Genomic DNA, 57,671 nt, shown 5'->3' on the forward strand with positions numbered 1-57,671 from the left:
CAGCTCATTAGAATCCTTAATAACGAATAGTAATTGCTTTCTGACGTTGCCACATTGCTTATTTGCTTATAATATGCGTAATATTATAGTGCATAATATTTCCGCAGTTATTGTTCAATAATTAGGTTATACCATCGTCACTCATAACAATAAGCTCGCTTCCTCCCGCACGATTATGAATTGGTCTTATTTACATTACAGCTTAGCTTTTATATTAAGCGAGTGAAAAACATTAAAGATGCAAAAGAAACTGGAGTGAGCAATATGATTCTTCATAAAGGTGAAGTTCTTTTTAGACAGGGCGAGTCTGGTCCTCTGTATCATCTAAAGAGCGGACTATTAAAAATATCTCGCTTGCATGAAGACGGTACACAAATACTCGTTAATATTATTACCCCTGATGAAATAATTCCTCATCATTCACTTATCGCACCAAATCAATATCACGGCACTGCTATCGCTTTAGTGACCTGTGAGATCGAACAAATCAACAGCGAAAGCTGGTATCGATCCATTGCGCAGGATGCCAAGCTATGTCAAGAGGTTGCCCTTAGACTACAAGATAAGCTTCGCATGATGCAGCAACGAATCGATCAGCTAACAGAAGTAACTCCGATGAATCGTTTAATTAAATTGCAAAAGTGGTTTCAGCAATATATTGGGACGACAAATCTGAGTGATATATTAACTCAAGAGGAAATCGGTCAATTTATTGGCTTGCGTCGTGAAACAGTAAATCGGCTATTGCGCAATCAAGCCTTCTCTTCATCGGATAATGGAACATCTAAGATGCCTGCTGGACCAAAGAATTCATAATGAATATCTTCTTGCGATACACCTATTGCTTTTAAAGCCGCATTCAACTGTTTCATAAATGGTACTGGTCCGCAGAAATAATAACTTGCATTCTTATTATTTATTATTTTCTCAAGCCAATCTACAGTAATGAAGCCTTCTTTATCAAAGTTTTGCTCAAGACGATCGGCTTCAGTTGGTTGGCTGTAGCACCAATGTACTTTTACTTGCGGATACTGTTTAGCAAGATCTATTACATCTTGCTTCATAGCATGAACTCTGCTGTTACGAGCTGCATGAATGAAGGTTACCTCCCGCTTCGGCTCTAACTCGATAACCGTTTTAAGCATGCTTATCATTGGCGTTAATCCTACACCGCCGCTAATAAGCACCACTGGTCGCTCGTCCTCTAATTCAAGAGTAAAGTCCCCTGCAGGTGCAGTCAGTTCCAGCACATCACCTTCTTGTACTGAATCGTGCAAATAGTTAGAAACTTTGCCATCTGGTTGCTTCTCATTACCTGTTTCACGCTTTACACTAATTCGATAATGGCTTTGACCTGGTTTATCGGATAAGCTGTATTGACGCATATGCGTATATGGATCTCCAGGAATATTGATTTTCACAGTAATATATTGACCTGGTGAAAATGATGAAATCTCATCTCCATCTTGCGGAACAAGATAAAAAGAAGTAATTACGTCACTTTCCTTAACCTTCTTCTTAACAATAAATGGTCTAAAACCTCGCCATCCACCTGGCATACTTTCTGCTTCTTTGTACATTTGTGCTTCTACATCAATAAACACTTGGGCAATAACCCCGTATGCCTCAGCCCATGCTTGAATTATTTCATCAGTTGCTGCATCACCAAGCACATCCTTTATCGCAGCTAATAAGTTTTGTCCGACAATCGGGTACTGCTCTGCTGTAATCCCTAAGCTGCGATGCTTATGTGCAATCTGCTTTACAACTGGAAGAATATTTTCTAGTTTATCGATATTGGCAGCAGCTGCATAAACAGCATTAGCAAGCGCTGTTGGTTGTCTGCCTTTTTTCTGATTAGTATGATTAAATACATTCAATAGCTCAGGATGATTAGCAAAAAGCATCTTATAAAAACGCTTTGTAATTTCTACTCCATGTACCTCCAACACTGGAACTGTAGATTTTATAATAGAGATAGTTTGCTCGCTTAGCATGCTTGAACGCTCCCTTTCAACATAATTTCAATTCCTGTTCCCAGTATAGTCATGTGCATGAATGCGTTTAGTGATCCCGATCACATTGAAATCAACTATAATGTGACGACAGCCTTTAAACATAAAAAAAGGCTAATCCGCCGTTTTAGCACATACGAATTAGCCTTTATCATTACATTTTCAGTTATTATCTTTGTTCCATTGCCAATTGCTCTTAGCACTCTTAACTACATTAGCCTAGCATTTGCATCACAGTTTCCTCGTTATCAATAATCGTTATGCCTAACTCCTGAGCCTTTGTCAGCTTACTGCCTGCTTTCTCACCGGCAATAACAATATCCGTTTTCTTAGATACGCTGCCTGTTACCTTCGCACCACGAGCCTCTAACAGTTTGGTCAACTCATCTCTGCTAAGCGTAGGTAACGTGCCAGTAATAACAACGGTTTTACCGTAGAACGGATTATCTGCAGAAACTGCCTGTTGCTCCTGCTCCTCTAGCGGTGGTGGTGCAACACCTGCAGCTAGCATAGCAGAGATACTCGCCTTCATGTTCACATCATTAAAGAAATTAACGATACTTTCCGCTACAATCGCTCCGACATCCTGCAAGCCGATCAGCTCATCAACAGTCGCTGACATAACTGCTTCCAAGCTGCGGAAGTGTTCCGCTAAAGTTTTTGCTGTCGATTTTCCTGTATTCGGAATACCAAGCGCATACAGGAATGAAGCTAGTTCTCTTTTTTTTGATGCTTCGATTGCCTCAAGCAGTTTTTTTGCTTTCTTCTCACCAAAACGCTCTAGCTTAATCAGATCCTCATAGCGCAAACGATACAAATCAGCAGGATCTCTTACCCCGCATTCATGAAAGAGCTGCTCTGCCGTCATTATACTAAAGGACTCGATATCCATTGCATCCCGAGAAGCAAAGTGAGTAATACGTCCAATCATTTGCGGTTCACAGCCAAGCTTGTTGTTGCAAAATAAATGCGCACCGCGCTGTTCGAGCTTGGAGCCACAAGCAGGGCATTCATTCGGGAAAATAATCTCTTCTCCTTGCTGATCGTCTACTTTGCCAAGAATCTCAGGAATGACATCGTTTGAACGTCGAATCGAGACAAGTGTCCCTAATGCATATTTTAAATTTTTACGTTCAATGTCGCCCATATTGTTCAAGGTACAGTTCTGTACAGTAACACCACCTAATTCGACAGGCTCCACTTTTGCTACAGGAGTAATTTTGCCAGTGCGACCTACTTCCCATGATACAGATAGCAAAGTCGTCTCTGCTTCCTCAGCCTCAAATTTAAAGGCAACCGCCCAGCGTGGAAATTTATCCGTGTAACCAAGCGCCTCACGAGTACGCATGTCCTGAACTTTAATAACTGCACCATCAATTAAATAATCTAGCTCATTTCGTTTTTCAGCTAGCCGCTCTAACTCTTGTTCTAATTGTTGAAGGCTATCTACGTAGATGACATAAGGATTGACCTTAAAGCGATTCTTTTGTAAAAACTGCTGCAGTTCACGGTGATCTTTAAATTCAATTCCTTCTGCGTAACCTACATTATAAATAAAGGCATCAAGCTTACGGCTCGCTGTCACTGCAGGATTCAAGTTGCGTAACGCGCCTGCAGCTGCATTTCGAGCATTTTTAAGCGGCTCCTCCGCTGTTTCATTGTAACGCGCCAAATTGGAAAGTGTCATAATTCCTTCCCCCTGTACCTCAATGACGCCTTCCTTATATTCGATCTCGAGAGGAATTGATTTAATCGTCTTAACCTGCGGTAAAATCGCCTCACCAATGACACCATTACCACGAGTCGCAGCTTGAACAAGCTTTCCATTCTCATACGTAAGATTTAGGGTTAAGCCATCAAATTTATATTCCATAACATAGGAAGGCTTTGGCAGAGGGTTCTCAGGATGCTTCGCATTATAATCTTGAATCGCGCGGTTTAACCGTGCCTCCCAAGCGTACAATTGCTCTAAGTTTTGTGCTTTATCTAAGCTCCAAAGCCGCGCAAGATGCTTATGCTGAGCAAAACCCGATAATATTTCTCCCCCAACCCGCTGTGTTGGAGAATTAGGCAATACAATCCCTAATGCTGCTTCTAGCGCAACCAGTTCATCGTAAAGTTTGTCATATTCAGCGTCAGAAATTGAAGGATCATCCAAGGTGTAGTACCGATAGTTGTGCTCATTTAATTGTTCAACAAGCTGCTTCATCCGTTGCTCTTGATCCATAGACATCATCATCCCTCCGTAGTCTATATAGTGTGATAGACTCCTTAAATGCTAATTATACCTTTTTAATTGGCGCAAATTTCGCTAGCAGCTTTTTAATACCGATCGGCGCAGGAAAGGCGATTTGCAGTTCCTCATCATTATCTCTACCTTTTACGGAGATAACTGTGCCTTCACCCCATTTACTATGAACCACTTTATCTCCTGCTGCATAGGTTACGTTGCCACTACCTTGTTCTTCTCCACTAGACTTAGCAGCCTGTCTTGCGATGTCCAGCCCTGATGTTACCTTGACACTAGAGCGTCCTGATGCAGTAGATGACGATGCACTATAGCTAGCGCCGCCTACCATTCTGCTTGAATATCCAGTATTGCTGCTTGGCGAGCTGCTGCGATAACCAAAGCCTGAACTACCACTGCTATTTCGCGCTCCATAGCCGAACCCTCCGCCTTGCGTACGTGCTGCAAAACCTGAGCCTCCTGATAAGCCTTTTCCTTCAGGAAGATTGCTAACAATAAGCTCCTGTGGGATTTCTCTTAAAAATCGAGAAGGCATATTCATTGCAGTTCGTCCAAATAACGTTCTCATTCGTGCAGATGTTAAATAAAGCTGCTGCTCAGCGCGTGTTATTCCTACGTAAGCAAGCCTTCTTTCTTCCTCTAGCTCCTCATCATCCGTCAGTGCACGTGAATGCGGGAAGATGCTTTCCTCCATACCAATGATAAAGACGATCGGGAACTCCAGCCCCTTTGCACTATGCATTGTCATCAAGATCACAGCATCCTGCTCATCACCCTCGTCGTCCTTGTCGTTCATCGTATCAATGTCTGCAATTAATGCAAGATCTGTTAAGAAAGCAATCAATGTACGATCTTCATTACGCTCCTCAAAGTCTTGGGTAACGGACAGAAACTCTTCAATGTTTTCGATACGAGATTGAGACTCCAGCGTTTGCTCGCGTTGCAGTTCAAGCTTATACTGAGACAACTCTAGCACCTTTTCAGTTAACTCTGTAACCGTAAGCTCATCCGCTTGACGATGCAGCGTATCGATCATTCGATAAAATTCTATTAATTGCTCTTTTGTTTTGCCCTTTACATCGACTTCATCTAGGTTAGCCAGCACACGGAAGATCGATACTCCGCGCTCTGTCGCTGCTGTTGCCAGCTTAGCAAGCGTCGTATCTCCAATACCTCGCTTTGGCACGTTAATAATACGTTGCAAGCTAATATCATCATCAGGATTCGAAATAAGTCGTAAATATGCTAGCAAATCCTTAATCTCTTTCCGATCATAGAACTTAATGCCGCCGACAATTTGATACGGAATTCCTGACATAATAAGAATTTCCTCGATTACACGAGACTGGGCATTCGTTCGATAAAGGATCGCATGATCCCGATATTTTCGTTTGTTTGCCACGTTTTTTTGAATGACTCCGGTAACAAAGTAACCTTCATCACGTTCGCTTTCTCCAATATAAACGGTAATTTTCTCGCCTTCGCCGCGATCTGTCCATAGCTTTTTCGATTTACGACCAGTGTTATTAGCGATAACTGCATTAGCAGCGTTTAGAATCGTAGCTGTAGAACGATAGTTTTGCTCCAGCAAAATCGTTTTAGCTTCACGATAGTCGTCCTCAAAGTTTAGAATATTGCTTATATCAGCGCCGCGCCAACGATAGATAGATTGATCACTATCACCAACGACACAAATATTATGATGAGCATCGGCTAGCATACGTACTAGCATATACTGCGCACGGTTTGTATCTTGATACTCATCGACATGAATATAACGAAATTTATTTTGATAGAACTGTAAAGCTTCGGGAACTTCTTTAAACAGTTCAATTGTTTTCATAATTAGATCATCAAAATCAAGTGAGTTATTACTTTTTAAGCGTTTTTGATACATTTTGTAAATTTTCGCGACTATTCCTTGAAAATAATCGCCGACTTTATCTTCATATCGCTCAGGCGAAATTAGCTCGTTTTTCGCAGCACTTATTGCAGCTTGTACCGCTTTGGGCTCAATCTTTTTAATATCAATATTTTCTTCTTTCATACAGCCGCGAATAACTGACAATTGATCTGCCGAATCAAGAATCGAAAAATTCGAATGATAACCAATCCGATCAATATCCTTGCGCAGAATGCGTACGCACATGGAGTGAAAGGTAGATACCCAAATATCTCGACCTGATGGACCGACCAAGGCACTTACCCGCTCCTGCATCTCTCGTGCTGCTTTATTCGTGAACGTAATCGCTAAAATACTCCACGGAGCAACACGCTTTTTTTCGATAAGATAAGCAATTCGATGAGTTAATACTCGTGTTTTACCGCTTCCTGCACCTGCCATAATAAGCAAAGGACCTTCGGTTGTCTGAACTGCTTCACGTTGCGGTGGATTAAGCCGTTGCAGCGCCTCATCGATTGAAAATGATTGAAACATTTTTTCTCACCTCTTGTTTCTAGTTGTTATCTATTTTTAGCGGATTTAACTGCTGATACTGTAGCAAGCGCCGCTTCAAGATTTTCATAGATAACATTGCCGACGACAACTGTACTTGCATATTTCGCAGCTTCTGCAGCTTTATCACTACAATCGATTCCTCCGCCATAAAACAATTGCGCTCCTTGAAGCTCTGCAGCGACGCGTGCTAGCAGCTTCATATCCCCAAACATGCCGCTATATTCTATATATAATACAGGAATGTGAAGCAGGCGATCAGCAAGCCATACATAAGGAAGAACATCTTGCGTTGTCAAATTCGTTTCTGCCTCAGAAATTTTTGCTGCTGTACTATGTTCATTCAGCACGATATAGCCAGATGCAGCTGTTTCTTCCCATGGAACAAAAGAACCGTACTGTTGCAGTCCTTCAAGCTGCTTTAACATTAACCAATCTGCATTTTTTGTATTTAGTACAAACGGTACAAAGTAGCCATCAAATCCTGGCACTGCTCCATCCATGGTCGATACCTCTAGCGCACAATCAACACTAAAGCGACGTACACGTGCTAATAAATCAACAGTATTATCAAATGTGACTCCGCTTGAGCCGCCAAGCAAAACCGCATCAGTTCCTGACATACAGATTGCCTCTAGCGTGTCATCATCAATTTCTTTATCAGGATCTAGTTTAAATACATGCTGCCAATGTGCATACCAATGATTATTCACAATCTGCCTCCCCTTCTGCAGCACTAAAAATTAGCTTTGAATTCATTTTCATCCTATAGCAAGCTATCTAGTCAAAGAAAAGGTCAAGCCATACTTACCGACTTGACCCTCCCCTCACAGCTGCAGACTCTATTTCATCCTTGCTACTATGCTTTTTAATGTCTTATTTCCTCATATGCCTTAAGCTGTTTTTGACGGCTTACTTAATTAGCTGACCTCTTGTAACGCCAAGCTGATTGGTTGCCTTTAAGCTACGCCAAACTTGCGTTCCGCTAATTTGACCGTCTAACGCTTGACGATATAATGCAAGTACCTCTTGCACCTTTTCAGCACTTTCCTCTAAAAACTCAATACGATATTGAAAAACACCTAACCCAATAAAGTTATTAATATATTCGGCACCAGACTGCTCAATAGCATTATACACTGTATTCCGACAGCCTTCATCCACTCGAACAGGATGGCTCATGCCAATTCGATCACGCAATGACGCACGATGACTTTCACACGGTCTACCGCAGTTTGTATAGTTCGTACCTTCACTTAAAAACGTACAATATACACAGTGCTCTGTGTGGAACATCGGCAAATGCTGATGAATAACAACTTCAATTCGACTTGTATTGGCACGTTCAAGTAAATCAACCATTTGTTGAATGTTTAAGTCATAGGACGGTGTTACCGTATCTAAACCACTTTCCAGAAATAAATTAACTGCCTTATGATTAGCGATATTTAAGGAAAAATCACCAATTAAGCGCGGAAAATGCATATCTGGATTCTGCATTTTAGCACGCATATAGTAATAAAGCGCCCCTGTATTACGTACAAGCACTGCATCAGGCTGCAGTTTTAGAATGTTCGCATGATAGCCATTTTCATTTGGCATATGAATTCGCGGTGTTGCTAAAGCGATTGGCACGCCTGCTGATCGAGCAAGCTCAATCGCGGCAGGGAATTGCTTAATAAATTCAAAATCAGCATAAATATAATCGGCATTCGCTGCAATCGCACCTTCCACCTGCTCAAGCGTACGACATAGTACAGATATTTTGGCATCCTTACCGCTATGCTGCCCTTTTAAATTACTGTTATCGAATGCATCATCCATTGCATCAACGTCATTTTTAATATAACGCGGCGGCTTAGGTCTCTCTCCAGCTAATTGCTCAACGGCTTCACGACGCAAGCGATTAAGCTCACGAATTGGCAAAATAACATCGCCCTGCAAAGCAACCTCAAGCTTATCTAGCTGATAGATTGTGCCACCAAGTCTGCCTAATTGCTCTGACAGCAATTCGGCATCCATTGGACGCTTACGTGCTTCCTCTAACAGAAGCTCAGATTCTACCGTAACACTGATTCCTTTCTCCACATCAGTCCATACGGTGCGAAGCGGCTCACCTGCCACCCCAAAAACTTGCACATGTAATGGAAATACGCGATAAGGCTTGTCTGTTTCAAACGTAGCACGCAATGCACGATCAAGCGCAGGGTCATTGGTTTTCCAAATTCGATCGCCAACATGTACTTTTCGTAAATCTACATCGTTACGTCCAGGAACTAGCTCGACAACAATCCCTTCTTGCGCTTCCCCATCTAGCTTAACACCGTGTCTGCGCAAATCATAAACGCGGCCACCTTCTTCTTTTTTTGTAGGGTCGCCAGCATCGAACACGATTCCATCACCGCGTTTTAATGGAGCCTCCAATCTTACAGTTACCGCATCACGCATAATGCGCTCTACTTTCCCCAAATAAACGCCACGACTCTTTGGAAAAGTTCCATCTACGAGTTGCTTATTGTTTGTCCCCTTCAAAAATCCATGCGTAAAGCCACGTGAGAAGCTTTGTTGCAATTCACGTATTTCTTCCTTTGACGGTTTGGAAGTATCGCCATCAAAATATTTATCAATCGCTCGACGATATTTGCTAACTACATTCGCTACATATTCTGGTGATTTAAGACGGCCTTCAATCTTAAAGGAAGTCACTCCTGCTTCAATTAACTCAGGAACTAACTCGATTGCCGCAAGATCTTTAGGAGATAATAGGTATGCTACATCACCCATCGGTTTTTGCTGACCATCAACAATCAAATCATATGGCAAACGGCAAGCCTGTGCACATTCACCACGGTTTGCAGATCTGCCGCCCCACATTTCCGAAGTTAAACATTGTCCCGAATACGATACACATAACGCTCCATGGACAAATACCTCCATCGGTAGCTTCGCCTGCTCGCCAATCACTTTGATTTGTTTTAAATTGTTTTCGCGACCAAGCACAACGCGTTCCATATTAAACGGCTTCGTAAATTCCACTGCTTCAGGAGAAGTAATTGTCATTTGCGTAGAGCCATGGATTGGGAAATCAGGAGATATCTCACGAATCAACTTCACTAAGCCCATATCCTGCACAATAACAGCATCTACTCCAGCATCGATACACATTTCAATCAATTCCTGTGCATCGCGCAGCTCATCCTCAAACACTAATATATTGAATGTTAAGAAGCCCTTCACTCCATACGTATGGAGAAATGCCATTATCTCTGGCAGCTCGTCGCTTCTAAAATTGTTTGCTCTGGCACGGGCATTAAATTTTTCTACACCAAAAAAAACTGCATCCGCTCCATTAGCAACTGCAGCTCGCATGCATTCCCAATCACCCGCAGGAGCAAGTAGTTCTATATCTGATCTAGTTAAAGTCATACGTCAATTCCTCTCAATCGTTATCCGTTACACATCGGTAGCTAGCCTAATATACTAGGCTACGTTTTTCTTGTTCTTAGTGTAGCAAAGCTGAGCAAGATATGCTAGAACACATTGCTGGTAGATTTTCATTATTACAGTTTTGTCTAATATTTATGTGATTTTGTTATCGCTATTGAAGTTAACGTTCGTAACAGGCATTATAGATGTAACAGGCATTATTATGTAACAGACATAAATATTCAACCTACATTGTAAAAATATCATTATAGGAGGTTTTATTTATGAAATTAGGCGTTTTTGCTGTTCTGTTCTCACAAAAACCATTTGAAGAAGCACTAGATTATATTGCTGCCAAAGGACTTGATGCAGTAGAAATTGGTACAGGCGGTTATCCTGGTGATGCTCACTGCAAACCAGATGAGTTACTAGCTGATGCAGGCAAACTTAAAGCATTTAAACAAGCAGTTGAGTCTCGCGGATTAATTATTAGCGCTCTAAGCTGCCATGCCAATCCGCTTCATCCGCAAAAATCAATTGCACAGCCAGATGATGAAATTATTCGTAAAACAATCGAGCTGGCAAATCGCTTAGAGGTGCCTGTCGTTAACACTTTCTCCGGTTGTCCAGGCGATCATGAAGATGCTAAGTATCCAAACTGGCCTGTCGCTCCATGGCCAAATGACTATCAAGACATTCTTAAATGGCAATGGGAGCAAAAGGTTATTCCTTACTGGTCTGAGATCAACAACATCGCTACAGCAGCAGGTGTAAAAATCGGACTAGAATTACATGGTGGCTTCTCGGTACATAGCCCTGCAACATTGCTTCGCTTGCGTGAAGCAACTGGTAAGGCAATCGGCGCCAACCTAGACCCTAGCCATATGTGGTGGCAAGGTATCGACCCTGTTCAAGCGATTCGTATTCTTGGTCGCGCTGGTGCAATTCATCACTTCCATGCGAAGGATACAACAATTGATCCAGTTAACGTAAATATGCACGGTGTTACAGATATGCAAAGCTATACACAAATGTTAGATCGTGCATGGCAATTCCGCACTGTAGGCTTCGGACATGATCTAAAAACATGGGCAGACATAATTAGTGAGCTTCGTTTAGTTGGCTATGATTATGTTGTAAGTATTGAGCATGAAGACGGCTTAATGTCTGTCGAAGAAGGCTTCACGAAAGCAGTTCAAAACTTGCAGCAAGTGCTAATTCGCGAGCCACTAGGCGAAATGTGGTGGGTATAATCTTTCCCCGCAACAAAATTTGCATAATAGTGTAGGATGTCTCATAAAAAAAGTTCCGCCAATTTTTTGGCGGAACTTTTTTATGTATGCCTAAACAATACCTAACCACGATTCCTTAATCATGACGAAGTCGATAAACAAAAACATTAATAGAGCTATTGCAGTAAAACCAATTGCAAATTTGTTTTTCTTCTTTTGTCTAAGTAGACGAACAAAACCAATTGCAATAATCACTGTAAAAGCTAGCATGAAAAAATCGAACGGGTCGATTCCAGTGCTTGTTGCTTCAGCTAAAAACATGAATAGACCTCCCTTTGTCACACTTATCCTATTATTTATATGGTAGCGATAATCCAGTTATCTTGCAAGCACTATCATTGCTACAATTTCCATCGTCACATAATATTCACATTTTATGAGCGGTCAATACATGCATCAGGTTAATATTAACCGCTCATCCAACGGTTTAGTGTAGAATAGGGTTATTTGTCTTAATTTAGCTTGTCCGTAAAATAGAAGATCAATACGCCTTAACCCCGTGCTTTTCCAGGGTACGCTGGCGATCACGCTCTAATATAGGAGCTAAGTATTTTCCAGTATAGGAGCCATCTACTTTGATTACCTGCTCTGGTGAACCAGATGCGACGACTTTTCCTCCGCCTTTGCCGCCTTCTGGCCCTAAATCAATAATATAGTCAGCCGTTTTTATTACATCTAAACTATGCTCAATGACAAGCACCGAATCACCGGAATCTACTAGTCGATGAAGCACATCAAGCAATCGAGCAATATCATCAGCATGTAACCCCGTTGTCGGCTCATCTAAAATATATAATGTCTTCCCTGTGCTTCTTCGATAAAGCTCTGCAGCAAGTTTCACACGCTGGGCTTCGCCGCCAGACAATGTTGTTGCTGGTTGTCCTAGCTTCATATAGCCCAAACCAACATCAAGCAAAGTTTTTAGTTTGCGATGAATTTTTGGCAAGTTTTCAAAGAACACACAAGCATCCTCAATCGTTAATTCTAATACGTCAGCAATGCTAAGCCCTTTATATTTAACTTCAAGCGTCTCACGATTGTAGCGCTTGCCCTTACAAATTTCACATGGAACGTAGACATCTGGCAAGAAATGCATTTCAATTTTAATAATTCCATCACCGCGACAAGCTTCACAGCGACCGCCTTTAATATTAAAACTGAAACGTCCTTTTTTATAACCACGAACCTTTGCTTCATTAGTCGAGGAATATAAATCACGAATATCATCAAACACGCCTGTATATGTTGCTGGATTAGAACGAGGTGTACGTCCGATTGGCGATTGATCGATATCAATCACTTTATCAATATGCTCTAAACCGCGAATTTCTTTATGCTCACCAGGACGAGTTTTTGCACGATTTAAATCTCTCGCTAACGTTTTATATAATATTTCATTAACAAGCGTTGATTTACCTGAACCTGAAACACCTGTCACAGCAACAAAAACACCTAGCGGAATTTTCACATTAATATTGCGTAAGTTATTTTCTTTTGCACCAACCACTTCCAGCCAACGCTCGTTTGTTGCTCTTCGCTCAAGCGGTACCTCGATAAACTTCCTGCCGCTTAAATATTGCCCTGTTAGCGAAGCATCATTTTGCATTACTTCTTCAGGTGTACCTTGTGCGATTACTTGTCCACCGTGAATCCCAGCTCCAGGACCAATATCAATAATATAATCAGCAGCGAGCATCGTATCTTCGTCATGCTCAACGACTATTAATGTATTTCCTAGATCGCGCATTTTCTTAAGCGCATCAATCAGACGATCGTTATCTCGTTGGTGCAAGCCGATACTAGGCTCATCGAGAATATAAAGCACGCCCATTAAACTTGAACCAATCTGAGTTGCTAAGCGAATCCGTTGTGCCTCACCGCCTGATAATGTACCTGCTGCACGGCTTAATGTTAAGTATTCCAATCCAACGTTCACTAAGAAACCTAGACGATTTAGAATTTCTTTTAGAATTAAGTTGGCAATCATCGCTTCTTTTTCAGTAAGCTTAAGACTTTGGAAATATTGCAATGCTTCGCCAATCGATAATTCTGTCACATAAGCAATATTTTTTTCATTAATCGTTACTGCCAATGTTTCTTTACGCAGACGATGCCCTTTACAGCTAGAACATGGTTTAGCACTCATGAACCCCTCAATATGTTCACGCATCGACTCAGAAGGTGTTTCACGATAGCGACGAGCTAAATTATTAACGATCCCTTCAAATGGAACAAAAGCTTCCTTACGTGCCCCAAAATCATTTTCATAGACAAAACGCACTTTTTGACCATCTGTACCATATAGCAACTTATCCATTTGCTCCTTGCTTAATTCCGATACAGGTACATCGGTTGGTATGCCATAATGATCGGCAACAGCCTTTAAAAACTGCGGGTAGTAATTGGATGTGCTGCCTGCCCACGCTAAAAAAGCACCTTCATCAATCGACTTACTTGTATCTGGTACAAGTAACTCTGGGTCAACAATCATTTTTGCTCCTAAGCCATCACATTCTGGGCAAGCACCATACGGACTATTAAATGAGAACATACGCGGTGCTAGTTCATCGATGCTAAAACCGCATTCTGGACAGGCTAATTTAGAGCTAAACAGTAGCTCCTCCTGTCCAATTACATCGATAATAACTTTACCTTCTCCTAGCTCTAATGCTGTCTCCAAAGAATCAGCAAGTCTTGTTTCAATATCAGGTTTTACAACGATACGGTCAACAACGACCTCGATCGTATGCTTTTTGTTTTTATCTAGCTCAATTTGCTCGCTTAACTCTCTAATCTCACCATCAATTCGCACGCGCACATAGCCTTGCTTTTGCATATCATTCAGCAGCTTAACATGCTCGCCTTTTCGTCCAGAAACGATCGGCGCCAAAATTTGCAGCCGTGTTCGCTCCTCATAGCTCATCAACCGATCGACCATTTGTTCAACAGTTTGTGAACTAATTTCAATGCCATGCGTCGGACAATGTGGTCTGCCGATTCTTGAGTACAGCAAACGCAAATAATCATATATTTCCGTTACTGTACCTACGGTTGAACGCGGATTGCGGCTTGTCGTCTTTTGATCAATTGAAATTGCCGGAGATAAGCCTTCGATTGAATCAACATCAGGCTTATCCATCTGACCAAGAAACTGACGAGCATACGCACTTAACGATTCAACATAGCGCCGTTGTCCTTCAGCATAAATTGTGTCAAAAGCAAGGGATGATTTGCCAGAACCGCTAAGACCTGTTAATACCACAAATTTATCGCGAGGAATCGTCACATCGATATTTTTTAAATTATGTGCTCGCGCACCTTTTATAACAATTTTATCATTTGCCACTGGAGTTCCTCCCTATTCTTCCGCCTTTAGCTCGAGCAATGCATCACGCAGCTCTGCTGCACGTTCAAACTGAAGCTGCTTAGCCGCTTCCTTCATCTCTGCTTCCAGACGCTCGATGAGTTTAGCTCGCTCTTTCTTGCTTAACTTTTTACTTGTATCTACCGTATATTCAGCTTTATCCTCAGCAACCTTGGTTGCTTCAATAACATCATGAACTTGCTTGCGAATCGTTTGTGGCACGATTCCATGCTCTTTATTGAACGCAATTTGAATTTCTCGACGTCGAGCGGTTTCTTTAATCGCTTTATCCATCGATTCTGTAATATGATCGGCATACATAATGACCGTTCCTTCACTGTTACGAGCCGCACGGCCAATCGTTTGAATAAGCGAACGCTCAGAACGCAAGAAGCCTTCCTTATCAGCATCAAGAATTGCTACAAGGCTAACTTCAGGCAAGTCCAATCCTTCTCTTAGCAGATTGATGCCCACTAATATATCAAACACACCAAGTCGTAAATCTCGAATTATTGCCAAGCGCTCAAGCGTTTTTATTTCTGAGTGCAAGTATCGTACCTTTAGGCCAACATCCTTTAAATAATCCGTTAAATCTTCCGCCATCTTTTTCGTTAATGTCGTAACGAGCACACGCTCATCCTTAGCTATGCGCAATTGGATTTCATGCAATAAGTCATCAATTTGCCCCTTCGATGGTTTAACTTTAATAATCGGATCAAGCAGACCTGTTGGACGAATAATTTGTTCAACCATCTTCGGACAATGCTCAAGCTCATATGGTCCCGGAGTCGCTGATACGTAAATAAGCTGCTTTGTTTTCTGCTCGAACTCTTCAAAACGAAGCGGTCTGTTATCAAGTGCACTTGGCAGACGAAAGCCGTGATTCACCAACACTTCTTTACGTGCTCGGTCTCCGTTATACATCGCACGAATTTGCGGCAAAGTAACATGCGACTCGTCAATAACGACTAACATATCCTCAGGGAAATAGTCGAACAGCGTATAAGGTGTTGCTCCGCGTTCACGAAAGGTTAATGGTCCTGAATAGTTTTCAATTCCTGAACAAAAACCCATTTCCGCCATCATTTCTAAATCATAACGGGTGCGTTGCTCTAGTCGCTGTGCTTCCAGTAGCTTGCCTTGACTGCGGAAATACTCCAGCTGCTCCTCAAGCTCCTTTTCAATGTTAACTAATGCACGCTTCATCGTTTCTGCCTGTGTAACAAAGTGGGATGCTGGAAAAATGGCGATATGATCGCGATAACCTAAAATTTCACCAGTCAGCACATCGATCTCGCAAATTCGTTCAATTTCATCACCAAACAGTTCAACTCGCACGGCATGCTCATTGCTGGCAACAGGAAAGATCTCAATCACATCGCCGCGCACGCGAAACGTTCCACGTGTAAAGCTAATATCGTTACGCTGATATTGAATATCAACTAATGCATGTAAGATTTCATTGCGTGACTTTTCCATACCAGTACGCAATGACACTACGAGGCTTCGATATTCTTCAGGCGAACCTAAACCATAAATACAAGAAACACTGGCAACAACAATAACATCTCTCCGTTCAAACAATGCACTTGTCGCTGAATGACGAAGTTTATCTATTTCATCATTAATACTGGAATCTTTCTCGATAAAAGTATCTGTAGATGGAATGTATGCCTCAGGCTGATAATAGTCGTAGTAGCTAACAAAGTATTCTACAGCATTATGCGGGAAAAAAGCTTTGAACTCACTGCAAAGCTGTGCAGCAAGTGTTTTATTATGGGCGATTACTAATGTAGGTCGCTGCACCTGAGCAATTACATTGGCAATCGTATACGTTTTCCCTGTACCTGTTGCCCCCAACAGCGTCTGGTGCCGCTCACCCTTTTGCAAGCCTTGCACAAGAGCTTCAATTGCACGCGGTTGATCTCCTCGCGGAGCATAATCCGAAACAATTTGAAAATTAGCCATCCCTTACCTCCATCTATCCGTCTATCATTCAATCTATTATTTTATTATGGTCAAATTTTTATGCTTTCATCATCGCCAATAACAGAATGTATGTTCTCATATTATAGCTTTAAACAAAAGAAAACCGCAAGAGCTAAGCTTTATGCTGTATACTCTTGCGGCTTGCTAGCCAAGCTTCATACCAATTAACCATATCCTTTGGCAAAGGCAGATCAAGTTCCTCGAGCATTCGTTGCTCTTGTTTATCATAAAATTGCTTTAATTTATCGTATTGGCCTAATTGATCATAGGACTCCATCATATAAATGCCGTAATCAATTTCATAAGGACTAAACTCAATTAACTTATCGCCCAGCTTTTGCAATCTAGTCCAAGCTTTGATCGCATATAAGTGTTCCAGCAAACGCTTTACGTTAGTAATCCATAGCTGACGCAGACGTTCTCGCTCGCTCTCCGCCCATAAATAATCATAATTGCCCATATAATCGCCTTCGTATTGATTGAGCAAGCGTTCCAGCTCATCGTAATAATCAGCTTGCTGTGGCTGCAGCTGAGAAATTTCTTTTTCCCACTGCTCTACATCAATTATGGTGTTCTCGAGGCGCAGGCAATAGCCTTCCTGTATACTGTCGTTATCGATTTTAATTTTTAGATTAGCTTCCTTAACGCATTTCCGAATTTGATAAATTATCGTATAAAGTTGCGTCATCGCCCGCTTCTTATCTAATTCAGGTGTAAACATATTGATAATTGCATATTTCGGCACAAATTCGCCACGATGATGTAGTAAAAACGCAAATAATTCCTGTGCCTTAGCTGTTCTCCATTTTGGATACTCTATCTGACCATCGCCCACTTGAAAACGAATATGATTAAAGCAATAAATCTTTTGTTCAGCTTGTTGTTGAACACTCTCTACATTTGAACGCTTATGATAACTATCTAGCACTCTACCTATCGATTTATATAAACGGGCAGCAACAACAGGTTTAAGAATATAGTCCATTGCATTTAATTCAAACGCCTTAACAGCAAAATCATCATATGCTGTTACAAAAATAATTTCTACATTTGGTAGTAATTGCTGAAACCGTTCTGCAGCCTCTAACCCAGTAATTTCTGGCATTTGAATATCAAGAAAGATTAAATCAGGAGGATTTTTTTTCGCAAATTCTAACGCTTCTCTTACCACCTGAAAGCTATTTATTTCTTGAATAATATGTTGTGCTCCATGTTCAATAAAGGCGTTATTGAGCATACGCTCCAATTGCAATAAAGCTAGATTTTCATCATCTACTAGCATGATCTTCATCGGAGTCACCATCCACTTCTAAGCATTGCACTAACATACAATTTATAACGCTATTTCTATACTATTTGTTTCTCTAGAATTTTTACGATTCAGCTTACTTTTCCCAAATAAGCTTAGTAATGATGGTTCGCGATAACTAGCTAAATGCTTGGAATTGTTATCTGGTGCCATAATGATTCCTAGCTGATGATGCTCGTCAGCATATCTTGTGCGCTGTGCAAACTTAATTTCCCCTTTATCATTAAGCAGCTTCAAGCGACAAAAGGCTGGATTAATGGACATCGCTTCATACAATTCGGCCAATGAATTAACTGCTCGTCCATTTGCTTCAAGCACCGTATCTCCTATTTGAATATCCATATGAACAGCCGGTGAGTCCTCAATCAGCGCAAGTACGCGCAAACCCTGATTAAGCGGCGCATAACATGGCGGAAGCTTGCTTTCATTGTATAAATTTAACCAATGAAGCAATTCAAATGAGATTAGCATTCCAATTGCTGCCACCCACAACAACGGTTCAACCCACCAAGAGGTTACAGAAATCACTAACAAAATAAAAGCATACAAACTCCATTGCTTAGCTGTTCTTTTAACCAGTTGCTTAGGGCTAGTCGATTGCGTCATCCCCGTAACACTAAGCATTATTGGACAAGCAAGCAGAAGCCATGCTTCATTCCCTGCTACGAAGAAATATGGCATTACTTGATCATTGACAAACCGTACTGCACCAGTCGTTTCCGTTGCAACTGGCATAAACAATAACAGCGGAACCGCCCAATATCCTTGCAGGCGATAGCCGCCGATAATTTTCCCGCGCTTGCTGGACATATATAGCGGACTAACCATATGATTACCTTGCCAAGCAATTAATACCGATTGTACTAATAAAAGCATTGCTGCCACAACGAGTACGGAAATTGGCCGAATCTCTAATAACGATTCATATACGGTTGACCAAGGCTGTAGAAGTTCTATAGGTCCGATTAACGACGTAATTAAGTGCAACAAGCAAACAATTGAAGCACTATAAGCAATATTAATTAATCTGAGACTAAAGAGCGATAACAATAGGGACACTCCCCATAGCCACCACACCGTCTCAACTGTTAATGTAAAACCTAGTAACGCACATAGCAATGACACAACGACTGCAATGACCAGTCCTCCAATGATAGAATAGAATACCGGTTTCGTCCACGGTCTAAGCTTAGTAGAAAACATTGAACGCTCCATACGAATGATGAATGCGTAGATTAGACAAATTAAAATTAATGAACAATAGAAGAAAGGCTGTGTAAGTAAAGATAGTATTGCTTTCCCTAGCAGGATGAGCCAAAGCTCAACATTCCCCACTGCATTCACCCCTTCATTCCTAAGAACATCATTTCCTAATAATTTCAGTAAAATTTACAATAAAATAAAAAAGGCGGGTTTCTCAGTAACTAAGAAACCAACCTTTATACCTTTCGACAAGCTAAGCTTATTTCCTGCCCACAATCTCTAATGCTTTTTGCAGCTGTATATCATTTTTGGCATCGCGAATGTAGGCAATAATATCTTCTTCTAGTTCATTCGCCGTTGCTTCATTGATTACACCTGTTACAGGCATGCTATGATCTTGCTGGAACTGCTGAACTGCTTTTTTCGTTAGCTCGTTAAAGTAGCCATCTGTACGATCTACACCGTAACCAAGTGTTTGCAGCATTACTTGAGCGCTACTAATTTGATCATTTAACATATCTTCTTTCAGATCTTCTGTTATATTTAAGCGAGCAACGCTGTAAATAGTTGGTGGTTCAACGACAACATCAGGAGTAATCCCTTTTTCGTTAATCCAATTTCCTTTTGGAGTGAGCCATTTTGCAATCGTCATTTTAATTAGCCCACCATTATCTAGCACGGAATTAAAGCTAACTTGCACTGTTCCTTTACCATATGTTTGTTGACCAACAACGGTAGCCCCTGCTTCTTCCTGCAATGCACCAGCCAATATTTCCGAAGCACTGGCACTTCCGCCATTCGTTAGTACAGCAATCGGGTAAGATTTTTGCGTTCCACCCTTAGCATATGTTTTATCGCGTTTACCGCTGCGATCCTCAACTTGAACTACAATTGAGCCTTCCTTCATCATTAATTGTGCAATTTCTACTACATCCTGTAAGACACCTCCAGGATTGTTGCGTACATCAATGACAAGACCTTTAAGACCTTTTTCTTCTAATGCGGCAAGTTCCTCGGCAAACCGTTCTGCTGTATTAAGTGAAAACTGCGTAATTTCAATAATCCCGATGCCTTGCTCATCAATACTGCTATACACAGTTTCAATATCGATGTCATCTCGAATCAATACGACCGTTATAGGATTTGCTTGACCTTCACGCATAACTTCAAGCTTGGCCTTTGTTCCTTTTTCACCACGAATTAAATTAACAGCCTCTTGTAAGCTCAAACCTGCTAAGCTTTCCCCGTTTACTGATAAAATAATATCTTTAGCTAGCAAGCCGCCTCGTTCTGCTGGCGATCCTTTAATCGGAGAAACAACAACTACTTGCCCATTCTCCAATGACACCTCTGCACCAATGCCAGAGAAAGAACCTTCTATTGATTGAGAAAATTGATTAGCAACATCCTTATCCATATATACAGAATACGGATCACCAAGTGCCTCAATCATTCCTGAAATGGCTCCGTCAATAATATCTTCACGGTTTACTTCAGATACATACTGCGTTTCTAACAAATCAAGTACAGTATTGAGTTGCTTTAATTCTTCTTCAGTTAATTCCGTATTACGCCCTGTCTTTTCAGATAAAATTGATGCTGCAACTGGAACATGATCCAGCTTGTCCACAACAAACAACGTCAAGAACACCGATGCTAACACGGAAATTGTAAGAAGCGCTGCTACTGTACGACCTTTTATTCGCACCGACTTTCACCACCTATTCATATATGCTCTATCTCAGACCATCATAGTATATGACAATTGTAGCTCATTTATTTATCCAATAACAACAGGCTGTCTATAATCTATAGACAGCCCAGTTATCTAATAGTGATACATAAATATGTTATAAGTTCATTATTACTTCAAATAGCTTGATGGATTAACTGGAACCTCGTTCTTGCGAACCTCAAAGTGTAAATGCGGTCCAGTTGAATTACCTGTTGAACCAACTAGTGCAATTTTATCCCCGCGTTTTACTTCATCGCCTTCGCTTACTAGAAGACCACCGTTTTTAATATGACCGTATAGCGTCCAAAGTCCGTTGCCATGATCAATAATTACTGTATTACCATATCCGCTTGTATATTTTGATACGATAACTGTACCAGACTCAGCAGCATAGATCGGTGTGCCGGATGGAGCACCAAAGTCTATACCGTTATGCGCTTTTTTCTTTCCAGTAATTGGATGGATACGTACACCAAAGTTAGAAGTTACGCGATAATCGCCATCTAACGGCATAGCCAGTTTACCACCAGAATATGGATTAGAAATACGTTTTTTCTCAGCATACAGTTTAGAAATTTCTGCAGCTAATTTAACGAGATTACGTTCTTCCTCTTCTGTAATTTCGTTTAACTCTTCTTCTTTGTGCTCAAGCTCGACAGATTTTTGAGCAAGCTGTTCGATAAGCTTTTCCTTCTCATCTTCCTTAGCCAATAGCTCTTTTTCTTCTGCAGCAAGTTTAGCATGCATTTCCTCTAAAGCACTTAGCTGAGCTTCTACTTCAGCCTTTTTATCTTCAACTGCCTGCTGTGCCGCTTTTAAAGAATCTAAAATATCACGGTCAGATTTTAGAATAAGCTGTAAAGAATCAAAGCGATCTAAAAAGTCTGAAAAGCTAGTTGCGGACAATAGAACGTCCAAGTATGAAACGACACCATTAGTGTACATTAATCTCGTACGTGTTTGCATCAATTCATCTTGCTTTTCAACTTGTGCCTCCGCCTCTTCTAGCTCTTGCTTTGTAATCTCTAATTGCTTCTCCGCCTCACGAATATCAGATTCTGTTTGCTCTTTCTTTTTCACTAGAACAGAGATTTCCTTCATCAGCTTGTCACGTTCAGCTTCTAGCTGTTTTTTCTCTGCTAATACTTGGGCTTGCTCTTTTTGAACTTCAGCTTTTTCTGCCTCAGCTTGCTTTGCTCTCTCCTCGGATTGCTTCTTTTGGTTATTCTTTTCTTGGATTTGCTTCTCAATTTGTGAAACCGTTGCAGCATAGCTGCTTGGAGAGATTGCTGCGATCGAAAGTAGTAGTGCAACGATTAGTGTATAAGCTGTTATTTTTTTCTTATTCAACTTCAACTTTTTTCACCTACACCTTCAAATATTTACGCACAGAAACAACACTGCCCCAAATTCCAATAAACGAACCAAGTAAGATCATGATTAAGGCAGTAAAAGGCCATACTTCATTTACAGGCTTTAATTGGAACATCATAAACGATAAATCATACTGAAAAGCTTTAATAATTTGAGCGTAACCAAAGAGGACTACTGCAGTTGTAAAGGTTGAAGTGAGAATACCGATTAGTGCCCCTTCAATAAAAAATGGCCAACGAATAAACGCATTAGTTGCACCGACCATTTTCATTATGCCAATTTCGCGTTGTCGAGCAACGATAGTCATACGAATCGTATTTGAGATTAGCAAGATTGCGGTAACTGATAGTATCGCAACGATAACATAACCTGCATTGCGTATTGCGTTTGTAATTTTAAATAATGTTTCTACTGTCCCTTGTCCATATTTCACTTCTGAAATTGGCGATGTTTCATAGCTTGCGGCAAGTGCAGTAATTTGATCTGCTACCTCTTTAACTTGTTTAGGATTAAATACGTCAACGGTAAAGGTCACAGGCAACGGATTGTTTTCATTGTCATAGCCTTCAAGCCAGTCGCCATTATCCTCACCCATACGTTCACGTAAAATTTCCAATGCTTCTTCTTTCGAAATTAAGGTGAGCTTACTAACTTGCTCAATGTTGCCAATTTTACGTTGCAAATCAGCGATCGTTTCTTCATTAACATCTGTCTCAAGAAATACCCGAATTTGCACTTGACTCTCAATCTGTTCAGCCATCCCATTCATATTAAATGCTAATAAGATAAAAGCACCCAATATTAATAGAGACACAAAAATAGAAGTAATTGATGCAAAGGACATCCAACCATTGCGCCAAATACTCTTAAAGCCTTCTCTAGTATGCCGTGCAAATGTGCTAAATCTCATATCCGTACTCCCCTCTTAGCTCATCGCGTACGATATTGCCATTTTCAATAGCAATGACGCGCTTGCGCATCGAGTTCACAATATCTTTATTGTGAGTTGCCATAACAATCGTTGTTCCACGGAAATTAATTTCTTCTAGTAAGTGCATAATCTCCATTGAAGTTTCTGGGTCAAGGTTACCTGTCGGCTCATCGGCTACGATAACTGCAGGATTATTAACGATTGCTCTTGCAATCGATACACGTTGCTGCTCGCCCCCAGATAGTTGCGAAGGATAGTTTTTATACTTATGCTTTAAACCAACAAGATCTAGCACCTCAAGCGTACGCTTCTTAATAATTTTACGAGGCGCTTCTATCGCTTCCATTGCGAACGCAACGTTTTCAAAAACAGTTAGCTTCGGTAGTAGTCTGAAATCCTGAAAAACAACTCCAATATTGCGGCGTATATACGGAATTTTACGTTGTTTGAGCTTGCCGATATTAAAGCCGTTAACAAAGATCTCGCCTTTTGTTGGCACCACTTCACGATAAATTAACTTCATAAATGTAGATTTACCAGCGCCAGAAGGGCCTACCAAATAAACAAACTCATTACGATCTATTTTGACCGACACACCATTTAGTGCGCTTGTGCCATCCGCATATGTTTTCCATATGTCGTGCATTTCTATCACGTTATCACATCCTGTAAAAAGTTCAATTATATAAATTCGACAGTGTATGGCTAATTCCTTCAAAGATCGCCTTTTCTTAGCATTTTCTAACTTTTTTCATTTTAGCAGCTTCTGAAAAGGAGCTGTTTACACGTCTACAAAATCCAATGCTAGAACATGCATCGACACAAAGAACCAACAAAAAAACGCAAGCGTCTAGGCAATGAATGCCTTGCTTGCGTTTTTTCTTTTTTATTTAATCATTATCGACTGCGCTCGATATACTCTGCTACCCAGCTAGCAGTTTCATTTAGCGCAGCTTCTGCACGAGCAATTGCTGCCTCTACTTGCGGCTTAGCAGTTCCACCGTACACATTACGAGCGTTAACAACTTGCTCTGGTTGCAATACATCGTAAATACGCTCATCAAACAACTCTGAAAACTGCTTAAATTCATCAAGTGATAAATCTAATAAGTATTTATTGTTCTCAATGCAATACAATACTGTTTTGCCTATTACCTCATGCGCTTGACGGAAAGGCAATCCTTTATTTACTAAAAAGTCTGCAATATCAGTTGCATTGGAGAAGTCCTGGTTCACCGCTTGACGCATCCGTGACTGATTAACTTTCATTGTTGCAATCATCGGTGCAAATAATTGAAGTGCCCCCTGTAACGTAGTTACTGTGTCAAACATACCCTCTTTATCCTCTTGCATATCTTTGTTGTACGCAAGCGGTAAAGATTTTAACACAGTAAGCAAACCGATAAGATCACCGTATACGCGACCAGTTTTACCACGCACAAGTTCAGGCACGTCCGGATTTTTCTTTTGTGGCATAATACTACTGCCTGTACAGAAAGCATCATCTAACTCAACAAAGTTAAACTCCGTACTTGACCATAAAATTAGCTCCTCGCTTAAACGAGACAGATGCATCATAATAATCGCTGCATCCGCTAAAAACTCAACAATAAAGTCCCGATCGCTTACAGCATCTAAGCTGTTTTCATAGACACGATCAAATTTTAATTGCTCAGCAACAAAATGACGATCTATTGGAAACGTTGTTCCTGCAAGCGCACCCGCTCCTAATGGCAGTACGTTAATGCGTTTATAGCTGTCCTGCAAACGCTCAATATCGCGTCCAAACATCGAAACATATGCCATCATATGATGAGCAAATAGAATCGGCTGTGCGCGTTGCAAATGAGTATATCCAGGTACAATCGTATCAATATTTGCTTTTGCTTGTCCGATCAGCGCTTCTTGCAGCTTGCGAAGTAGTTCAACAAATTCTACAACACGCTTACGCAACCACAAATGCATATCTGTTGCTACCTGATCGTTACGGCTCCGTCCAGTGTGCAGCTTACCGCCGACAGGCCCCACATCTTCAATTAGCGCTTTCTCGATATTCATATGAATATCTTCATCACCAATTGAAAATTGTTGCTCGCCATTGCGAATTCGTTCAAGCACGCGCAATAATCCCGCTTTAATCGTTTCAACATCCTCTTGCGGCACAATTCCTTGCTTGCCGAGCATCGTTACATGAGCCAAGCTGCCTTGTATATCTTCTTCGGCTAACGCTTTGTCAAATGTAATTGATGCTGTGTACTCTTCAACTAATTGATCGGTTTTTTTCGTAAACCGACCACCCCAAAGCTTACTCACGAGTTCCCTTCCTTTCAAATGCATGACAAGAAGCAGTCTCGTCGCTTCGCAATACATCGCTACGAAATAGTAAGCTCTTATAGACGCTTTTTAAACCTGATGCGTCTTTTTGAAATTTAATGTGAGCATCAGGTTTAAAGGCGTCGCACTTCGTTCTTCAGAGCTTACTATTTCACCGCCAGCAGTGACGCTGACTGCTGCATTTTGCTTAACGAAAGGCAGCTTCATGCCATGTAGCTATTATTTTATTTATTTTTGATTTTGGCTAACGCCTGCAGATACTTTCAAGCGTAATGCATTCAAACGAATAAAGCCTGTTGCATCTCCTTGGTCATAAGCTTGTGAAGGATCTGCTTCCATTGTTGCAATATCAGGGTTGTACAGGCTGACAGGACTTTTTACACCTGCGCTAATCACGTTACCTTTGTAAAGTTTAAGACGTACAACACCAGAAACATTTTTTTGAGATTCTGTAACTAGAGCTTGAATCGCTAAACGCTCTGGAGCAAACCAGAAACCGTTATATACAAGCTGGCTGTATTTAGCAATCAATGAATCGCGAAGGTGCATTACTTCACGGTCCATTGTTAATGATTCCATTTTACGATGTGCTGTGAACAAAATAGTTCCGCCTGGTGTTTCATATACGCCACGGCTTTTCATACCAACAAAGCGGTTTTCTACCATATCAACACGACCGATACCGTGCTTGCCGCCAAGCTCATTTAGTTTTTCCATAACTTGCAGCGGAGTCATCGCTTCACCATTAATCGCTACACAGTTACCTTTGTCAAAGGTTAGCTCAACATACTCCGCTTGGTCAGGAGCACGCTCTGGAGATACGCTTAATACATACATATCCTCATTTTCCTCAGAGCTTGGATCAAACCAAGGATCCTCAAGCATACCGCTCTCGAAGCTAATATGCAATAGGTTACGGTCAGTGGAATAAGGTTTAGCTGCAGATGCAGTTACAGGAATGCCATGTTTTTCAGCAAAAGCAATCATTTCTGCACGACCTGGGAAATCCGCACGGAATTTCTCAGAGCGCCATGGAGCAATAACCTCAATTTCTGGAGCAAGCGCAGCAACACCAAGCTCAAAGCGCACTTGGTCATTCCCTTTACCTGTTGCGCCATGTGCAATGTATTTCGCACCTTCAGCACGTGCGATTTCCACCATACGTTTCGCAATAAGCGGACGTGCGATAGAAGTACCTAGCAAATATTGACCCTCATACAATGCTCCTGCTTGAAACATTGGGAAAATAAAGTCTTTTGCAAACTCTTCACGCAAATCATCAATGTATACTTTAGAAGCACCTGTTTTTAATGCTTTTTCTTCTAGACCGTTAAGCTCTTCTTTTTGCCCGATATCTGCTGTGAAAGCAATGATTTCTGCATCATAAGTTTCCTTTAACCATTTTAAGATGATCGATGTGTCCAGACCACCAGAGTAGGCTAGTACAATTTTATCCTTTGCCATAGTTCAATCTCTCCCTCAACAATTCTTAAGACATAATCGCTGCCATGATCGCTTTTTGCGCATGCAAGCGATTTTCAGCCTGATCAAAGATAATAGAATGCTCACCATCAATAACGCCTTCTGTTACTTCCTCACCACGATGAGCAGGTAAGCAGTGCATAAACATAAAGTTTGGATCTGCAAGCTTAACAAGTTCTTCATTAACTTGATAATTGGCAAATGCAATTTCACGTTCCTTTTGCTCTGCCTCTTGTCCCATACTTGCCCATACGTCAGTATAAACAAAGTTCGCCCCCGCAATTGCTTCCTTCGGATCACGACAAACTACAATTTTAGATCCTGTTTCCTCGGCAATTGCATAGGTTTGCTTCACAATATCAGCATCTGGCTCATAGCCTTCCGGTGTTGCAATCGACATATCGATACCAAGCTTCGCAGCACCCATCATTAGAGAGTGTACCATATTGTTGCCGTCACCGATATATGCTAGCTTAACCCCGTCGAAAGAGCCGTGCTTTTCATAAATCGTTTGATAGTCAGCCAGTGCCTGACAAGGATGAGATAAGTCAGTTAGACCATTAATGACAGGAATCGTTGCACCACGCGCTAATTCAACTACTTTACGATGCTCAAACGTACGAATCATAATTCCATCCAAATAACGAGATAATACTTGAGCAGTATCCATAATTGTTTCACCGCGACCGATTTGCAAATCATTACCGCTTAAGAATAGACCTTGTCCGCCAAGTTGATATATTCCAACCTCAAATGAAACTCTTGTACGAGTGGAGGCTTTTTCGAAAATTAGTCCAATTGTTTTGCCGCTTAGCGGTTTATACTCCTCACCAGCTTTTTGCTTAGCCTTCAGTTCTATTGCTAAGTCAATTAAATAGTGCAGTTCCTCTTGCGTAAAATCAACAAGCATAAGGAAGTCTCTACCCTTCATGCTTTGTGCAATTTCTGCTTTGCTTCTTCCCATATCGCTTCCTCCTTTTTCTATACAGCACAATGCTGATGTCACTCTAGCATAGCAAGAGCGCATCAGCAATTTCAATTCAATATTAACGCAAATCTTTAAGCTAAAAGCTTACTTAAAATTGCGACTGCTTGATCGATTTCAGCATCACTTACAAGCAAGTTTGGCAACAAACGAAGAACATTAGGACCTGCGTTTAAAATTAGCAATCCTTCCTGCTGTGCTTTCACGATAAGCTCCGCAACAGGCCCTTTGCATTCGATGCCGACGATTAAACCTAAGCCACGTACATCTTTAACCATAGAGCTGTTTGCCAGTTGTTGACGCAACTTGTTGATTAAGTATTCGCCTTGCTTAGCCGCATGAGCAACGACATTTTGACTAACGATTGTTTCCAACGTCGCTTTTACTGCAGCAGTAGCGATAGGTGTACCACCAAATGTAGAACCGTGCGTACCAGCGGTAAAAGCTTCACGTAAATACTCTTTTGCAGCCATCGCACCTACTGGAAAACCGCTTCCTAATCCTTTTGCCATTGTAAAAATATCTGGCTCAATGCCAAAATGCTCATAAGCAAACAATTTGCCTGTTCTGCCGATACCAGTTTGCACTTCATCGACAATTAACAGGATACCTTCTGCTTGACATAGCTTAGCTACTTCTTGAATATATACTGAATCAACTGGATAAATACCGCCCTCTGCTTGCACCATTTCCAACATTACAGCAGCAGTTTCATTAGTAATCGCAGCCTTTAAAGCATCAAGATCATTAAATGGAACATGTTTAAAGCCTGCAGGTAATGGACCAAAGCCATCTTTTACTTTATCCTGTCCAGTTGCCGTCAAGGTTGCCAATGTACGACCATGAAATGATTGGTTAAACGTAATAATTTCAAAACGTCCATTATTTTTAACTCTTTGTTGATAGCGACGAGCTAATTTAATTGCTGCTTCATTCGCTTCTGCACCAGAGTTACAGAAAAATACTGCATCAGCACAGCTATTATCTGTAATTAATTTTCCCGCTTCCGCTTGATTAGGAATTTGGAAAAGATTAGATATGTGCCACAAAGAATCAAGCTGTGCCACCAATGCTTCTTTAACCGCTTTTGGGACATGACCTAAATTAGTAACAGCAATTCCGCTCATAAAATCTAAATACTTTTTGCCTTCATTATCCCATAGCCAGCTTCCTTCTCCTTTAACAATCGTTAACGGATATCTTGCATAGGTTGGGAATAACGATTGACTAGTCGCTTCTATTGTACCTTGACTCACCAAAATCACCTCTCTACCCTTTAATGACCGTTCCTACTCCGCCTTCTGTAACAGCTTGAGTTAAAACGCCCTCAATTGAACCACTGACAATAACTACTTCTTGAACATCGCCTTGAATACATTGAATTGCAGCTCTTACTTTCGGAATCATGCCGCCATAAATTTCCCCGCTAGCAATCATCTCTTCGATATCTGCAACAGTCACCTCTGGCAAAGTCACTTTCTCGCCATTGATCGTCTTCATAATACCCGGCACATCCGTTACGACAATCATTCGTGATACGCCAAGCTGGGAAGCAACTGCCCCTGCAGCCGTATCGGCATTTATATTATAACGCTGCCCGCTGTCATCAATCCCAATAGGTGCAATGACTGGAATATAGCCCATATTCATAATGCCTTCAATAATCGCTGCATTGACCTCCGTAACTTCACCAACAAAGCCGATCTCTGCATGATTGGCAACTGGCTTAGCTTTAATTAGCTTACCATCAACACCAGATAAACCAATCGCTTTCGCACCGTTAGTTTCTATTTTACGAACAATCTCTTTATTAATACGACCCGCCAGTACCATTTCAACAACATCTAGCACTTGATCGTTTGTTTTACGTAAACCTTGCACAAATTCCGTCTCAATGCCAAGCTTGTCTAAAGTTTCTGATATTGCAGGTCCCCCGCCATGTACAATAACAGGAGCTATTTTGTTTGCCTGCAAATCGCGAAGCTCTGCAAAAAAGCTAGCTGGCAATGCCGCCAACGTACTACCACCGCATTTCATAACAAAGCGTTGCTGCACCATTTCTGCCCCTCCTACATCATCCATTTCAATGTTTATCTCTGTCGTTTGGCTAGCAGTTTAATTTTGATTTACGTACGATATGCTGCATTAATACGCACATATTCATAGGTTAGATCACAACCCCAAGCAACCGCTTTTCCGTCTGCCATATTCAAATTTACTGAAATCACAACAGTGTCGCCTTTTAGATACTCAAGAGCTTGGTCTTCATCAAACGGCACTGGAGCAGATTGACGCAAGGTCACAATATCGCCTAGTGCAATATCAACTGTGTCAGGGTTGACAGGTTGCCCCGCGCGTCCTACTGCAGCAATAATTCGTCCCCAATTAGCATCGGCGCCAAATACAGCAGATTTCACTAGAGAAGAGCCAATAATTGTTTTAGCAATCGCTTGTGCTGCTTCATCACTTTGCGCACCTTCAACGCGTACTTCAACTAGCTTAGTTGCTCCTTCGCCATCTCGCGCAATTGCTTTAGCCAAATGCACACAAACATGTGTCAGCGCTGCCTTGAATGATTGCCAGTCAGGATGAGCTTCGGTTAATGTTTCATTACCAGCCAAGCCGCTTGCCAACACAATCAGCATATCGTTTGTGCTTGTATCACCATCAACTGTAATCATATTAAAGCTAACATTTGTAACCTCGCGCAATAGGTTTTGTAGCACTGCTGGCTCAATATTCGCATCGGTTGTAACAAAGCCGAGCATTGTTGCCATATTCGGATGAATCATACCTGATCCTTTAGCAGCTCCACCAATCGTAACACGCTTGCCGTCAACCGTTAGCTCAACAGCAATTGTTTTTTTCACGAGATCAGTCGTTAAAATGGCTTGGCTAAAGTCTTCTGCGCCTTGGGCATTTGCTTCCAGCTTGCTTGGCAACTGTTCAATTCCAGCATAAACTTTATCCATTTTTAACAACTCGCCGATAACACCTGTTGAAGCTACTGCAACCTCGTTATGAGCAACTCCTACTGCTTCGGCAAAAGCATTGCGCATATTAAATGCATCATCTTCCCCTTGTTTACCTGTACAGGCATTAGCATTTCCACTATTAACGATTACTGCACGCAATCTGCCGCTAGCAGCAATACTTTCCTTCGTTACTTTAATCGGCGCCGCTTGAAATATATTCGTTGTATATACAGCAGCTGCTGCTGCTGGAACTTCACATACAATTGCACCTAGATCATAACGCTCAGTTTTTTTTAAGCCACAGTGCAATCCGCCCGCAACAAAACCTTGTGCGGATGTGACGGAGCCATCCGCCACAATATTAAATAACTGACCCTCTGACATTCCACTCTTCTCCTTATTTAAGGGTACACAGGAACGAATTGCAAGCCTGTTGTCTCGTCCCAGCCCATCATAATATTCATATTTTGAATCGCTTGACCAGCCGCACCTTTAACGAGGTTATCAATAACAGAAACAATGATTACACGCTTCGTGCGCGGATCAATAGAAAAACCGATATCACAATAGTTAGAGCCCCAAACTTCCTTCGTTGCAGGCAAATTGCCTTGCGGACGAACACGTACAAATTTGCGACCTTCATAATAGCTTTTATAAAGTTCAATCAATTGTTCTTCCGTTACATCATCATTCAACTTCGCATAGATTGTTGATAAAATCCCTCTTGTCATTGGTACAAGATGCGTTGCAAACGTAACAGTAACCTGTTGATTAGCAATATTAGATAAAACCATCTCGATTTCTGGAATATGTTGATGCTTATTCAACTTATAAGCTTTGAAGTTTTCGTTCAGTTCAGAATAGTGATTACCTAATGAAACACCGCGTCCTGCTCCAGATACTCCTGATTTTGCATCAATAATTAAAGAACTCGGATCAATTAAGCCTGCTTGCAGCGCAGGCACGATACCAAGTAACGTTGCGGTAGGATAACAGCCTGGGTTAGAGACAAATTCTGCATTTTGTACTTGCTCGCCATATACCTCTGCAAGACCAAATACAGCTTTATCAAGATACTCTTGCTCAGCCGCTGGTTTCTTATACCATTCTTCATAAGCTGTGCGATCCTTTAATCTAAAGTCACCAGATAGATCAATAACTTTTAAGCCCTGATTTAAATATTGCGGGGCAAGTTTAGCAGCTACTCCTGCAGGTGTCGCCAAAAAGACAAGGTCTGCCTTTTGCTTAATTAGTTCAGGATTGACATCATCCAATAATTCTTCACGAATACCTTGCAAGTGTGGATAGCCTTCCTTTACAGGAGCTCCTGCATTTGATGAAGAAATTACTGAAGTAACTTCTGCATAAGGATGTGCCTCTAGCAAGCGCATTAGCTCCACGCCGCCATAGCCCGTCGAACCCACAATTGCAATTCTCAGCTTCGTACTCATACTACCGCTTCCTCTCATACCCATTTATATCAATTCTTTTATTTTACAATAGTGAACACAGAAAATGAATATTCATAATAATGTATTATTATACATATTGTTTTATAAAAATACAATGATGACTTATACTCCTATTTTCATCATTATGATTTCATTAGGACTGAAAGGATTTAAAGCCTTTCCCTAGCACTTCAGCAGTATTGCTTATAATGACAAAGGCATCTGGATCGTGACGTGTTACTGTTTTTTTCAGCTTCACCACTTCTTGCTGTGCGACTACTACCATCAATACATTACGACTGTTGCCCGTATATCCGCCTTCGCCTTTTAGTTTCGTTAATCCACGGTCGAGCTCATGAAGAATGATTGGCTCTAATTCGTCAGAGCGCTCGCTAATTATGTAAGCAACTTTAGATAGCTGAAGTCCATTTTGCGTAAAGTCTATCGTTTTGCTCGTAACAAACAAGGAAATTAGGGCGTACAAAGCAATTTCAGGCGCAATAACAATTGCTGTACCGATAATAACGATACCATCAAAGCAGACTACTGCAAGATTATACGGTATACCTGTAAGTTTATGCAGCATTTGTGCAGCTAAATCTAATCCGCCTGTTGAACCTCCACCACGATATACAATTGACAATCCAAGACCGACTCCTATGCCACCATAAATTGAAGCAAGAATCGGTGTATGTGTTGGCGACGGGAGGTGTGAAGTTATAAGTACCATTAACGGGAAAACAATCGAACCTAATACAACCTTGGCACCGAATTTTTTACCAAGCACAATCGTCGCAGCTATAAGCAACGGAATGTTAAGCACCCATTGGGTAATCGCTGGAGTAATGTTCGCAAGACGTTGCACAAGTACCGATATTCCAGCTACACCACCTGCTGCAATACCGTTAGGAAGTAAAAATAAATTAAAGCTCAATGCAAGCACAGAAGAACCAATGATTACTTGAATAATGTTCCAGCTTACCTGTAAGGCAGGAGATAATTCTCGTTTTGGTTGTCGTGAAAGCTTACGGACCATCGATACTTTTCTTCCTTTCTTATGGAAAAAAGAGAGTCGCATTGATTATGCAAACTCTCTTTTTTAATCTTATACTTGTTGCTTAATCTGACTACGCAAATAACCATCGATAAACATATCGATATCTCCGTCCATCACCGCATTAACATTGCCAGTTTCCACGGAAGTGCGATGATCTTTAACCATACTATACGGGTGGAACACGTAGGAGCGGATTTGACTCCCCCATGCAATTTCGCTTTGTTCTCCGCGAATTTCTGCAAGCTCCTTCATTTGTTCCTCTATTTTGCGTTCATATAATTTGGAACGTAGCATTTTCATCGCACGTTCACGGTTAGCAATTTGTGAACGCTCTTGCTGACAGGCAACAATAATCCCTGTTGGGATATGTGTAATCCGAACAGCAGATTCTGTTTTGTTAATGTGCTGTCCACCTGCGCCGCTCGAACGGTACGTATCGACCTTAAGATCTTCAGGACGAATTTCAATTTCAATCGTATCGTCAATTTCTGGAACAACATCACAAGACACAAATGAAGTATGACGACGACCTGCAGAGTCAAACGGTGAAATTCGCACAAGACGATGAACACCTTTCTCTGCTTTTAAATAGCCATATGCGTTATAACCTTTAATTAATAAGCTGACGCTTTTAATACCCGCTTCATCACCAGGCTGATAATCCAATACTTCCACTTTAAAGCCACGCTTTTCTGCCCATCGGGTATACATACGATATAACATCAGCCCCCAATCCTGCGACTCTGTACCTCCAGCACCTGGATGAAGCTCCAGAATTGCATTTAAGCGGTCATATGGTTGATTAAGCAGTAGTTGCAGCTCAAAATCCGATAACTTATTAGAGAGCGCCTCAATGCCTGCTGCAAGCTCTCCTGCCATCTCCTCATCTTGTTCTTCCTCCACAAGCTCGAGCATCATCTCTAAATCTTGTTGCTCACTTTCTAGCTTATAATATTGCTCAACAACTGATTTGACAGCATTTAATTCAGAAATTATCGATTGTGCACGTTCATTGTCATCCCAAAAATCTGGCATCGACATTTTTTCTTCAAAGTTGGCGATCATCTCTTGCTTAAGTTCTAAGTCAAAGAGACCCCCTAAGTGTTTGAAGTCGATTAACCATTTCTCGCAACTCTTGCTTTAACGAAACATCTATCATCATTCATCGATCTCCTAATTTTAAATAAATGCTCTAGCAGTTCGGCTTTCAGGACCGAGAAGCTTGCATGAAGCCAGGGAACGAGGAGCGCAATGTACGCGGCATTTGGTACATGAGCACCGCAGGCTCCCGATGAATGCAAGATTCGACGTCGATTTGGCACCATGAATTCGCTTCGTCATCAAAGTCGTACTGCTTGAGCTACTTCTTTTAATCAACGCTCTAGCAGTCCGGCTTTCAGGACCGAGAAGCTTGCATGAAGCTAGGGAACGAGGAGCGCAATGTACGCGGCATTTGGTACATGAGCACCGCAGGCTCCCGATGAATGCAAGATTCGACGTCGATTTGGCCACCATGAATTCGCTTCGTCATCAAAGTCGTACTGCTTGAGCTACTTCTTTTATTTGCCGTGGCATTGTTTATACTTCTTCCCACTACCACACGGACAAGGGTCATTACGGCCAACGCGCTCTTCACGACGAACTGGGCGTTTAGCACCATCTTCACCGCCGCCACTAGTCGAGGAAGTTTGTCCTTTTACAACCTCTTGACGCTCAAGGTTGCTTTCAATTCTTGCTTTCATAATATATTTAGAAACTTCCTCTTGAATTGCTTCTACCATGCTTTGGAACATTTCATAGCCTTCAAATTGATACTCACGAAGCGGATCTGTTCCACCGTAAGCACGTAAATGAATACCTTGGCGTAAATGATCCATTGCATCGATATGATCCATCCATTTGGAATCAACTGCACGCAATACGATAACTTTTTCAAATTCACGCATTGCCGTTTCGCCAAGCTGACGCTCACGCTCATCGTATGCTTGTACTACTTTATTGAAAATTGTATCAACAATCTCTTCTTTTTCTTTACCCCATATATCGTCACGTGTTAACGAACCTTCTTCAAGCAAATTTGCATGTACGTAATCGATAATCGCCTGTAAATCCCATTCTTCAGGAATATCGTCTACGCAATGTGCTTCCACAGTACGCTCGATAACTGGTTTAATCATTTCCATAACTTCATCGCGAATGTTATCGGATTCCAATATATCACGACGTTGCTTATAAATAACTTCACGCTGTTGGTTCATTACATCGTCATATTGCAAGACAATTTTACGAGTATCAAAGTTACTTCCCTCTACTCGTTTCTGCGCTGACTCGATCGCCTTAGTAATCATACGACTTTCAATTGGCTGATCCTCATCAAGTCCTAAGCGATCCATCATCGCCATTATGTTTTCAGCACCGAAACGGCGCATCAGTTCGTCTTCCATCGACAAGTAGAATTGGGATGAACCCGGATCCCCTTGACGACCGGCACGACCGCGCAGCTGATTATCAATACGGCGGCTTTCGTGACGTTCAGTACCTATAATATGCAGACCACCTAATTCTGCTACCCCTTCACCTAGCAAGATGTCAGTACCGCGACCTGCCATATTTGTTGCAATTGTAACGGCACCAGGCTGACCTGCACGTGAAATAATTTCAGCTTCCTCAGCATGGAATTTAGCATTCAGCACTTTATGCTTAATACCGCGGCGTTTTAACATTTCAGATAAAACTTCTGAGTTTTCAATAGAAATTGTACCTACAAGCACAGGCTGATTATTTTGATGACGGCGCACAATTTCTTCAACAACAGCCTTGAACTTACCATTTACAGTTTTATACACAACATCCGGCATATCTACGCGGATCATTGGGCGGTTCGTTGGAATTTGGATTACATCCAATCCGTATATTTTACGGAACTCCTCTTCCTCTGTTTTCGCAGTACCGGTCATACCAGCAAGCTTACGATACATACGGAAATAGTTTTGGAATGTAATCGTTGCTAGCGTCATGCTTTCATTTTGAACTTTAAGTCCTTCCTTCGCCTCAATCGCTTGATGCAAGCCATCGCTATAACGGCGACCAGCCATTAAACGGCCTGTAAATTCATCAACAATAACAACTTCCTCATTTTCAACAACATAATCCACGTCGCGTTTCATAATATAGTTCGCTTTTAACGCCTGTTGAATATGATGGTTAATTGTTACATTGGCATGATCAAATAAGTTCTCAATTCCAAATGCACGCTCCGCTTTAGAAACCCCTTCTTCTGTCAACATCACGTTTTTCAGCTTAATGTCGATAGTAAAGTCATCGCCTTCTTTCAAGCGTTCAACCAAACGTTGAGCTGCATGATAAAGCTCTGTCGACTTAGCTGCTTGTCCAGAAATAATTAGCGGTGTTCGCGCTTCGTCAATTAAAATAGAGTCAACCTCGTCAATAATCGCATAATGAAGCGGACGCTGTACCATTTGCTCTTTATACAACACCATATTGTCACGCAAATAGTCAAAACCAAATTCATTATTCGTTCCGTACGTAATATCGCAAGCATAAGCTGCTTGTTTTTCAGCATGTGTAAGGCCATGTAGGTTACAGCCAACTGTTAGTCCTAGAAACTCATAAAGTTGACCCATTATTTTACTATCACGTTCAGCTAGATAACCGTTGACGGTAATAACATGTACACCTTTACCAGTTAAGGCATTTAAATAAGTTGGCAATGTGGCAACAAGCGTTTTACCTTCCCCTGTTTTCATCTCAGCGATTTTACCTTCATGAAGCACCATACCGCCGAGCAACTGTACATCAAAGTGACGCATATTTAATACACGCTTAGATGCTTCACGTGCTGTAGCAAAAGCTTCAGGCAAGATTGAGTCAAGCGATTCCCCATTCGCAATGCGAGCTTTATACTCATCTGTTTTTGCACGCAATTGTTCGTCCGTAAGCGCCTGATACTGAGGCTCCATTGCATTTATTTGTTCAACAACCTTCGTTAGTCGTTTTATTTCCTTTTCGTTATAATCACCAAAGATCTTTTTTACCAATCCGAGCATGGCTTTCCCCTTCCGATTGTTCGACTTATGCTTAAAATTTTAACAGTTTGTTGCGTTAATCGCAATGTATTCACTTTACGTTCTCCAAGTATTGGAAGAATTTCGTTTAATTTTCTTTAAGTTTATAAATGAAATAAGAATAGATTGAAATATAAAAAGGTGCTTATAGCACCTGCATTTGCAGAAACTAAAGCACCCTTGTGCGATTATTTGAATTTTTATTGTTCCTCAATTAGACCGTATTTACCGTCACTTCGTTTATAAACGACATTGATTGATTTCGTTTCCGCATTAGAGAATACGAAGAATGTATGACCGAGCATATTCATTTGCAAAATCGCTTCTTCCACGTCCATTGGCTTAAACGTAAAGCGTTTTGTTCGAACTAGCTCAAATTCCTCCTCATCATCTAGTACTGTAACAGCATTATTAGCCTCTTGGAAAATTGCCTTACTTCCACCGCTTTGGCGAATTCTGCGGTTAATTTTCGTTTTATGTTTACGTATTTGACGCTCCAGTTTATCGATAACTGCATCAATGGAAGCGTACATATCATCACTGCGTTCTTCTGCTCGCAAGAACATTCCGGAAATTGGTATTGTAACCTCAACTGCATGTTGTCCTTTCGTAACAGAAAGTGTGACGTTTACTTCGGAGGTGATCGAAGGATCGAAATATTTCTCCAATCTACTGAGTTTCTTCTCAGCATAGTCCCTTAGTGCATCAGTAACTTGAACACGTTGTCCTCGAATATTGTAGATCATGTGGCACTCCTCCTTTATATGTTTACATTATAACATATGCAAAAGGAAGATTCAAAATAGATTTTTGTTAATTTCGAATTTTCTGATAAATTTTCACAAAATTTTAACTAAAAAATCCCTCTCACTATTTGTTGGAGAGGGATCATCATTTTCACTATAATAGAGGCTTAAGTTGCCTTATAATTACAGTTTAACTACATTTGCAGCTTGTGGACCGCGTGCGCCTTCAACGATATCAAATTCTACCGCTTGGCCTTCTTCTAGAGTTTTAAAGCCTTCAGCTTGGATAGCGGAGAAATGAACGAATACATCTCCACCTTGTTCAGTTTCAATGAAACCGTATCCTTTTTCTGCATTAAACCATTTAACTTTTCCTTGCATGTGCAAACATTCCCTTCGTCTTATAAATGCTGTGTGGCTGCATTATGGGCCCACAATTTGACTATACAATGCTTGGTGCAAATTGTCAATGAATTTTTTGTAAGCGAATTCATTCAAGTTGTTATAACTTTTATAATAATATGTTGCAATTTAATAGTTTTTGAATGGTTTTGATCATTTAAAGTTGTAATCTAATTACAAAATATACTCACAAAACTCGAAAATAAGTCGAAATTTAAAAATGCTTTCTAGGTTCTAAGACAGATGTGTTAAGAGATTCGTGTAAGAATATTAATTTTTTACAAATAAGTAAAACTCTCATTTAAAATCATGGATGAAAATAATTCTCTAGACACCTTCTAATAAGCACTAAATCTCATGTTTCAGTTTCTTGTTCTAACTGATGATAATTTGTCTCTTTGTCCATCATCCTAAGCTATTATTTTTTTAAAAATTTCAACTACATCACAAACATCTTGGTCTGACATTTTAGGATATAGAGGAAGAGTTAAAGCGCCTTCATACCAACTCTCAGCAATTGGGCAGAGCCCCTTCTTATATCCAAATTTCTGATAGTACGGAAACCAATACACTGGGATATAGTGAACATGCACTCCTATATTGGACGCACGCATTTCTTCAAATATCTGCTTACGACTTTTCCCAAGAACTTGTTCATCTAATTGTATTGAATATAAATGCCAACCTGATTGGCAGTCAGAAGATTGATAAGGAGTCGTAACACCCTTAGTATCTTGCAGAAGCTCTGTATATAATGCAGCTAATTCACGTCTTCGTTTCATAAAGCGATCCAGCTTACCCATTTGAGTTATACCTAATGCAGCTTGCAGATCAGTCATACGATAGTTGAACCCAAGATCAAGCATTTCATAATACCAATCTCCTTGCTCTTTAGCATAAGGAGTGGTCGTAATCCCATGCGAACGAAAAAGCTTCAACTTCTCATAATAATCTTTGCTATTCGTAACGATAACACCGCCTTCAGCAGTAGTTACTGGTTTAACAGGATGAAAGCTAAACATCGTCATATGAGCTTGTGTTCCGACTTTCTTTCCTTTATATTCCGCCCCTAAAGAGTGAGCGCCATCCTCTATAACGATTAAGCGATGTTGCTCTGCAATTTTCATTATTTCATCAATACGACATGGTTGACCTGTAAAATCTACAGGAATAATTGCTTTTGTTTTAGCTGTAATGTTTTTCTTAATTTGCTCCGGATCAATATTGTATGTTTTGGGATCAATATCAGCAAACACAATATTGGCTCCCAAATAACGTGCACAGTTAGCACTTGCAGCAAACGTAATAGGAGTTGTGATAACCTCGTCATCAGACTGCACTCCAGCAGCATAACATGCTCCATGCAAGGCAGCAGTACCATTGGAAAAAGCAACTGCATAATTTGCACCAACATATTCTGCTACCTTCTGCTCAAATTCTGAAATTTTTGGTCCTGTAGTTAGAAATGGAGATTTTAGTACCTCAATAACAGCATTAATATCGTCTTCGTCAATCCATTGCTGGCCATAAGGAAGTAATTGATCTCGTTTCATCATAACAATAAATCCCAGCTTAAAGCTGTTCCTTTCTTTACGTCTCTTTTAATGGATTTTCCTAGCACCAAATCATAATACTTTGTTTCTAATCCTAAACCTGGTCGAACGTTTCTCAAATTTCTTTCCGTTAATACATCCCCTGCTTTCATATCCTCACCAATATAAAGGGATCTTCTATTTTTTACAGATAGCTTTTCTGCTTCTGTAGGACCATATTGAATATGACCAAGGCTTTGCCAAGCACGTTCTGTTTCTTCTACAAGCATTTTTAATTCATGAGGTTCCATTGAGAAAGCTGCATCTACACCACCATCCGCGCGTGAAGTTGTAAAGTGTTTTTCGATTACAGTAGCTCCAAGCGCAACTGCTGCAACAGCAACTCCAATTCCCATTGTATGGTCGGACAACCCTACTTCTGTTTGAAATAAGTCTGCCATATGTGGAATAGTAACCAGATTCGAGTTTTCTGGCGATGCTGGGTATGTGCTTGTACATTTAAGTAAAATAAGCTGCTCATTACCTTCTGCCCGTACTGTTCGAACTGCTTCATCAAGTTCAGCAGCAGTAGCCATACCAGTCGAAATAATAATTGGCTTGCCCGTACGAGCAACTTTTCGTATAAGAGGAATATCAACATTTTCAAACGACGCTATTTTATAAGCTGGTACATTTAAACTTTCCAAAAAGTCTACTGCTGTTTCATCAAATGGTGAACTAAATGCTAGTAAACCAAGATCCTTACATTTGTCAAAGATCGCTTTATGCCATTCCCACGGTGTATAAGCTTGCTTGTATAGACTATATAGGGATTGTCCCTTCCATAAGTCTTCTTCATTAGATATAAAGAACTCACCTGAATGCACATCCAGTGTTATCGTGTCTGCAGTATAGGTTTGCAATTTAACCGCATCTACCCCAGCCTCTGCTGCAAGCTCAACTAAATGCAATGCACGATCTAACGATTGATTATGATTTCCTGACATTTCAGCAATAACAAAAGGTTTCACATGTTTTCCAATTTCTTTATTTCCAATTTTAATCATTAATAAGTCCCACCATTTCTTGAAGCCAAGGGTTTACAATGCCTTGACTTGCCGTAATGTTAAGCCCTTGCTTGCTCATTGACGACAGCTTCAAGCCAAGCTCGGGTAATTGCTTTAACAGATGTAAGTACGTATCTGAGGTTACTTGCTCATGCCGTCCTAGGTAAATTACAGTTCCTAGTTGAGCGGCGATCTCTGTAATCGCTTGTTGATTGTCTGCAACAACAGTGCTGGAAGATGGTAAACCGACATAACATCTCTCCCACATCGCAGAGCCGCCAGCTCCGATAGCAAAATCAGCTTGCCGCATCAAATCAGCTAGGTGATTGATTTGACAATAAAAACTTACTTTTAATTGACGACATCTCTGTTCAATTTCATGACGAGCAGTGTTACTTCTTCCTACCACAACATCAATATGTTGCAAACCAACACCAAACTCAAAAAATGATTGCATCCGTTCTAATGCACTAAGCACCTTTAATGTTTCCCCCGTCGGATCGCTTCCCCCCATAAAGATAAGAAGACGATTAACTTTACCGTCACGAATGATCGATTTTATTCTTGCTTCAATAAACTCTTCCCTCATAATAAGGTAGGCTGGTCCAAGAAGTTTTTTACAACCTTCTGGTACTAAACCATCATAACGCTTTTCATAGTTATCCAATATGTTTGGATCTAACAGTAAGTCACAATCATGAGCGCGATTTGCCAAATCATCAATCACTACTATTTTACGAGCAAATGAACGCATTTTTTTTTCCCAAACAATATCAAGCAAATAATGGTCCACAATAAGAATATCGACATACTGCTCTTGTTCTGTTACGGTAAAACCTTCATCCTCCACATAACGAATTAGATTTCCCTGCAAGTTTTCCATCCAAAAGCAAACTTGGTGACCAAGACTTCGCAAAGCTTTGGCAATCGTTAAACAACGCATGACATGTCCACTGCCTATAGCAACTGAAGCATCCGCGCGAATTAAAAACCTTAACATCATATTTTCTTCCTTATTATTAAATTACAGGTTTTTGTTGAACATGAGCATTAAGACAAGCTATTTTCGGATTATCTAATAAATATTTAATAACTCTCTCGCTTGGTATATAAGGATCATTAAAATGTTCTGCTACCGTAGATATTAACTTAAAATCTTCAGCCGTATCTAGCGTAATTCTTAATTCTGGATGTACTCGATTGTTAGGTGGCTGATAGGTAACTCTAGTAAACTGATCCTTAAATTCATATGCATAATATGTCACATGTTCTCTATGTCGTGGTTCATGTCCATTTTGATTAATATATTGCAAGGCAGAATAGGTTATCACTTCCATTGCTAGCCCCCTAGGCAATGTTTTCCCTAAATCTACAATGTCTACTTTATGTTGTTGAGCTAGTTGAAGCATCTGCTCTCCCATTTTCACATCTACAAACGGACAATCAGCCGTAACCCTTATCACATAGTCTGGAGCATACGGCTTAGCAGCTTCAAGATACCTGCTGAGAACATCTTCTTCCGAGCCACGATAGCAAGGAATTTTATTTTTAATGCACCAAGTTTCTACTGCATCGTCCTGAGACACTTTTGAAGTTGCAACAATAACTTCATCTATACCAACCATAGAACGACATCTCTCAGTTACATAATGTAAAACAGTGTGATTACCAAGCGGCAATAAGATCTTACCCGGTAACCGCGAAGAACCCATTCTAGCTTGAATAATTACTATAGTCTTCATAAAATAACACCCAATCTTGTAAATGCTAATTTGCGTTTTCTAAAATGATTGTACATTACGAAATAATAAACGAACAATCTTTTTACTTCAGGTAAGTCATAAAGGCACTAATCTAATATCTAGTTTGGATAAATTTCTTCCTTATTAGAATTAATCAAATCAATGAAATATTAAAAAATAGAGTATGTCATAATACCATACCCCTTTCAACAGCAATAATACATTTTATTTTCATATTAATAATAATATACGTTAAAATGACTTCAATTCTAAATTCTGATACATAAAGCATACTAGATAGTAAATAGTACCTCTCCACGACCTTAGCAGTATTGTTTATATGTCTCTCCTAGAAGAAGTAAAATTATACATACATCTTCTACAAGTCTATTATATCCGGAATCATAAAATTAAATAAAAATGGAACATTTAGATACTCTTAATATAGAACTTTAGTATATATACACTTGTCCTCTTTTACTTGTTTTATATACCCGTTAACCTCAAAACATTTACAAGATGCTAAATTTTGTTGTTTAACCTCAGCTACTATCTCAATAGGTAGAATATTCTTTGTTTTTTTTAACAATTCGTCTGTTATAAATATTATTTGTCTTCCATATCCTCTTTTACGTGCATTTGGTGCCACTTGAAAACTTAATAAATATTTATCTTTATCCGTTGCATCTAGTCTGACAATACCTATTGGCATGTCTCCATCATAAAAAATATAAAAAATACAATTTGGATCTGTTATTTTTTTATTAAACCATGTGACATGATCTTCATACTCTATTCGAGCTACGTTAAAAGACTGTTTTCTGGTTTCAGCGTCATTAACCCACTCGAAAATAAGATCAACATCTTTATTTTCTATTAATCTAGCTCTTATCCCCATATTTTAACCTCTATCTATTATTGATTAGAAAAAAGTTTATAGCTTTAAATCAATCAAATTATATGATTATTAATTAGGAATGTAACCATAAATAAACATTATAGAAGATGGGAATTGTAATCAACGACTCTAAAACTTTTTTTTAATTTCTATTTCAGACTGGTTATCTAACAAAAATGCAATGCAGAAGACAATCTATATAGCTTACTTAAACTCTATAAGTCGTTTAAGTTCATCTACAGATAACCATACCGTATTTTTATCACTTGTATAAGAAAAGCCTTCTGGTAACTCCTTACCGCCATTTGAATATTGTTTAGACCACCATGAAAATTCTGGTTGTATAACATAATAATCTTTAAATTCAACTGTATGTCTTGCATCATCTTCCATAATCATAGCTTCATGAAGCTTTTCTCCTGGACGAATTCCTATAATTTTAATTTCACATTCTGGAGCGATTGCTTTGGCTAGATCAGTAATTCGCATACTTGGAATTTTAGGGATAAAGATCTCTCCACCATACATTCGATTCAAGCTGTCAATAACAAATTGAACCCCTTGATCTAATGTAATCCAAAAGCGCGTCATCCGCTCATCTGTAACTGGAAGTACACCTGTATGCTTAATACTATAAAAAAAAGGAACGACACTTCCACGACTGCCAACCACATTTCCGTAACGCACTACAGAGAAGCTAGTACGCTTATTTCCAACATATGAATTAGCTGCGACAAACAATTTATCCGAGGCCAGCTTAGTGGCACCATACAAGTTAACAGGACTGCATGCTTTATCTGTTGATAAAGCAACAACTTTTTCAACTCCACAATCAATAGCAGCTTCAATAACATTCTGTGCTCCGTGTACATTCGTTTTAATCGCTTCAAAAGGGTTATATTCACACGCATCTACATGCTTCATTGCTGCTGCGTGAATGACAATATCTACATCATTAAAAGCACGATACAAACGCTCTTTATCTCTTACGTCACCTATAAAAAATCGAAGCTTATTAGTATCTTCAAACTTCTTTTTCATTTCATATTGTTTTAATTCATCTCGACTAAATACAATGATTTTCTTAGCTTCTAGCTGTAAAGCTCTTTCTACAAATTTATATCCGAAGGATCCCGTTCCCCCTGTAACTAAAACTGTTTTATCCTTTAATGGATTGATCATCACATTCACCTATTTCCAAACTTTTTATTTCGTCAATAATTTCATTGCAGGATTGAATGATAATTTCGATGTAAGGTACTACGATTTCGTTTAGCAATCTTGCTTTTCCGATCATCGTAGGCTCACTTTCAATTTTAATTACTTCTCTATCGTAATTTTTTGTAGCAATACGATTCCATGCAGTAATGATTGTTTTAAACAATTTGTGCTCAGTCACCTTAGAAAATTCTCGTTCTAACTGAGCTAATAAATTCATAGCTTTGTTTTGATTTTTTCTTGAAAACTCGTCAAATTTATGCACAAGCTTTAAAGAGGATTTTGCAGTGTAAATAATATCATTACACGCAACAGCAAATTTTTCTAATCTTTCTGACAAATCTACAAAATTATTTTTAGTAGGCTCATTTATATCAAATTCTTTTTTTATATCAGAAAAATCATAAACATGTGATATATATTTAACTGCTTCAGTAAAAGGAATAAAGTCTGCTCCGTTTATTTTCGCACCTAATGAAGAAGTATTGATAAATGTAACTCCGTCAATTTGTGAAATTAAGTTTTCTATATTTTCCAATGCGGATTTCATTGATAAATTCGTTTTATTTTTTGAGCCACTTACATTTTCTACCATTAAACTACTTGTGGCAATTTTATTAGCGGCCTTTTTGCCATCGATGTGCTTGGCTCCCTTTGCATAATAGTTCTCATTTGGAAACGATAAATCTTGCCCTGCTAATAATATTGTTGTCGCACCTACATATTTAGCTAATTGAATAGCCGTGCCTGTTACAGAGTTTGTTGGATGGAATTTATAATCAATATTACAATCTGAAAACAAGTAATTTGTTATCGGGTCATTTGTAAAAAATGCAAATGCAAGATTATTTACACGCTCATTTACTATCTGATAATGAATTTGTGGAATAAATACTAATGGAATATCAGTAGCTTCTACATTTTTAAACACTTTTGCATTTGCTTCTCCAGGATCCATTGACACAATGATATGAGGCTCAAGACCAAAATAAAACAAAGACTGAATACTTGAACCTGCAGCAATTATAAGCAGTTTATCTCGGAATTGTTTAATATGTTCAATATCAATTTCTAAAGATGGACCCGCACCTACAATTAATGCAGTGCAATCTTTATATTTATTTTTTAGCTTCTCAACTGAGATTGAATTTTGAATATGTTTCAGATTTCTAATGCTGTTACGGTATGGAATAGAGCCAAAAGTATTTTCAAAACTAATTTCGATTAGCATAGATTCCCGCTGAATATAGTTAAAATCAAAGTATTTTCTCATCGTTTCAATATTAATTTGAGCATAGTAAGGAATAACAACATCAATTTTAGGATTACTTGAGTACGTATTAACTAAAATATGAAACTTTTTGAGATCATTATCATTTTTCCCTAAACTCAACATTTTAACTTGAGGATGCTGTAAAAGCTGATCAATGTTAATAATCTTTAAAGCCTCAACAAAAATATCAATTTCAGGTTCTATAATATAAAAATTCAGCTTAGAATTAATTTCTATTAACTTAGCTAAATGATGACTAAGTCCTAAACCATACATAACAACATCATAGCACCCATGCTCTAGTACACTATGATTTGATAGCCAATCATTAACATCTTTTCCTGTTTGGTCATATAAATACTTTATTTCATCATCAAATGCAAATGTTAAATTGACCGCTCCATTATCTCTTACAACCAACTTACATTTCTTCTCGTTTTGATTTTTTAAATATTGCTGTATTTGCTCAAACATCTCTTTATTATTTTGATAGAGATAGTACAAATTATCTTGAAGTAAGTCAGTCATATTAACCCCCCATCTTCATTGTGATTCACGTTGACACTATATACTATATATCGACAAAATTATAGTATTTATTAATAAAAAAAGCTGCCTTTCGGCAGCTTTTTTATTGGTAATTCTTAGCCAAGAAGCTTAAGAACGTTTTGTGGTACAGAGTTAGCTTGTGCAAGCATAGAAGTACCAGCTTGAACTAGAATTTGGTTTTTAGTGAAGTTAGTCATTTCTAGAGCCATATCAGCGTCAACAATACGAGAGTTAGCAGCAGATAGGTTTTCTGCGTTAACACCAAGGTTGTTGATAGTGTGCTCTAGGCGGTTTTGAACAGCACCGAATTTCGCACGTTGTTGAGAAACTTTCTTGATAGCATCTTCAAGTTTTGTAATTGCGGCACTTGCATTAGTAGCTGTAGATACGCTTAGACCAGATACGCCTAGGCTGCTAGCTTTCATGCTTTGAGTAGAAACAGCGATAGTTGCGTTAGCTTTAACACCAACTTGGAAAGAAATAGATTTGCTAGAAGTCAACAAGCTGATACCGTTGAATGTAGTACGGTCAGCAATTGCATTGATTTCTGAAAGCAATTGGTTAACTTCCAATTGGATAGCACTGCGGTCAGCAGAAGCATAAGTACCGTTTTTCGCTTGGTTAGCTAGAACGTTCATACGTTGTAGCATTGCATGAACTTCAGTAAGCGCACCCTCAGCAGTTTGGATCAAAGAGATACCATCTTGAGCGTTACGTTGTGCTTGGTTAAGACCGTTGATTTGGAATTTCATTTTTTCAGAGATTGCAAGACCTGCAGCATCGTCAGCAGCACGGTTAATGCGGTAACCTGAAGAAAGTTTTTCCATAGTTTTGTTCATTGCAGTGTTGTTTGCAGATAGGTTACGATGAGCGTTAATCGCACCTACGTTAGTGTTAATAAACATAGATATCATCCTCCATGATAGTTTTTATCCCACATCCTTGTGGTCACAATATATATATCGGAACAATCTTTAATATTGTTTATAGTTAATCAGAAAAAATTTAATATTTTTATTAGCTTTTGTCGACATTTATTGTCTTTTATCGAAGTAATAGGAAATAATGTCGCTGTCACGAAGATTGCCATAAGTCTGTATCGTTTTACGTTGAAGAGATACTTGGCGTAGTGATTTAGTATCTTCTTGGTACCAACTTTGGATAATAGCATACAATTGATCATTCAGTTGCTGTAAACGTTCAATGCTGCCAATTATCTCTCTGTTGACATCGTCAAATGAAGTTAATGGTTGTACGCTTAATCGTTGATCAATTCGCTGCTTATATTCATGTTTCTTGCTTTCGAGCTCTTCAAGCTCTCTCAATTGCTCATCATATCTATTCTGCGAAGCAATTTCGATTTGTTGCTCGAAGATACTTATTAAATTTGAGTAATCATCCAACAATGCTTGCTTAGCATCAACCATTAACTCGCACGTCCTTACCGATTTGATCCCATGCTGATTTTATCTCTGTAATAATTTTTATTACTTCGCGCAAAGGTTCCGTTTTCATTTCAATGCTGCTGCGATTTGATAATTCAATAACATAGTTATACAGAGAATATAAGCTTTGAGCAATTTCCTTGCCTTCTTTAAAATTAAGACAAGAGATCAGCTCATAAATAATGTCCTGAAGTCGTTTAATCGACTCTCCTTTACCTTGCACATTATTCTGTTCAATATATTCTATGGATTGATTAGCAAAACGAATTGCTCCATCATAGAGCATGGAAATCAAACGATGCGGCGAAGCTGTAGTATATTTATTTTTCTGGTATGCTTGATATCCTGCTAAATTAGCATTCACGGTGTTCTCACCTCTCAATTTACACTACTTGTAAATTTACTATGATTTCGATTTAGTTAAGCTTTCAAATTGAGAAGTCAACCAATCTTTGGTGCTGTTCAATGTCGCTAACATTTTCTCCATATTGTTATATTGCTGTTTTAAACGCGCCTCTTTCATTTGCAAGGAACGATCCATTGCTTCAAGTTTTTCATCAACACGTTTTAACTCCGCATCATATCCGGCAATTTTAGTTTGCATAATTCCCTTTGTCGACGAAGTCCATGTGTTTGCAATCGTATCCGACATGCTTTTAGCTACAGTATTAACGATCGTTGTTACTTTAGAAGGATTTTCTGTTATTTTCGAGATAAATTTTTCTCGATCAAACGTAATTGTCCCCGTCATACTACCGCCATAGCTAAGCGCATTTTTATCTATACTTAAACCAATTTCCTCCATAAAGCCTGCAGATGTTGCCTGGTTAAATATGCTGTTTAATCTGCTGCTAATGTCTTTAAGGACAGAATCACCTTGCAATGGATTAATAACGCCCTCTTGTTCAGGTTTTGCCAAATTTGAACGCACAAACGAAATTACAGAGTTATAGGCATCAACAAAAGCTTGTACTTTATCTGCAATTTTGTCATTATCAGCAGATACTGTTATGGTTGCTTTTTCGCCAGTTGCTTCTTCATCGATTGTAAAGCTTAAACCTGGAATAATATCGGATATCTCATTAGAATCCCATGTATATTCCACTCCATTGACTTTGAAAACTGCTGATTGACCAACATTGTTCGTAATATTTTCTAGAGGATCCCTTGTAGTGTAAGAGATACCTTGAATGTCTACATTACCAGAATCATCTTTACTAGCGAACTTGATATTTCCACCTGAAATATATGCAGTTGCATTCGTATCTTCTGAATTGTCATTAATATATTTAACAGCTTTCTCAGCTTTCTTAATAATTTCTTCATCACTTAAATCAGTAATATCTAGACCGGAAAAATCGAGATTACCAATTTTTAAATTGCTCGGTTGGTTTTTAATAGCATCTAAAAAATCATTTTTGTCTACAGAATAAACATTATTACTTGAAATGTTTATTTTTTGAATGTCTTTGCTAGTCAATTGAACTTTAAATCCACCATTGACATCATCTTTTAGCATGGTCATTGTTGCATTTGCAGATTTTGAGTTAGAATTTATATAATTGGCAATGGTGCGTAATAAAGTTTCATCATTTGTCGTGCTGTCGATTCCTAAATCGTTTCTCAATGACGCATCAGAAAAATCGAGATCGCCAATTTTTAATTTTCCATATCTCGCCGCTTCAAGAAAGTCATTACTCAATATTTCAGCATTGCCTAATTTAACACCTCGTGTCACTTCAATATTGTATTTACCAGGTATTGCTGTATCGCTAGCTTTTACACTGATACCATTATTAGAAGAAGTAGCTTTATAAGCTTTTAAGTTAAATGAATATTCCAAATCAAACAAAGCACTATCCAATGATTTAAGCTTTGTGTTTAATTGTCTAAACACTTCTTGCTCTTGCTCTAATCGCGTCTTCTTATTCTCTAAATTAGTATAAGGAATACGTTCAGCTTCCATTAACGCCTTTACAATTTCAGTAGTATCTAATCCAGAACCTGACAGACCGCTAATCGTTAAACCCATAGTAATTCCTCCTCATCACGCTTTATCTTTTTTCATCGATAAAAAATCCAACCATTTCTTTAAGCTTTGCTGCAAGCTCTAGCATATGTTCTGCTGGAATTGTTTCCAAAACTTCATTACTTCGTCTATCAACTACTTCAACATAAAATTGCTCAGCATCCTCATTAAATTTCATGCGAAGCGAGTGATTTAGTGCTTGCAACTGATTGTTTTCTTTTTCCAGTTCTTTAATAATTTTTTCTTTATTGCTTTGCGAAGTTGAGATAGCCTCAGCTTGATTTCCTTTAGCCCCCAAAGTCAAATCGCCATCACTTGCTGTCTGTTTACGTATGCCTGACACTTGACTCCAATCAATTGAGGTTCCATCCATACGATTGATTGAATCAAACACGGTAATTCCTCCTTTTTATTGTTTTGGTTCAGTACTTCCGCCTTGCTTTAACTGCTTAATCAATTCCTTGGCATCCTTGCCGATTGATAATACAGATTGTATATTTTCAGCCTTAATCGCATCATATACTTCTGAGCGTAAAATTTGTACCTGCTTTGGGGCTTTAAAACCAAGTTTAATGCTATCTCCTTCTACAGCTAGCACATGAACTTCTATATCATTGCCAATCCGAACAACTTCTCCAACCTTACGTTTAAGTATCAGCATTTTCCGCACCTGCCAATATTAATCGTTCTCGTACACTAATTGCATCATCATTGATGACATATTGGCATCCTTTCTGCGTATTAGGCACAATTAGAATTGGAGCTTTTGAATTAATATATGGTTGCTCATCGATAAAGCGCAGGATATAGAAAGATATCACATCTTCAGGCTTTTGAACACCAAGCTCCTGAATCGTAGATTCGTTAATATGGAAACCGTTACGATTAGCACTCATAACAGCCGGCAGTAGTAATAAGCTCATTTCTTCCTCAAAGGACTGTAATACAAATAATGATGTATCCTCGTAAGGCAAGAGAGCAAATCGATTCAGATGAGAGAAACCGACAATACCTTGTTCGAACTCATAGATCTGATGCTGTTGAGGACGAAGCTCTCCATAAAGTTTACTTTTAATAACGATCTCTGTCATAGTTTCTTCACTCATCATCCAAATCTCCAATCCTTGAATGTTATAACCACTATGTCATGCTATAAATAGTTTAGCATAGTCATTTGAGATACTCGTGCACCCATTGCTAGCGAAGCTTGAAGCACGTTTTGTTTAAGCTGAAGTTGAATAATCGCATCTGCCATATCAACATCAGCTACTGATGATCTTAGAGTCGTTAAACTAACTTTTTCATCACCGATACGACTTTCTATCAATTCAAAGCGGTTCATTCTTGCTCCCACTTCTGCTAGGTTAAGTGATATTCGATCAATTGCCGCATCAATCTTATTTAAGCTTCCAGAAAGCGCAGTCCGCGCAACATTATCATCATTTGTTGCAAGGTGAGCTGCAATATCGTCAAATAGTTTGAAAATATTATCGGCTGCACCTGCTTTACCAAACACTTGTTCACCAGGAATACTTACTGCAACCTGAACAGATGGACTTACACTTAAATAATAAATTCCACTATTTGTAGATTCATTTGCTGCATTAGCTGATGTGTACGGAGAAACATCTGTTTTTTGACCGTTGAATATATGTCGTCCATCATATGTGCTATTGCCTATCGTTACCATTTGTTCACGCAATTGAAGCACTTCGAGTCTAATCTGCTCTCTAACATCCTCTGTTATCGTTCCATTGGCTGCTTGGTTCGTCAAAACGCTAAGACGTTGTAATACATCCTGCGCTTGCTGCAGCACGGTATCTGTTTGACTTAGCCAGCCGTATCCTGTTTTTGCATTAGATAAATATTGCTCGTTACGTGCAAGCTCTGTTGTATAACGCATTTGATATCCAATACCAACCGGATCATCACTCGGCTTACTAATTCTCTCGCCTGTAGAAAGCTTATTTTGCCATTCTAGTATTGCTCCATTGTTATTACGCAAATTACTCAATAGCTGAGTACTTGACATTGCAGTTGTTACTCTCATCATCTAACCTCCTATCGTCCAACTACGCCCATATTATTAATCACGCGATCCAGCATTTCATCAATTGCTGTAATATTACGTGCTGCTGCATTATACGCATGCTGAAAACGAAGTAAATCAGTTAATTCTTCATCAATACTTACCCCGCTTACCGATTGTCTGCGAAGCTCAACATTATCAACCAGATCAGTGCTTCTTTCATAATTCGTTTTTGCCTGCTCTGCACGAGTACCTAAACCACTGACAAATGCTCGGAAATAATCGTCCGTAGTACCAGAAGATAGTGAAGTTAACGATGATGGGAACGTAAATTTCGCATCACGCAATGTCGATAAAGCTAATGCCACATCACTATTACCTTTAATTGGCGTTTTATTATTTCCAACCTGTATATATTGTCCAGACGCCGCAACTTTATTTGTATCCGCTAAAATAACCGAATTAACCGCAATATTATCAAGCGTGAACGAAGCCGTATTATCTTTTGTAACAAAGAATGAAATTCCTGTTTCTACAGGGTTGTTAATGGTGTAACCTAACTCATGAACTCCGTTAAAACCATTCACTTTAAAAGTTACGCTTGAAGTAATATTTGAACCTGCAGGAATTTGCGATCCTGCCGCATAATTTGTTACAACACCGTTATCATCGGTTACTTGAACATCATTTTCTGCCACCATAACAGATGAAGTGCGATAGCCGTTCGGCATTGTAATTTCAATTTCACCGCGAACAAGCGTGTCAACTAAGGCATTCAACTGACTGCGTACAAGTTCAATCTCTTCAAGTGATCTTGCGTAGCCAGCAACTTCGCCTCCTGTAAAGTTTGCTCCACTAGTAATTGGAGTAACCTGATCGCCTGCAACCACCTGTGCTCCACCGACAAAAATATTTAACATGCCATTGGCATCCTCGGTATATTGAACATCAACAATCTTCGATAGTTGATCGACTAATACATCTCGCTGATCGCGATAGTCATTAGCGTTATCACCCAATACTTCCGTTTTACGAATAACTTCATTTAATTGGGCAATTCCTTCTAACAAATTGTTTGCTTGAGTTATTTTAATATCAACATTACTTGCAATGTCGCTTTCTAATGTAGTTAGTGATGAGCCGATTTTTGCAAATGTATCTACAAGGTTCTTAGCATTTTCAATAAAATCAACTCGTGCACTTAATAGATTCGGATCGCGATTTAATACTTCAAGGGAATTCCAAAATTTATCCATAACTGCACTTAAACCATTATCGGATGGTTCGTTGATAATAGACTCGATCGATTGCATTGTAGAATTCAGCACCGTATAATAACCAAGCTCTTGATTTTCACGACGATATTGCAAATCTAAATAGCTGTCTCGCACACGTGTTACACTGCTGTACTCAACACCTGTACCAATCTGTCCTGGTGTGTTTGGACGAGTAAATCCAGGAACATAAACAGGATCAGCACTTTTTAAGTTAACGCGCTGTCTACTGTAACCTTCTGTTGATGCGTTAGAAATATTATTACCAACCGTGTTTATCGCTACAGCTTGCGTAAGCACTGAGCGCTTACTTGTTTCTAATCCATGAAATGTAGAAACCATTTCTTACCTCCTCCAAATTCTCATCATTACTGTCTACCATTTACGATCATATATTCCAGTTCGTTTTTGCGTTTCATAACTTCTTTGTGTTGGCGGCTTGTACGTCACTTCGTCCTCAGGCGGCCCACAAATGACATCAAGCGAGAAGTCCACATATTCCAACGAAATTTGAATGAGCTGTTGATTCGTTTCATTAGCTTGCCGCAGCTTCGTCGTTATATTAGCCAGTTCCCGCTGTACTTGCGCTAGTTCTTGCTTCTGCTCTGGATCTGTTAATAACTGTACCATTTCTGATATTGTCATCTTCAGCTTCGGTCTAAAGCCGAGCTCACGCTGCAGCTTTGTTAATAATGAGCGAATTCCACTTTCCAGATCAGGAACAGGCTTTATTGCTTTACTTTCTTTCATTGTCAGCATATTTATCATTTCAATATTGTTATTGATAATTGCTGACTTTTTTTCATCGGCAAGCGTAAACAATGCGCGATAGATAAGCAGTAAATGCTTCAACTGTTGTATGAGTAATGAAAAGGTGGATTGTTCCATAGTTGGACCTCCACGACATTATTTAAAGAAAGGAAGCAGTTTTTCTGCAAGCTTCCCAGCTTCAACATGATACGTTCCAGTTTGAACAGCTTGCTTTAATGCTTTAATTTGTTCAGCACGCTCAGTACTTTCAGCACGACTGCTTTCTAAAAGCTCTTGTGCAGCCTGTGAAATTTGCACTTCGTCCTTTCTTGCTGTCCGTGAACTTTTTTGTTGGTGTTCCACTTGACTTTGGTATTTGTTTAAATTAGATACCCGATTTATATCATTAATCTTCATATTGCTCACCTCATTATATCCAAACTAAAAAGCCGATAACTACTAATAGTATTATCGGCTAATTTACAACAATTATTTATAGCGATTCAATCTAACTACGTTCTTTATACTGTTTAATTCCTTGATAAACTTCTTTAATTTGTTCTGCTTGTTCAGGTTGCAACTTATTCTGTTCAGTGTCATGGAAAATATTTTTAGAACCATTAATTAACCGTTTTCGACAACTGTCACATAAATTGTTCGATTGAATTAATACGCCACATGACTCACAAGGATAAGATAAGTTGGGCGCATCCATCAATGAAATTCGCCCTTCGCGTATAAATCTAGTAATCTGCTTAATAGATACTTCAGTAGCTTCAGATAATTCTGTAATTGAAGCACCTCTGTGTTCACGTAAATATTGGGCGCATTTCTCGTATAGTTTATCTATTTCACGGACACAAGCAGGACATACATCATGAATTCCTTTCACAAAAACTTTACCGCAGCGAGGACAATTGTCTAATTTCATTTCAATTCCTCCTTTGCCTTTTACTATATTAATATAATTATATTATCGTAAAATCAAATAGTTTTCATTAATTCATTGGCATTAATATGAAAAAATTATGCTCTCGCCCATGTAACACTAGCAATTACGAGCGATATGGGACTCACTTCTAGCAAAGCATCAGAGCAAGCGTGCAACGTGCTTCCCGTTGTATAAACATCATCAATAAGTAAAACATTTAACACATTTTTTCTAGAAATACGCTTTCCCTGCTCCTTAAACAAACGATGCAAACCTTCAATTAAGCCGCTATATTTTTGATTGCTTTCTCTTATTCTTGCCTGACGCCCTTGATGACTATTTCTTGTTTGACTATGTGTCTTTCTATAAAGCAAATTATAATACGGTATTGAAAAATGATCACTAATTTCTAAAGCTAGCTGCTCTGCCTGATTAAAGCCTCGTTCACGAAATCTTTGCTCACTTAACGGAACGGAAGTAACGACATCCCAGCAATATGAACCCTGCTGTAACCACGCTGTCGGCAGCTTACCACTTGCTCTCCATGGCTTCTCTAAATCATAATGCCTAATAAGCTGGAAACTAACCCGCTCAACTGCAGGTCGCAGCATCGTTGCTAATAAACTCGACAGCCGCTCATCTCCTTGAAATTTATAACGATGCAGCCAATGTTTCATTGCTTCATTGTAACGTACCGCACTGCGATTTATCCAAAGTGATGATGAAGTTCTTCGCTTACAATCGGAGCAACGTTCGCTTCGTCCGCAGCAAGGGCATAATATGTTATCAATCCAGGCAATTTCAGCAAAGCAACTGCTGCAAAGCGATTGCTCTAATCTCAGCTTGGTTAACCAAGGCCGCTTACCATTAGTGAATGTATAAGCAACTATCGGGTTGCTACAAATGATGCAAGCATCTGTTTGTGGTGATAAGATCATGCCTAACCAGTCTCTATTTAACTCCATCTAGCCCTCTCCCTTTCGCTTGCTCATTTCTTGATACTTGGGCAATAAATAACCGTGTTGTAATGCGAGCATATTCATTTCCTTTATTTGCTTAATTGCCTGTTTCTGTGCTGCACTCCATTGCCGGGAAAGAAAATATACTGCACCACTTGGTTCATCGCTGGACCGTCCAGCTCGACCTGCCATCTGTACAAGGGAAGCTTCGTCAAACAGTTCCGCTTCTGCATCACATATGTACACATGACTGCGAGGAACAGTAACTCCTCTTTCCAAAATGGTCGTTGTTACTAAAATCCGAATGTGCCTCTGACGAAACAGCAATACTTTTTCAGTTCGCCTCACATCTTGCGATGAGGTAGCCTCAATTGCTACATAAGGAAAAATTGAACGTAACAGTCTCGCATAAGCTTCTGTGTGAACAATACGTTGAAGAAAAATAAATATTTGCGCCCCTTCTGCAATAGATTTTTTTAATGCTGAAATTAGCGACTGCGGAATGCTTCCTGAACGCAATTGTTCTACCACTAATGGAACTTTTAGTCGAATAGGAACTGGCAGAGGATGACGATGAAAGCGGACAGGCAGCTTAATATGAGCAAGCCTTCCTTTTTTAATTTCTTTTTGTAAATAGGCAGGCGGAGTAGCAGACAGTAGTATCGTGATACCGTGAGGAGTACGCGCTTCCGCTGAAACACGATAAAGACGCTCGTCTCCGTGATAAGGAAAAGCGTCCAGCTCATCAATAATAACTAAGTCAAACCCATGCTGAAATCTCATCAGTTGATGTGTCGTCGCCAGAACGAGCTGTCCACTTTCCCAGCGTTGCTTGCTTCCACCATACAGTGTGACAATTGATAGTTCCGGAAAGGCTTTGCTTAAGCGAGGCATTAGTTCTAATACGACATCTCTTCGGGGAGTTGCTAATAGTACTCGCCCTCCTAATGCAACCATATAGGCTACGAGTGGAAATATCATCTCGGTTTTTCCTGCCCCTGTTACTGCCCATAATAAAAATTGCGAGGATAGCGGGTGAGCATCACGGTGGTTAATGTTTTTTCGTGTGCCCCCATTCAAATATTGAATTCGATGATATATAAAATGTAAGGCATGT

49 protein-coding genes (1 of these 49 running past the window's edge) are annotated in these 57,671 nt (G+C 39.6%); 2 read left to right on the forward strand and 47 right to left on the reverse strand.

What is annotated here, in order from left to right:
- The first annotated feature begins 264 nt into the window (after positions 1-264).
- Positions 265-816 carry a Crp/Fnr family transcriptional regulator gene (locus tag AC2TDL_RS08255; RefSeq protein WP_484701104.1) on the forward strand — a complete coding sequence of 184 codons (552 nt, stop codon included), beginning with the start codon at positions 265-267 and terminating at the stop codon, positions 814-816.
- Here the strand turns inward: AC2TDL_RS08255 and hmpA are convergent.
- From hmpA to AC2TDL_RS08280, 5 genes are all read right to left on the reverse strand, one after another.
- Positions 753-1,997 carry an NO-inducible flavohemoprotein gene (gene hmpA / locus AC2TDL_RS08260; RefSeq protein WP_484700164.1) on the reverse strand — a complete coding sequence of 415 codons (1,245 nt, stop codon included), beginning with the start codon at positions 1,995-1,997 and terminating at the stop codon, positions 753-755. The genes AC2TDL_RS08255 and hmpA overlap by 64 nt on opposite strands.
- 232 nt (positions 1,998-2,229) lie before the next feature.
- Positions 2,230-4,242 (reverse strand): NAD-dependent DNA ligase LigA, encoded by a 2,013-nt coding sequence (ligA, locus tag AC2TDL_RS08265; RefSeq protein ID WP_484700166.1) that lies wholly within the window; start codon positions 4,240-4,242, stop codon positions 2,230-2,232.
- Between the two features lie 55 nt (positions 4,243-4,297).
- The gene (pcrA, locus tag AC2TDL_RS08270) at positions 4,298-6,700 is read right to left on the reverse strand and encodes a DNA helicase PcrA (protein ID WP_484700168.1); all 2,403 of its coding nucleotides are present in this window, start codon (positions 6,698-6,700) and stop codon (positions 4,298-4,300) included.
- 26 nt (positions 6,701-6,726) lie between these two features.
- Entirely contained in the window at positions 6,727-7,431 is a 705-nt protein-coding gene (pcrB, locus tag AC2TDL_RS08275) for a heptaprenylglyceryl phosphate synthase (protein WP_484700170.1), read from the reverse strand.
- A gap of 199 nt (positions 7,432-7,630) precedes the next feature.
- The gene (locus tag AC2TDL_RS08280) at positions 7,631-10,144 is read right to left on the reverse strand and encodes a U32 family peptidase (RefSeq protein ID WP_484700172.1); all 2,514 of its coding nucleotides are present in this window, start codon (positions 10,142-10,144) and stop codon (positions 7,631-7,633) included.
- A 284-nt stretch (positions 10,145-10,428) separates the two neighbouring features.
- Here AC2TDL_RS08280 and AC2TDL_RS08285 point away from each other — a divergent pair, with 284 nt between their 5' ends.
- Positions 10,429-11,397, forward strand: coding sequence for a sugar phosphate isomerase/epimerase family protein (locus AC2TDL_RS08285; RefSeq protein WP_484700175.1), 969 nt, complete (start codon positions 10,429-10,431; stop codon positions 11,395-11,397).
- A 90-nt stretch (positions 11,398-11,487) separates the two neighbouring features.
- On the opposite strand, the gene AC2TDL_RS08290 is transcribed toward AC2TDL_RS08285, so the two are convergent.
- From AC2TDL_RS08290 to AC2TDL_RS08495, 42 genes are all read right to left on the reverse strand, one after another.
- Positions 11,488-11,697 (reverse strand): hypothetical protein, encoded by a 210-nt coding sequence (locus AC2TDL_RS08290; protein WP_484700177.1) that lies wholly within the window; start codon positions 11,695-11,697, stop codon positions 11,488-11,490.
- Between the two features lie 220 nt (positions 11,698-11,917).
- Positions 11,918-14,782 carry an excinuclease ABC subunit UvrA gene (gene uvrA / locus AC2TDL_RS08295; protein ID WP_484700179.1) on the reverse strand — a complete coding sequence of 955 codons (2,865 nt, stop codon included), beginning with the start codon at positions 14,780-14,782 and terminating at the stop codon, positions 11,918-11,920.
- 12 nt (positions 14,783-14,794) lie between these two features.
- Positions 14,795-16,768, reverse strand: a complete 1,974-nt coding sequence (gene uvrB, locus AC2TDL_RS08300; protein WP_484700182.1) for an excinuclease ABC subunit UvrB — start codon at positions 16,766-16,768, stop codon at positions 14,795-14,797.
- Between the two features lie 133 nt (positions 16,769-16,901).
- On the reverse strand, positions 16,902-18,080 hold the full coding sequence (locus tag AC2TDL_RS08305) for a response regulator (protein WP_484700185.1): 1,179 nt from the start codon (positions 18,078-18,080) through the stop codon (positions 16,902-16,904).
- Between the two features lie 42 nt (positions 18,081-18,122).
- Positions 18,123-19,433 (reverse strand): PDZ domain-containing protein, encoded by a 1,311-nt coding sequence (locus AC2TDL_RS08310; RefSeq protein ID WP_484700187.1) that lies wholly within the window; start codon positions 19,431-19,433, stop codon positions 18,123-18,125.
- A gap of 127 nt (positions 19,434-19,560) precedes the next feature.
- Positions 19,561-21,009, reverse strand: coding sequence for a S41 family peptidase (locus AC2TDL_RS08315; RefSeq protein WP_484700190.1), 1,449 nt, complete (start codon positions 21,007-21,009; stop codon positions 19,561-19,563).
- 156 nt (positions 21,010-21,165) lie between these two features.
- Positions 21,166-22,392 (reverse strand): murein hydrolase activator EnvC family protein, encoded by a 1,227-nt coding sequence (locus AC2TDL_RS08320; protein WP_484700193.1) that lies wholly within the window; start codon positions 22,390-22,392, stop codon positions 21,166-21,168.
- Between the two features lie 10 nt (positions 22,393-22,402).
- Complete coding sequence (gene ftsX, locus AC2TDL_RS08325; protein ID WP_484700198.1) at positions 22,403-23,320, reverse strand: permease-like cell division protein FtsX; 918 nt, start codon at positions 23,318-23,320, stop codon at positions 22,403-22,405.
- On the reverse strand, positions 23,310-23,996 hold the full coding sequence (gene ftsE / locus AC2TDL_RS08330) for a cell division ATP-binding protein FtsE (RefSeq protein ID WP_484700201.1): 687 nt from the start codon (positions 23,994-23,996) through the stop codon (positions 23,310-23,312). Before ftsE ends, ftsX begins: the two co-directional genes overlap by 11 nt.
- A gap of 242 nt (positions 23,997-24,238) precedes the next feature.
- Positions 24,239-25,654 carry an argininosuccinate lyase gene (gene argH / locus AC2TDL_RS08335; protein WP_484700204.1) on the reverse strand — a complete coding sequence of 472 codons (1,416 nt, stop codon included), beginning with the start codon at positions 25,652-25,654 and terminating at the stop codon, positions 24,239-24,241.
- A 249-nt stretch (positions 25,655-25,903) separates the two neighbouring features.
- Entirely contained in the window at positions 25,904-27,139 is a 1,236-nt protein-coding gene (locus tag AC2TDL_RS08340; RefSeq protein ID WP_484700206.1) for an argininosuccinate synthase, read from the reverse strand.
- 25 nt (positions 27,140-27,164) lie between these two features.
- Positions 27,165-28,121, reverse strand: a complete 957-nt coding sequence (gene argF, locus AC2TDL_RS08345; protein ID WP_484700209.1) for an ornithine carbamoyltransferase — start codon at positions 28,119-28,121, stop codon at positions 27,165-27,167.
- 95 nt (positions 28,122-28,216) lie between these two features.
- On the reverse strand, positions 28,217-29,398 hold the full coding sequence (gene argD / locus AC2TDL_RS08350) for an acetylornithine transaminase (protein ID WP_484700212.1): 1,182 nt from the start codon (positions 29,396-29,398) through the stop codon (positions 28,217-28,219).
- Positions 29,399-29,411: 13 nt separating this feature from the next.
- Positions 29,412-30,200: an acetylglutamate kinase gene (gene argB, locus AC2TDL_RS08355; RefSeq protein ID WP_484700214.1), complete on the reverse strand. Its 789-nt coding sequence runs from the start codon at positions 30,198-30,200 to the stop codon at positions 29,412-29,414.
- Between the two features lie 68 nt (positions 30,201-30,268).
- Positions 30,269-31,501, reverse strand: coding sequence for a bifunctional ornithine acetyltransferase/N-acetylglutamate synthase (gene argJ / locus AC2TDL_RS08360; protein WP_484700216.1), 1,233 nt, complete (start codon positions 31,499-31,501; stop codon positions 30,269-30,271).
- A 17-nt stretch (positions 31,502-31,518) separates the two neighbouring features.
- A complete protein-coding gene (gene argC / locus AC2TDL_RS08365; protein WP_484700218.1) occupies positions 31,519-32,568 on the reverse strand; it encodes an N-acetyl-gamma-glutamyl-phosphate reductase in 1,050 nt (349 codons plus the stop codon).
- A gap of 154 nt (positions 32,569-32,722) precedes the next feature.
- Positions 32,723-33,604 (reverse strand): YitT family protein, encoded by an 882-nt coding sequence (locus AC2TDL_RS08370; RefSeq protein ID WP_484700220.1) that lies wholly within the window; start codon positions 33,602-33,604, stop codon positions 32,723-32,725.
- A 69-nt stretch (positions 33,605-33,673) separates the two neighbouring features.
- Positions 33,674-34,784, reverse strand: a protein-coding gene (gene prfB, locus AC2TDL_RS08375) for a peptide chain release factor 2 (protein WP_484701106.1) whose coding sequence is annotated in 2 segments (ribosomal slippage) — positions 33,674-34,711 and positions 34,713-34,784 — 1,110 coding nt in all. Because the reading frame shifts where the segments join, the coding sequence is not laid out codon by codon here.
- 400 nt (positions 34,785-35,184) lie between these two features.
- Positions 35,185-37,692, reverse strand: coding sequence for a preprotein translocase subunit SecA (secA, locus tag AC2TDL_RS08380; protein WP_484700222.1), 2,508 nt, complete (start codon positions 37,690-37,692; stop codon positions 35,185-35,187).
- 218 nt (positions 37,693-37,910) lie between these two features.
- Entirely contained in the window at positions 37,911-38,456 is a 546-nt protein-coding gene (gene hpf / locus AC2TDL_RS08385) for a ribosome hibernation-promoting factor, HPF/YfiA family (RefSeq protein ID WP_484700224.1), read from the reverse strand.
- Between the two features lie 183 nt (positions 38,457-38,639).
- Positions 38,640-38,837 carry a cold-shock protein gene (locus tag AC2TDL_RS08390; protein ID WP_015847290.1) on the reverse strand — a complete coding sequence of 66 codons (198 nt, stop codon included), beginning with the start codon at positions 38,835-38,837 and terminating at the stop codon, positions 38,640-38,642.
- A 431-nt stretch (positions 38,838-39,268) separates the two neighbouring features.
- Positions 39,269-40,414: a UDP-4-amino-4,6-dideoxy-N-acetyl-beta-L-altrosamine transaminase gene (gene pseC / locus AC2TDL_RS08395; protein ID WP_484700225.1), complete on the reverse strand. Its 1,146-nt coding sequence runs from the start codon at positions 40,412-40,414 to the stop codon at positions 39,269-39,271.
- Positions 40,411-41,457, reverse strand: coding sequence for a pseudaminic acid synthase (gene pseI / locus AC2TDL_RS08400; protein WP_484700227.1), 1,047 nt, complete (start codon positions 41,455-41,457; stop codon positions 40,411-40,413). The genes pseC and pseI overlap by 4 nt, the downstream gene beginning before the upstream one ends.
- A complete protein-coding gene (gene pseG / locus AC2TDL_RS08405) occupies positions 41,450-42,460 on the reverse strand; it encodes a UDP-2,4-diacetamido-2,4,6-trideoxy-beta-L-altropyranose hydrolase (protein ID WP_484700229.1) in 1,011 nt (336 codons plus the stop codon). Before pseG ends, pseI begins: the two co-directional genes overlap by 8 nt.
- Before the next feature lie 16 nt (positions 42,461-42,476).
- Entirely contained in the window at positions 42,477-43,199 is a 723-nt protein-coding gene (locus AC2TDL_RS08410) for a cytidylyltransferase domain-containing protein (protein ID WP_484700231.1), read from the reverse strand.
- 439 nt (positions 43,200-43,638) lie between these two features.
- Complete coding sequence (locus AC2TDL_RS08415) at positions 43,639-44,097, reverse strand: GNAT family N-acetyltransferase (protein WP_484700232.1); 459 nt, start codon at positions 44,095-44,097, stop codon at positions 43,639-43,641.
- A 204-nt stretch (positions 44,098-44,301) separates the two neighbouring features.
- Positions 44,302-45,279 (reverse strand): UDP-N-acetylglucosamine 4,6-dehydratase (inverting), encoded by a 978-nt coding sequence (gene pseB / locus AC2TDL_RS08420; RefSeq protein WP_484700234.1) that lies wholly within the window; start codon positions 45,277-45,279, stop codon positions 44,302-44,304.
- Positions 45,257-47,116, reverse strand: a complete 1,860-nt coding sequence (locus tag AC2TDL_RS08425) for a motility associated factor glycosyltransferase family protein (protein WP_484700236.1) — start codon at positions 47,114-47,116, stop codon at positions 45,257-45,259. Before AC2TDL_RS08425 ends, pseB begins: the two co-directional genes overlap by 23 nt.
- 116 nt (positions 47,117-47,232) lie before the next feature.
- Complete coding sequence (locus tag AC2TDL_RS08430) at positions 47,233-48,042, reverse strand: flagellin N-terminal helical domain-containing protein (RefSeq protein ID WP_484700238.1); 810 nt, start codon at positions 48,040-48,042, stop codon at positions 47,233-47,235.
- A gap of 129 nt (positions 48,043-48,171) precedes the next feature.
- Positions 48,172-48,564, reverse strand: coding sequence for a hypothetical protein (locus AC2TDL_RS08435; RefSeq protein ID WP_484700241.1), 393 nt, complete (start codon positions 48,562-48,564; stop codon positions 48,172-48,174).
- The gene (gene fliS, locus AC2TDL_RS08440) at positions 48,557-48,946 is read right to left on the reverse strand and encodes a flagellar export chaperone FliS (RefSeq protein WP_484700244.1); all 390 of its coding nucleotides are present in this window, start codon (positions 48,944-48,946) and stop codon (positions 48,557-48,559) included. Before fliS ends, AC2TDL_RS08435 begins: the two co-directional genes overlap by 8 nt.
- A 39-nt stretch (positions 48,947-48,985) precedes the next feature.
- Positions 48,986-50,614: a flagellar filament capping protein FliD gene (fliD, locus tag AC2TDL_RS08445; RefSeq protein WP_484700246.1), complete on the reverse strand. Its 1,629-nt coding sequence runs from the start codon at positions 50,612-50,614 to the stop codon at positions 48,986-48,988.
- 22 nt (positions 50,615-50,636) lie between these two features.
- Positions 50,637-51,005: a flagellar protein FlaG gene (locus AC2TDL_RS08450; protein WP_484700248.1), complete on the reverse strand. Its 369-nt coding sequence runs from the start codon at positions 51,003-51,005 to the stop codon at positions 50,637-50,639.
- Positions 51,006-51,020: 15 nt separating this feature from the next.
- Positions 51,021-51,272: a carbon storage regulator CsrA gene (csrA, locus tag AC2TDL_RS08455; protein WP_484700250.1), complete on the reverse strand. Its 252-nt coding sequence runs from the start codon at positions 51,270-51,272 to the stop codon at positions 51,021-51,023.
- On the reverse strand, positions 51,259-51,720 hold the full coding sequence (gene fliW, locus AC2TDL_RS08460; RefSeq protein WP_484700252.1) for a flagellar assembly protein FliW: 462 nt from the start codon (positions 51,718-51,720) through the stop codon (positions 51,259-51,261). Before fliW ends, csrA begins: the two co-directional genes overlap by 14 nt.
- A gap of 41 nt (positions 51,721-51,761) precedes the next feature.
- The gene (gene flgL, locus AC2TDL_RS08465; RefSeq protein ID WP_484700254.1) at positions 51,762-52,664 is read right to left on the reverse strand and encodes a flagellar hook-associated protein FlgL; all 903 of its coding nucleotides are present in this window, start codon (positions 52,662-52,664) and stop codon (positions 51,762-51,764) included.
- An 8-nt stretch (positions 52,665-52,672) separates the two neighbouring features.
- The gene (flgK, locus tag AC2TDL_RS08470; protein ID WP_484700257.1) at positions 52,673-54,256 is read right to left on the reverse strand and encodes a flagellar hook-associated protein FlgK; all 1,584 of its coding nucleotides are present in this window, start codon (positions 54,254-54,256) and stop codon (positions 52,673-52,675) included.
- 33 nt (positions 54,257-54,289) lie between these two features.
- Positions 54,290-54,802 carry a flagellar protein FlgN gene (locus AC2TDL_RS08475; RefSeq protein ID WP_484700260.1) on the reverse strand — a complete coding sequence of 171 codons (513 nt, stop codon included), beginning with the start codon at positions 54,800-54,802 and terminating at the stop codon, positions 54,290-54,292.
- An 18-nt stretch (positions 54,803-54,820) separates the two neighbouring features.
- Positions 54,821-55,081: a flagellar biosynthesis anti-sigma factor FlgM gene (gene flgM / locus AC2TDL_RS08480; protein WP_484700262.1), complete on the reverse strand. Its 261-nt coding sequence runs from the start codon at positions 55,079-55,081 to the stop codon at positions 54,821-54,823.
- A 91-nt stretch (positions 55,082-55,172) separates the two neighbouring features.
- Positions 55,173-55,595 (reverse strand): TIGR03826 family flagellar region protein, encoded by a 423-nt coding sequence (locus AC2TDL_RS08485; RefSeq protein ID WP_484700264.1) that lies wholly within the window; start codon positions 55,593-55,595, stop codon positions 55,173-55,175.
- Between the two features lie 95 nt (positions 55,596-55,690).
- Positions 55,691-56,560, reverse strand: a complete 870-nt coding sequence (locus AC2TDL_RS08490; protein WP_484700266.1) for a ComFC family protein — start codon at positions 56,558-56,560, stop codon at positions 55,691-55,693.
- A protein-coding gene (locus AC2TDL_RS08495; RefSeq protein WP_484700269.1) for an ATP-dependent helicase ComFA crosses the window boundary here: on the reverse strand, positions 56,561-57,671 show its 3' portion. It continues 830 nt past the right edge of the window; only the last 1,111 of its 1,941 coding nucleotides appear in the window; the start codon falls outside the window, past its right edge; its stop codon occupies positions 56,561-56,563. It lies immediately after the preceding gene.

It is taken from the genome of Paenibacillus sp. plas6 (assembly GCF_057221655.1).

Bases quoted from the DNA above. Each gene is read 5' to 3' on its own strand.
- AC2TDL_RS08255 (WP_484701104.1), top strand. From the start codon at position 265: ATGATTCTTCATAAAGGTGAAGTTCTTTTTAGACAGGGCGAGTCTGGT.
- hmpA (WP_484700164.1), bottom strand. From the start codon at position 1,997: ATGCTAAGCGAGCAAACTATCTCTATTATAAAATCTACAGTTCCAGTG.
- ligA (WP_484700166.1), bottom strand. From the start codon at position 4,242: ATGGATCAAGAGCAACGGATGAAGCAGCTTGTTGAACAATTAAATGAG.
- pcrA (WP_484700168.1), bottom strand. From the start codon at position 6,700: ATGTTTCAATCATTTTCAATCGATGAGGCGCTGCAACGGCTTAATCCA.
- AC2TDL_RS08280 (WP_484700172.1), bottom strand. From the start codon at position 10,144: ATGACTTTAACTAGATCAGATATAGAACTACTTGCTCCTGCGGGTGAT.
- AC2TDL_RS08285 (WP_484700175.1), top strand. From the start codon at position 10,429: ATGAAATTAGGCGTTTTTGCTGTTCTGTTCTCACAAAAACCATTTGAA.
- AC2TDL_RS08290 (WP_484700177.1), bottom strand. From the start codon at position 11,697: ATGTTTTTAGCTGAAGCAACAAGCACTGGAATCGACCCGTTCGATTTT.
- uvrB (WP_484700182.1), bottom strand. From the start codon at position 16,768: ATGGCTAATTTTCAAATTGTTTCGGATTATGCTCCGCGAGGAGATCAA.
- AC2TDL_RS08305 (WP_484700185.1), bottom strand. From the start codon at position 18,080: ATGAAGATCATGCTAGTAGATGATGAAAATCTAGCTTTATTGCAATTG.
- ftsX (WP_484700198.1), bottom strand. From the start codon at position 23,320: ATGAGATTTAGCACATTTGCACGGCATACTAGAGAAGGCTTTAAGAGT.
- AC2TDL_RS08340 (WP_484700206.1), bottom strand. From the start codon at position 27,139: ATGGCAAAGGATAAAATTGTACTAGCCTACTCTGGTGGTCTGGACACA.
- argF (WP_484700209.1), bottom strand. From the start codon at position 28,121: ATGGGAAGAAGCAAAGCAGAAATTGCACAAAGCATGAAGGGTAGAGAC.
- argB (WP_484700214.1), bottom strand. From the start codon at position 30,200: ATGGTGCAGCAACGCTTTGTTATGAAATGCGGTGGTAGTACGTTGGCG.
- argJ (WP_484700216.1), bottom strand. From the start codon at position 31,501: ATGTCAGAGGGTCAGTTATTTAATATTGTGGCGGATGGCTCCGTCACA.
- argC (WP_484700218.1), bottom strand. From the start codon at position 32,568: ATGAGTACGAAGCTGAGAATTGCAATTGTGGGTTCGACGGGCTATGGC.
- AC2TDL_RS08370 (WP_484700220.1), bottom strand. From the start codon at position 33,604: ATGGTCCGTAAGCTTTCACGACAACCAAAACGAGAATTATCTCCTGCC.
- secA (WP_484700222.1), bottom strand. From the start codon at position 37,692: ATGCTCGGATTGGTAAAAAAGATCTTTGGTGATTATAACGAAAAGGAA.
- hpf (WP_484700224.1), bottom strand. From the start codon at position 38,456: ATGATCTACAATATTCGAGGACAACGTGTTCAAGTTACTGATGCACTA.
- AC2TDL_RS08390 (WP_015847290.1), bottom strand. From the start codon at position 38,837: ATGCAAGGAAAAGTTAAATGGTTTAATGCAGAAAAAGGATACGGTTTC.
- pseC (WP_484700225.1), bottom strand. From the start codon at position 40,414: ATGATGAAACGAGATCAATTACTTCCTTATGGCCAGCAATGGATTGAC.
- pseI (WP_484700227.1), bottom strand. From the start codon at position 41,457: ATGATTAAAATTGGAAATAAAGAAATTGGAAAACATGTGAAACCTTTT.
- pseG (WP_484700229.1), bottom strand. From the start codon at position 42,460: ATGATGTTAAGGTTTTTAATTCGCGCGGATGCTTCAGTTGCTATAGGC.
- AC2TDL_RS08410 (WP_484700231.1), bottom strand. From the start codon at position 43,199: ATGAAGACTATAGTAATTATTCAAGCTAGAATGGGTTCTTCGCGGTTA.
- AC2TDL_RS08415 (WP_484700232.1), bottom strand. From the start codon at position 44,097: ATGGGGATAAGAGCTAGATTAATAGAAAATAAAGATGTTGATCTTATT.
- pseB (WP_484700234.1), bottom strand. From the start codon at position 45,279: ATGATCAATCCATTAAAGGATAAAACAGTTTTAGTTACAGGGGGAACG.
- AC2TDL_RS08425 (WP_484700236.1), bottom strand. From the start codon at position 47,116: ATGACTGACTTACTTCAAGATAATTTGTACTATCTCTATCAAAATAAT.
- AC2TDL_RS08430 (WP_484700238.1), bottom strand. From the start codon at position 48,042: ATGTTTATTAACACTAACGTAGGTGCGATTAACGCTCATCGTAACCTA.
- AC2TDL_RS08435 (WP_484700241.1), bottom strand. From the start codon at position 48,564: ATGGTTGATGCTAAGCAAGCATTGTTGGATGATTACTCAAATTTAATA.
- fliD (WP_484700246.1), bottom strand. From the start codon at position 50,614: ATGGGTTTAACGATTAGCGGTCTGTCAGGTTCTGGATTAGATACTACT.
- csrA (WP_484700250.1), bottom strand. From the start codon at position 51,272: ATGCTGATACTTAAACGTAAGGTTGGAGAAGTTGTTCGGATTGGCAAT.
- fliW (WP_484700252.1), bottom strand. From the start codon at position 51,720: ATGATGAGTGAAGAAACTATGACAGAGATCGTTATTAAAAGTAAACTT.
- flgL (WP_484700254.1), bottom strand. From the start codon at position 52,664: ATGATGAGAGTAACAACTGCAATGTCAAGTACTCAGCTATTGAGTAAT.
- flgK (WP_484700257.1), bottom strand. From the start codon at position 54,256: ATGGTTTCTACATTTCATGGATTAGAAACAAGTAAGCGCTCAGTGCTT.
- AC2TDL_RS08475 (WP_484700260.1), bottom strand. From the start codon at position 54,802: ATGGAACAATCCACCTTTTCATTACTCATACAACAGTTGAAGCATTTA.
- flgM (WP_484700262.1), bottom strand. From the start codon at position 55,081: ATGAAGATTAATGATATAAATCGGGTATCTAATTTAAACAAATACCAA.
- AC2TDL_RS08485 (WP_484700264.1), bottom strand. From the start codon at position 55,595: ATGAAATTAGACAATTGTCCTCGCTGCGGTAAAGTTTTTGTGAAAGGA.
- AC2TDL_RS08490 (WP_484700266.1), bottom strand. From the start codon at position 56,560: ATGGAGTTAAATAGAGACTGGTTAGGCATGATCTTATCACCACAAACA.